Annotated in this window: 55 protein-coding genes, 1 pseudogene and 1 riboswitch (1 of these 57 cut by a window edge); of the genes and pseudogenes, 25 read left to right on the top strand and 31 right to left on the bottom strand. The window is 59.3% G+C overall.

The window, feature by feature from the left end; translation table 11 throughout:
- The 5 genes from BM152_RS01130 to metZ form a co-directional block, all read right to left on the bottom strand.
- Positions 1 to 399, bottom strand: the beginning of a protein-coding gene (locus tag BM152_RS01130; protein WP_066603366.1) for a TrkH family potassium uptake protein. 1,050 nt of this gene lie to the left of the window's left edge; 399 of the gene's 1,449 nt are visible here — the first part of the coding sequence; its start codon is at positions 397 to 399; the stop codon falls past the left edge of the window.
- 92 nt (positions 400 to 491) lie between these two features.
- Entirely contained in the window at positions 492 to 1,898 is a 1,407-nt protein-coding gene (locus BM152_RS01125) for a PepSY-associated TM helix domain-containing protein (protein WP_066603364.1), read from the bottom strand.
- A gap of 89 nt (positions 1,899 to 1,987) precedes the next feature.
- Complete coding sequence (locus BM152_RS01120) at positions 1,988 to 2,374, bottom strand: DUF2946 family protein (RefSeq protein WP_066603362.1); 387 nt, start codon at positions 2,372 to 2,374, stop codon at positions 1,988 to 1,990.
- Between the two features lie 37 nt (positions 2,375 to 2,411).
- A complete protein-coding gene (gene folE2, locus BM152_RS01115) occupies positions 2,412 to 3,509 on the bottom strand; it encodes a GTP cyclohydrolase FolE2 (protein ID WP_066603745.1) in 1,098 nt (365 codons plus the stop codon).
- 79 nt (positions 3,510 to 3,588) lie between these two features.
- The gene (metZ, locus tag BM152_RS01110; protein ID WP_066603361.1) at positions 3,589 to 4,773 is read right to left on the bottom strand and encodes an O-succinylhomoserine sulfhydrylase; all 1,185 of its coding nucleotides are present in this window, start codon (positions 4,771 to 4,773) and stop codon (positions 3,589 to 3,591) included.
- A gap of 70 nt (positions 4,774 to 4,843) precedes the next feature.
- A riboswitch (SAM riboswitch) is annotated at positions 4,844 to 4,922 on the bottom strand.
- Between the two features lie 146 nt (positions 4,923 to 5,068).
- Here metZ and BM152_RS01105 point away from each other — a divergent pair.
- Genes BM152_RS01105 through BM152_RS01095 form a run of 3 tightly spaced genes read left to right on the top strand, consistent with a single transcriptional unit; the run spans position 5,069 to position 7,884 of the window.
- On the top strand, positions 5,069 to 5,992 hold the full coding sequence (locus tag BM152_RS01105; protein WP_066603358.1) for a DUF726 domain-containing protein: 924 nt from the start codon (positions 5,069 to 5,071) through the stop codon (positions 5,990 to 5,992).
- Between the two features lie 39 nt (positions 5,993 to 6,031).
- Positions 6,032 to 6,760, top strand: a complete 729-nt coding sequence (locus tag BM152_RS01100) for a glutathione S-transferase N-terminal domain-containing protein (protein WP_066603355.1) — start codon at positions 6,032 to 6,034, stop codon at positions 6,758 to 6,760.
- Entirely contained in the window at positions 6,757 to 7,884 is a 1,128-nt protein-coding gene (locus BM152_RS01095) for an alpha/beta hydrolase (RefSeq protein ID WP_066603352.1), read from the top strand. Before BM152_RS01100 ends, BM152_RS01095 begins: the two co-directional genes overlap by 4 nt.
- 6 nt (positions 7,885 to 7,890) lie before the next feature.
- Here BM152_RS01095 and BM152_RS01090 read toward each other — a convergent pair whose 3' ends face one another.
- The 5 genes from BM152_RS01090 to BM152_RS01070 form a co-directional block, all read right to left on the bottom strand.
- On the bottom strand, positions 7,891 to 8,514 hold the full coding sequence (locus BM152_RS01090) for an inner membrane-spanning protein YciB (protein WP_066603349.1): 624 nt from the start codon (positions 8,512 to 8,514) through the stop codon (positions 7,891 to 7,893).
- 11 nt (positions 8,515 to 8,525) lie between these two features.
- Positions 8,526 to 9,428, bottom strand: a complete 903-nt coding sequence (locus tag BM152_RS01085; protein ID WP_066603346.1) for a DMT family transporter — start codon at positions 9,426 to 9,428, stop codon at positions 8,526 to 8,528.
- 69 nt (positions 9,429 to 9,497) lie between these two features.
- Positions 9,498 to 9,926 carry a GNAT family N-acetyltransferase gene (locus BM152_RS01080; RefSeq protein WP_066603343.1) on the bottom strand — a complete coding sequence of 143 codons (429 nt, stop codon included), beginning with the start codon at positions 9,924 to 9,926 and terminating at the stop codon, positions 9,498 to 9,500.
- The gene (gene ftsY, locus BM152_RS01075; RefSeq protein WP_066603334.1) at positions 9,926 to 11,194 is read right to left on the bottom strand and encodes a signal recognition particle-docking protein FtsY; all 1,269 of its coding nucleotides are present in this window, start codon (positions 11,192 to 11,194) and stop codon (positions 9,926 to 9,928) included. The genes BM152_RS01080 and ftsY overlap by 1 nt, the downstream gene beginning before the upstream one ends.
- Positions 11,195 to 11,234: 40 nt before the next feature.
- On the bottom strand, positions 11,235 to 11,936 hold the full coding sequence (locus BM152_RS01070; RefSeq protein WP_066603332.1) for a lysoplasmalogenase family protein: 702 nt from the start codon (positions 11,934 to 11,936) through the stop codon (positions 11,235 to 11,237).
- Positions 11,937 to 12,030: 94 nt separating this feature from the next.
- Here BM152_RS01070 and BM152_RS01065 point away from each other — a divergent pair, with 94 nt between their 5' ends.
- Both BM152_RS01065 and BM152_RS01060 read left to right on the top strand, forming a co-directional pair.
- Positions 12,031 to 13,095 (top strand): alkane 1-monooxygenase, encoded by a 1,065-nt coding sequence (locus BM152_RS01065; RefSeq protein WP_066603742.1) that lies wholly within the window; start codon positions 12,031 to 12,033, stop codon positions 13,093 to 13,095.
- Positions 13,096 to 13,150: 55 nt separating this feature from the next.
- Positions 13,151 to 13,609 (top strand): hypothetical protein, encoded by a 459-nt coding sequence (locus BM152_RS01060; RefSeq protein ID WP_074913882.1) that lies wholly within the window; start codon positions 13,151 to 13,153, stop codon positions 13,607 to 13,609.
- A 181-nt stretch (positions 13,610 to 13,790) separates the two neighbouring features.
- Here BM152_RS01060 and xseA read toward each other — a convergent pair whose 3' ends face one another.
- Positions 13,791 to 15,356 carry an exodeoxyribonuclease VII large subunit gene (xseA, locus tag BM152_RS01055; RefSeq protein WP_066603329.1) on the bottom strand — a complete coding sequence of 522 codons (1,566 nt, stop codon included), beginning with the start codon at positions 15,354 to 15,356 and terminating at the stop codon, positions 13,791 to 13,793.
- A gap of 87 nt (positions 15,357 to 15,443) precedes the next feature.
- Here xseA and purD point away from each other — a divergent pair, with 87 nt between their 5' ends.
- Entirely contained in the window at positions 15,444 to 16,709 is a 1,266-nt protein-coding gene (gene purD / locus BM152_RS01050; RefSeq protein ID WP_066603325.1) for a phosphoribosylamine--glycine ligase, read from the top strand.
- Between the two features lie 309 nt (positions 16,710 to 17,018).
- Here the strand turns inward: purD and BM152_RS01045 are convergent, their stop codons facing one another.
- The 6 genes from BM152_RS01045 to BM152_RS01020 form a co-directional block, all read right to left on the bottom strand.
- A complete protein-coding gene (locus BM152_RS01045; protein ID WP_066603323.1) occupies positions 17,019 to 17,225 on the bottom strand; it encodes a YgaP family membrane protein in 207 nt (68 codons plus the stop codon).
- A gap of 92 nt (positions 17,226 to 17,317) precedes the next feature.
- On the bottom strand, positions 17,318 to 17,713 hold the full coding sequence (locus BM152_RS01040) for a PaaI family thioesterase (protein ID WP_066603317.1): 396 nt from the start codon (positions 17,711 to 17,713) through the stop codon (positions 17,318 to 17,320).
- Positions 17,710 to 18,375, bottom strand: coding sequence for an SOS response-associated peptidase (locus BM152_RS01035; RefSeq protein ID WP_066603315.1), 666 nt, complete (start codon positions 18,373 to 18,375; stop codon positions 17,710 to 17,712). The genes BM152_RS01040 and BM152_RS01035 overlap by 4 nt, the downstream gene beginning before the upstream one ends.
- A gap of 127 nt (positions 18,376 to 18,502) precedes the next feature.
- Positions 18,503 to 18,808 carry a DnaJ family domain-containing protein gene (locus BM152_RS01030; RefSeq protein WP_066603313.1) on the bottom strand — a complete coding sequence of 102 codons (306 nt, stop codon included), beginning with the start codon at positions 18,806 to 18,808 and terminating at the stop codon, positions 18,503 to 18,505.
- A 3-nt stretch (positions 18,809 to 18,811) separates the two neighbouring features.
- Positions 18,812 to 19,276: a GFA family protein gene (locus BM152_RS01025; protein WP_066603309.1), complete on the bottom strand. Its 465-nt coding sequence runs from the start codon at positions 19,274 to 19,276 to the stop codon at positions 18,812 to 18,814.
- A 116-nt stretch (positions 19,277 to 19,392) separates the two neighbouring features.
- Positions 19,393 to 20,955, bottom strand: a complete 1,563-nt coding sequence (locus tag BM152_RS01020; protein WP_066603307.1) for a bifunctional metallophosphatase/5'-nucleotidase — start codon at positions 20,953 to 20,955, stop codon at positions 19,393 to 19,395.
- A gap of 198 nt (positions 20,956 to 21,153) precedes the next feature.
- On the opposite strand from BM152_RS01020, the gene BM152_RS01015 reads away from it, so the two are divergent.
- Together BM152_RS01015 and BM152_RS01010 are read left to right on the top strand one after the other, a co-directional pair.
- The gene (locus BM152_RS01015; protein WP_066603304.1) at positions 21,154 to 21,489 is read left to right on the top strand and encodes a DUF952 domain-containing protein; all 336 of its coding nucleotides are present in this window, start codon (positions 21,154 to 21,156) and stop codon (positions 21,487 to 21,489) included.
- Positions 21,490 to 21,499: 10 nt separating this feature from the next.
- Positions 21,500 to 22,573 carry a quinone-dependent dihydroorotate dehydrogenase gene (locus BM152_RS01010; RefSeq protein WP_066603302.1) on the top strand — a complete coding sequence of 358 codons (1,074 nt, stop codon included), beginning with the start codon at positions 21,500 to 21,502 and terminating at the stop codon, positions 22,571 to 22,573.
- A gap of 63 nt (positions 22,574 to 22,636) precedes the next feature.
- On the opposite strand, the gene BM152_RS01005 is transcribed toward BM152_RS01010, so the two are convergent.
- From BM152_RS01005 to BM152_RS00995, 3 genes are read right to left on the bottom strand one after another with little or no spacing between them, the layout of a single operon-like run.
- Entirely contained in the window at positions 22,637 to 23,953 is a 1,317-nt protein-coding gene (locus tag BM152_RS01005) for an MATE family efflux transporter (RefSeq protein WP_066603300.1), read from the bottom strand.
- On the bottom strand, positions 23,946 to 24,446 hold the full coding sequence (locus BM152_RS01000; protein ID WP_066603292.1) for a PaaI family thioesterase: 501 nt from the start codon (positions 24,444 to 24,446) through the stop codon (positions 23,946 to 23,948). The genes BM152_RS01005 and BM152_RS01000 overlap by 8 nt, the downstream gene beginning before the upstream one ends.
- Positions 24,443 to 24,871 carry a PaaI family thioesterase gene (locus BM152_RS00995; protein ID WP_066603290.1) on the bottom strand — a complete coding sequence of 143 codons (429 nt, stop codon included), beginning with the start codon at positions 24,869 to 24,871 and terminating at the stop codon, positions 24,443 to 24,445. The genes BM152_RS01000 and BM152_RS00995 overlap by 4 nt, the downstream gene beginning before the upstream one ends.
- Positions 24,872 to 25,145: 274 nt before the next feature.
- Here BM152_RS00995 and BM152_RS00990 point away from each other — a divergent pair, with 274 nt between their 5' ends.
- The 6 genes from BM152_RS00990 (at position 25,146) to BM152_RS00965 (ending at position 31,957) form a co-directional block, all read left to right on the top strand.
- Complete coding sequence (locus tag BM152_RS00990; protein ID WP_066603288.1) at positions 25,146 to 25,517, top strand: MerR family transcriptional regulator; 372 nt, start codon at positions 25,146 to 25,148, stop codon at positions 25,515 to 25,517.
- Between the two features lie 391 nt (positions 25,518 to 25,908).
- Positions 25,909 to 26,298 carry a MerR family transcriptional regulator gene (locus tag BM152_RS00985; protein WP_066603284.1) on the top strand — a complete coding sequence of 130 codons (390 nt, stop codon included), beginning with the start codon at positions 25,909 to 25,911 and terminating at the stop codon, positions 26,296 to 26,298.
- Positions 26,299 to 26,339: 41 nt separating this feature from the next.
- A complete protein-coding gene (locus BM152_RS00980) occupies positions 26,340 to 28,112 on the top strand; it encodes an acyl-CoA dehydrogenase C-terminal domain-containing protein (RefSeq protein WP_066603281.1) in 1,773 nt (590 codons plus the stop codon).
- A gap of 86 nt (positions 28,113 to 28,198) precedes the next feature.
- On the top strand, positions 28,199 to 28,411 hold the full coding sequence (locus BM152_RS00975) for a hypothetical protein (protein ID WP_066603279.1): 213 nt from the start codon (positions 28,199 to 28,201) through the stop codon (positions 28,409 to 28,411).
- Between the two features lie 112 nt (positions 28,412 to 28,523).
- On the top strand, positions 28,524 to 29,735 hold the full coding sequence (locus BM152_RS00970) for an acetyl-CoA C-acetyltransferase (protein ID WP_066603276.1): 1,212 nt from the start codon (positions 28,524 to 28,526) through the stop codon (positions 29,733 to 29,735).
- 14 nt (positions 29,736 to 29,749) lie between these two features.
- A complete protein-coding gene (locus BM152_RS00965) occupies positions 29,750 to 31,957 on the top strand; it encodes a 3-hydroxyacyl-CoA dehydrogenase NAD-binding domain-containing protein (RefSeq protein WP_066603272.1) in 2,208 nt (735 codons plus the stop codon).
- Between the two features lie 162 nt (positions 31,958 to 32,119).
- On the opposite strand, the gene BM152_RS00960 is transcribed toward BM152_RS00965, so the two are convergent.
- Complete coding sequence (locus tag BM152_RS00960; protein ID WP_082715358.1) at positions 32,120 to 32,815, bottom strand: Hint domain-containing protein; 696 nt, start codon at positions 32,813 to 32,815, stop codon at positions 32,120 to 32,122.
- A gap of 301 nt (positions 32,816 to 33,116) precedes the next feature.
- Positions 33,117 to 33,764 (bottom strand): sulfotransferase family 2 domain-containing protein, encoded by a 648-nt coding sequence (locus tag BM152_RS00955; RefSeq protein ID WP_066603736.1) that lies wholly within the window; start codon positions 33,762 to 33,764, stop codon positions 33,117 to 33,119.
- Between the two features lie 103 nt (positions 33,765 to 33,867).
- On the opposite strand from BM152_RS00955, the gene BM152_RS00950 reads away from it, so the two are divergent.
- Entirely contained in the window at positions 33,868 to 34,893 is a 1,026-nt protein-coding gene (locus BM152_RS00950) for a hypothetical protein (protein ID WP_066603269.1), read from the top strand.
- Positions 34,894 to 34,971: 78 nt separating this feature from the next.
- Here BM152_RS00950 and BM152_RS00945 read toward each other — a convergent pair whose 3' ends face one another.
- From BM152_RS00945 to BM152_RS00920, 6 genes are all read right to left on the bottom strand, one after another.
- Positions 34,972 to 36,507, bottom strand: a complete 1,536-nt coding sequence (locus BM152_RS00945) for an SPOR domain-containing protein (RefSeq protein ID WP_066603267.1) — start codon at positions 36,505 to 36,507, stop codon at positions 34,972 to 34,974.
- Between the two features lie 70 nt (positions 36,508 to 36,577).
- Entirely contained in the window at positions 36,578 to 37,210 is a 633-nt protein-coding gene (upp, locus tag BM152_RS00940) for a uracil phosphoribosyltransferase (RefSeq protein WP_066603265.1), read from the bottom strand.
- The gene (locus tag BM152_RS00935; RefSeq protein WP_066603263.1) at positions 37,203 to 38,195 is read right to left on the bottom strand and encodes an adenosine deaminase; all 993 of its coding nucleotides are present in this window, start codon (positions 38,193 to 38,195) and stop codon (positions 37,203 to 37,205) included. The genes upp and BM152_RS00935 overlap by 8 nt, the downstream gene beginning before the upstream one ends.
- A complete protein-coding gene (locus BM152_RS00930; protein ID WP_066603262.1) occupies positions 38,192 to 39,403 on the bottom strand; it encodes a phosphopentomutase in 1,212 nt (403 codons plus the stop codon). Before BM152_RS00930 ends, BM152_RS00935 begins: the two co-directional genes overlap by 4 nt.
- Positions 39,400 to 40,710 carry a thymidine phosphorylase gene (locus tag BM152_RS00925; RefSeq protein ID WP_066603260.1) on the bottom strand — a complete coding sequence of 437 codons (1,311 nt, stop codon included), beginning with the start codon at positions 40,708 to 40,710 and terminating at the stop codon, positions 39,400 to 39,402. Before BM152_RS00925 ends, BM152_RS00930 begins: the two co-directional genes overlap by 4 nt.
- 2 nt (positions 40,711 to 40,712) lie before the next feature.
- On the bottom strand, positions 40,713 to 41,156 hold the full coding sequence (locus BM152_RS00920) for a cytidine deaminase (RefSeq protein WP_074913880.1): 444 nt from the start codon (positions 41,154 to 41,156) through the stop codon (positions 40,713 to 40,715).
- 246 nt (positions 41,157 to 41,402) lie between these two features.
- Between BM152_RS00920 and BM152_RS00915 the strand changes: the two genes are divergently transcribed.
- From BM152_RS00915 to BM152_RS00900, 4 genes are all read left to right on the top strand, one after another.
- Positions 41,403 to 43,685, top strand: a complete 2,283-nt coding sequence (locus BM152_RS00915; protein ID WP_066603257.1) for an NADP-dependent malic enzyme — start codon at positions 41,403 to 41,405, stop codon at positions 43,683 to 43,685.
- Positions 43,686 to 44,000: 315 nt separating this feature from the next.
- Positions 44,001 to 45,893, top strand: coding sequence for a propionyl-CoA synthetase (locus BM152_RS00910; protein WP_066603255.1), 1,893 nt, complete (start codon positions 44,001 to 44,003; stop codon positions 45,891 to 45,893).
- A 165-nt stretch (positions 45,894 to 46,058) separates the two neighbouring features.
- Positions 46,059 to 47,603, top strand: coding sequence for a response regulator (locus tag BM152_RS00905; RefSeq protein ID WP_066603247.1), 1,545 nt, complete (start codon positions 46,059 to 46,061; stop codon positions 47,601 to 47,603).
- A gap of 9 nt (positions 47,604 to 47,612) precedes the next feature.
- A complete protein-coding gene (locus BM152_RS00900; protein WP_066603241.1) occupies positions 47,613 to 49,004 on the top strand; it encodes a sigma-54-dependent transcriptional regulator in 1,392 nt (463 codons plus the stop codon).
- Between the two features lie 3 nt (positions 49,005 to 49,007).
- Here the strand turns inward: BM152_RS00900 and BM152_RS00895 are convergent, their stop codons facing one another.
- Complete coding sequence (locus BM152_RS00895) at positions 49,008 to 49,766, bottom strand: NAD kinase (protein ID WP_066603238.1); 759 nt, start codon at positions 49,764 to 49,766, stop codon at positions 49,008 to 49,010.
- A gap of 293 nt (positions 49,767 to 50,059) precedes the next feature.
- Between BM152_RS00895 and glyA the strand changes: the two genes are divergently transcribed.
- On the top strand, positions 50,060 to 51,355 hold the full coding sequence (glyA, locus tag BM152_RS00890; RefSeq protein ID WP_066603232.1) for a serine hydroxymethyltransferase: 1,296 nt from the start codon (positions 50,060 to 50,062) through the stop codon (positions 51,353 to 51,355).
- 90 nt (positions 51,356 to 51,445) lie between these two features.
- Entirely contained in the window at positions 51,446 to 52,294 is an 849-nt protein-coding gene (locus BM152_RS00885; RefSeq protein WP_066603230.1) for a DUF817 domain-containing protein, read from the top strand.
- Here the strand turns inward: BM152_RS00885 and BM152_RS00880 are convergent.
- A complete protein-coding gene (locus BM152_RS00880) occupies positions 52,269 to 52,628 on the bottom strand; it encodes a hypothetical protein (protein WP_139222460.1) in 360 nt (119 codons plus the stop codon). The genes BM152_RS00885 and BM152_RS00880 overlap by 26 nt on opposite strands.
- 119 nt (positions 52,629 to 52,747) lie before the next feature.
- Between BM152_RS00880 and BM152_RS00875 the strand changes: the two genes are divergently transcribed.
- The 3 genes from BM152_RS00875 to BM152_RS00865 all read left to right on the top strand — a co-directional run bounded on the left by BM152_RS00875 (position 52,748) and on the right by BM152_RS00865 (position 55,149).
- Complete coding sequence (locus BM152_RS00875; protein WP_066603219.1) at positions 52,748 to 53,530, top strand: alpha/beta fold hydrolase; 783 nt, start codon at positions 52,748 to 52,750, stop codon at positions 53,528 to 53,530.
- Between the two features lie 302 nt (positions 53,531 to 53,832).
- Positions 53,833 to 53,970: an entericidin A/B family lipoprotein gene (locus tag BM152_RS00870; RefSeq protein ID WP_066603216.1), complete on the top strand. Its 138-nt coding sequence runs from the start codon at positions 53,833 to 53,835 to the stop codon at positions 53,968 to 53,970.
- A 249-nt stretch (positions 53,971 to 54,219) separates the two neighbouring features.
- On the top strand, positions 54,220 to 55,149 hold the full coding sequence (locus BM152_RS00865) for a DMT family transporter (protein WP_066603214.1): 930 nt from the start codon (positions 54,220 to 54,222) through the stop codon (positions 55,147 to 55,149).
- 46 nt (positions 55,150 to 55,195) lie between these two features.
- On the opposite strand, the gene BM152_RS00860 is transcribed toward BM152_RS00865, so the two are convergent.
- Positions 55,196 to 55,882 (bottom strand): thiamine diphosphokinase, encoded by a 687-nt coding sequence (locus BM152_RS00860; RefSeq protein WP_066603211.1) that lies wholly within the window; start codon positions 55,880 to 55,882, stop codon positions 55,196 to 55,198.
- Between the two features lie 132 nt (positions 55,883 to 56,014).
- Between BM152_RS00860 and BM152_RS19120 the strand changes: the two are divergent.
- Positions 56,015 to 56,829: pseudogene (locus BM152_RS19120) on the top strand (chemotaxis protein CheA); the annotation flags it as partial.

Below are 56,829 nucleotides of genomic sequence, written 5' to 3'. Positions count from 1 at the left end.
CGACCGCCAGAGCAGAATGCCTTCGGGCAGATCATCAAGCCCAGAAAACACAGTCGCACCCGTGGTGGTGACTCCCGACATGGCTTCGAAAAACGCATCCGTCAGGCTGGCCTCGGTCGCGCCAAGAATGAAGGGGATACCGCCGAACAAGGGCAAAATGAGCCAGATCAGCGTGGTCAGCAGGAACATCTGCTGAATGGACAGCCCCTGCTGCTGACCGTTCTGGGTCGAGAGCATCAAGGCCACCCCGAAGCCGAAAGTGATCACACCAGAGGTGAAAAACACATCCCAATCCCCAGACCCGAAATACAGGTCGATCATCATGGGGATCACCATCGTCATCCCCAAAAGGGAAACGAGCGTGCCGATCACATATCCAACAGGTCTCATATCCGTCATGGGGCAAGGCTTGGCCGCGCTTCACGGCCAAGTCAAGCGCATAACAAGCATGGCCGACCCTCGCAGACCGGCCATGTCAGAAAAGCTCATGCTTACAGAAGCACGCGTCTGAGTGCAGGAACCCGACTGATCACCAGCCAATCCAGAAGCAACACAGTCAGGAGCGTCAGCCCTGCCATCGGGAACGCAAAGCTCAGCAACAGCCCGAGCACCACAGCCCCTTTCCAAAGCGGCATGTTCTTTGGCATCGGCGGAGGCGCGATACGGAACGACCCTGAGGGACGACGTTTCCACCACATGACCACACCGGACACACACAGGAAGATCTCCGAGAGGCAGAAGACCGTGTTCAACAGAATGACCCAAAGCCCTGCCGTGCCCATGTGGAGCGCAATGCCTACGGCCATCGCCTTGCCCATCAGAGAATAATCCTCATAGCGGACATCGGCGAGAATTTTCCCCGTGTAGCGATCCACATGAACGGTGCGATCCGACAAAGGATCAACGCTGTCCGTGTTCATACTATCGCGCGAAAAGGTGAAAACGCCCGTCTCGCCCTTGGGCAAGTTCATCTGATAGCGCGCATCAAACCCGATCTCGCGTGCCAACGCATCCATCGTGTCGAGGGTCACGGGAACACCGGCCTTCAACCCGTCTTCACCGAACAGAGACCCTGACGCGGGCATGAGCGTTTGCTCCAAGGCCCAAGGCACTTCTTTCGGGCCGTCATTCATCGAACCGTGGGTCACATCCGACAGAGGCGCGCCCCATTTCTCGGCGGGAAAACTGGACCAGGCCTGAACAACCTTCTCCCCCCAGACACCGGCCCAAGACAGACCCGAGATGAGGAAGAATAACAGGATCACCGAAATCCATATGCCCACAACCGAATGCAGGTTTTTCCACAGCGCCCGTCCGCGTGCCCGCAGGTTGGGCAACAAGGCCTCCCGCAAACGCGCCTCGCGTGGCCACCAGAGATAAAGCCCTGTCACCAACAGGATCACCCCCAAAGAGGCGGCGATCTCGACCATACGGTCGCCCGTGACACCGATCAAAAGCTCGCCGTGGGTGTTGTCCATGAGATCGTAAAGGCCGGAACGGCGCGGGAAGGTTTCGAGCACATCTGCCGTGTAGGGATCGACCACAGCCACCATCGCGCCCGCGTCCGTATCAATGCGAAACAATGCTGCCAGATCGTCGGCACGCGGGGCAACATATTGGATAAGGCGGCCATCCGGAAACGCATCCAGCGCGGCCTGCGCCTGAACGGAGACAGCAAGCGGTGCCTCTTGCGGGATCACGGCGGTTTTCTCCCCGTCGCGCCCGTCGATAAAGGCGATCCACATCATCAGCATACCTGTCACAGCCAGCATGATGAAAAACGGAATGACATAAAGTCCGGCATAGAAATGCCAGCGCCACGCGGCGCGGTAGAATTTGGCGGTATGATCCGCCGCGCCCTGGCTCTCTTGCGCAGGGGATTGATCGAGTGCGACCATGGTCTCACATCCTTTCACAACCCGACCGCCGCGTGGGTCTCACGGGCCGGATCGGGCGATAGATTTCTGTAATGGGTTCAGAGAAAGGATCAGACTTGCGGCGGGGCGCGGGGGAAGCTGAGGGTATAGGGCGCGTCACGTCCCGAGACATCCGCAGGTTTCGGATAATCCGCCAGATCATAGAGCGCCAGAACAGGCTCCGCCAAGGCCGCCCCCGCTAGAGCGGGTGTGACGTTACACAGCGGACAGGGTTGTGAGCGGGTCTCCTGATGCTCGACAGGATTGCCGTTGGCATCAAGGGTGATGGTCTGAAGCCCGTCACCGGTACAGATCACGATGGTTCGGGCATTGATCAGGCCAAGCTGCGCCATCAGGGCCGAAGACTTCGGCCCCACGATCCCGAGCATCACGCCCAGAAGCAGGAGAATGCGGATCGAGCGTCCCAACATGGCGATCTTGTAGCTGCTTTCACGCATTCGTGAAAGCCTCAAACCTCACCCGTCACAGGCGCGTTCAGCCGACGTGGAAAAGGGTCGAAAACAGCTTCGGATCAAGGCTGTGTGCAGCAAAGGTCTCGCCTTCGGTCAGCACGGAAACCGCATCATGGGAATGCAGGCTTTCCTGATGGCTGGCGATGACACGGAAATCCCCGATACGCCCGTCAGATTCCAGCGCCTCGGCAAAGAGCCGCGCCGCGTCTTCGACGAAAATCGGATTGGCCGCGTTGAGTTCTGCAAAAGCCTGCTCGTCCTCGCGCTTGACCATCACCTGTGTCTCTGTCGGCACGACTGACCGGCACAGGTCGATCAAATCTTCGAACCAAAGCGTGTCCGGCTGGTTCTTCACCTCCACCGAGATTCGCGCCACAGAGCGTTGCGAATGCGGCGTCGCAAGTTGATGCCGCGTGCGCCGCGCATGTTCGGAAAGTTCAAGAGAACAGGGGCAAGTGGAGCTATATACATAGTCCAGATGCATGATTTCTGTCATTTTCCCGCCCTGCTCTACAAGCTCCAGAGCAATGTCGTAATATTGATACCCCTCAAGACCCGACCGCAGGGACGGTCGTTTCACCGGAAAGGAAAACCGCATCTGGATGCGCGCATCGAAACTGTCGAGATCGCTTTGATAGTCGCGCAAAGCCGCCGCGATCACATCAAAGGAAAAGCTGCGCTCCGCATGTTTGTAAAAGGAGCGCATGATCCGGGACATGTTGATGCCCTTTTTCTCCGCCTCCAAAGACACGGTGCCCGTCACAGAGGTCTCAAGCGTCAGATCTCCATTGTCGCGGGTCTTGAACCGGATCGGCAGGCGAAAATTCGAGATGCCAACATGCTGGATTTGCCGCTTGGCACCTTTGATCAGGCTCTCCGGTCCATTTTGTAGGTCCGGTAAGCTGTCTTTGTAGCCTTCGGACACTTCGAAATCCTCAGGGTAAGCACGACGCAGCGCCGGATAATTGGCGAAGTCATCCGCCTCCGGCAACAGCCGCGAAATGGCCGGATCAAGCTCCGCCACTTCCGTCGGCGTAGCCTTTGCCGCCCAATCGCGCAGGGCCTTCAGGGCCGCCTCTGCGGCCGCCCTGTCGTTTTGATCGCGCTCACTTGTCTGCATATTCATCGGCAAATCCCTTTCGCCTTTCATATAGACGGTTTTCGGCAACAGACCACTGCGCAGACCATATCCGGCCCGCTCAGACCGCCTCAAGCGCGCCGAGAATGTCCGCGACAATATCCGCGCTGTCCTCAAGTCCCATCGAAAGGCGCACCAAACCATCCGTAAGCCCCAGTTCGGGACGTTTCTCCACAGGCACGTTCTTGTGCGTCGTGGTGCAGGGGTGGGTCGCGATGGATTTCGCATCGGCGAAATTGTTCGAAAGCGTAAAGACCTCAAGCGCATTGAGGAATTTGAACGCCGCCTCCTTGCCGCCTTTGAGATCAACCGTGATCACCGTGCCTGCCGCCTCGGATTGTGCTTTGGCAAGATCGTATTGCGGGTGCGATTTATAGGTCGGGTAGCGCACGGAATTGAGGGCAGGATGGCCGTCAAGCGCTTCACAGAGCTTCATCGCCGTCTCCGCCTGACGCCGCACGCGCAGGTCGAGCGTGTCGAGAGACTTCAACTGAATCCACGCATTGAACGGCGAAATCGCGCCGCCCGTGTGTTTGATATAGGTCTCGACAGGTCCGCGGATCAGCTCTTTGTCCCCTGCGATGATGCCGCCCAGACAACGCCCCTGCCCGTCCACATGTTTGGTGGTCGAATAGATGATCAGATCGGCACCACAGTCTTTTGCATAGGAGAAAATCGGCGTGCACATAGCATTGTCCACCACGACCAGCGCGCCGACCGCATGGGCCAGATCGGACACGGCTTTAAGGTCGATGACCTCAAGCGTCGGATTGGAAATGCTCTCAAGGAACACCGCCTTTGTGTCGGGGCGAAGCGCCGCTTTCCATTCGTTAAGGTTGGTACCATCCACCAAAGTGGTCTCGATCCCAAATTTCGGCAGCACTTCGGTGACGATATAAAGGCAGGAGCCGAACAGGGCCTTGGACGACACAAGATGATCGCCCGCCTTCAGAACCGACATCAACGCCCCCGCAACAGCCGCCATGCCGGAGGCGGTCGCAAAAGCATCTTCGCAGCCCTCGATCGCAGCCATCCGGTCCTCGAACATGCGCGTGGTCGGGTTGCCATAGCGCGCGTAGATGAATTCGTCTTCGCCCTGATTGACAAAACGTGCCTCTGCAGCCTCTGCTGTGTCATAGACAAAGCCCTGCGTCAGGAAGAGCGCTTCGGACACCTCGCCATATTGCGAGCGGCGCACGCCGTCATGAATGAGTTTCGTTTGGGTTTTCCAGCTGTCTTTCGCCATCGTCGCAATCCCTTTCGACAAAAAAGCCCCCTCTCGATCAAGAGCGGGGGCACGGCGGGTCTATCCAACCCTGCGTCTCGTCCTGACCTCTTTAGCGGTATCTTTCCTGTGGCCCGCAATCCGGAGAACAAATCACCACATGGCAGGCGGGGTACAAATCCCGCGACACTCTGTCAAGCACATGACAACGAAAGACGCGCACGGAGGCGTTATCAAAGAGTCACTTTTCCGTCGCAGCATCGTGACATTCCCCGCGCAGTCTCGCGTCAGATGATGTCACAGGAAGCGGCACGCCATGCCCCTTTTGAAGATCAATACCGACGGTCCCTTTCTCCGCTCCGGCACACGACAGGCTCTGCGTCAGGCGCTGGCGACCTTGCCCCAAGACGCGCCTGTGATCATCTGCATCCACGGCTACAAGTTTTCGCCCAGAGATCCACAGCACGACCCGCATGCACATATCCTGTCGCTTAATCCGCAAAGCCCCTCCCGCACAGCGCGAAGCTGGCCGCGCGGCTTGGGCTTTGGCACAGGTGATCCAAGTGAGGGACTCTGTATCGCCTTGGGCTGGCAGGCGCGCGGCTCCCTTTGGCAGGCCTACCAACAAGCACGCGCCACCGGTGAGGCACTCGCCCGTCTGATCTGGACATGCGACCGTCCCGTTCACCTCATCGGGCATTCACTGGGCGCACGGGTGATCCTCACCGCACTGCCCCATTTGCCCGAAGGCATGGTGCGCCGCGCGATTCTTCTGGCGGCGGCCGAGTTCCGCTCCACCGCAGAACATGCGCTCGACACGGAAGCGGGCCGCACCGCCGAAGTGCTCAACATCACCTCGCGGGAAAACGATCTCTTCGACCTCCTGCTGGAACTGGCGCTCTCACCGGATCATGGTCCATCCCGCCCGCTGGGCGCCGGACTTGGCACCACACATCGCGCATGGTGTGACGTTCAGATTGACCATGACGCCACCCGTGCCATGCTTTTGCGCTGCGGCTATGACATCCCTGCGGCAAACAAAAAGGTCTGTCACTGGTCGCCCTATCTGCGCGAAGGGATGTTCGATTTCTACCGAAGTGCGCTACGCCATCCCGAGCGTTTGCCCTTGAGCCTTTTGCAAGATCAGCTGCCCGCCGAGCCAACTCCCCGTTTTTCTCATCTGTTGCCGTGCCTTCCCCGCGTTTCGCCCTTGTCCTTTTCGCGCAAAGCGTCATCTTGAGGAAAGCCCTTCTGGCGATGATTGCACGGACATGAACAGATGATCGACACCCCCATCACGCTCTACTACTGGCCTACCCCGAACGGCTGGAAAATCTCCATCGCGCTCGAAGAGATGGACCTGCCCTATGAAGTCAAACTGGTGAATATCGGAGCGGGGGAACAGTTCGATCCCGAGTTCCTCAAACTCTCGCCCAACAACCGGATGCCCGCCATCGTTGACCCTGAAGGCCCGGGCGGACGGCCGATTTCGATCTTCGAATCCGGTGCGATCCTGCAATATCTCGCGCGCAAATCCGGCAAGTTTTACGGCGGCGGCGAACGCGATCAGGTGGCGGTCGATCAATGGTTGATGTGGCAGATGGGCGGGCTGGGACCGATGGCCGGACAGGCACATCATTTCCTGAGCTATGCTCCCAATATGGAGCCCCCCGTTGATTTACCCTATGCGAAGGACCGCTACCGCAACGAAGTCGCCCGCCTCTACGGCGTGCTGGACCGTCGTCTGGCACAAGAGGAGTTCGTCGCGGGAGATTTCTATTCTATCGCGGATATGGCGATCTGGCCTTGGGCCTCCCTATGGGAGAAACAGGAACAGACACTCGACGACAAACCCCATCTCAAACACTGGATCGAACGCATCGGTGCGCGTTCCGCTGTCAAACGCGGGCGCGCTGTGGCTGCCGAAAAGCGTGGCGGCATTGCAGGCGACAAAGAGGCGCAAAAGGTGCTGTTTGGCAAAGCCGCATCTCAGGAGAAAAAGGGGTGAATCTCACCCGCCGGGAAATGGTCTTGGGGGCCAGCGCACTGACGTTCAGCGTCAGCGGCTGCGCCTCCCCCCGTCTCAACCTCCCGCAAGAGGTGCCCGACATCAACGGCCTGAAACAGGAAAACATTCTGGTCGTGACCAATCGTCAGGTTTCTCCCGACCCGACACTCGGCTTTGAGGAATTGCGTTCAGACACACCGTTCTACCGCAACTACCGCATTTCCATCCCACCGGAGCGCAAACCGGGGGAATATTCGTTTCCGCGCAAACCGCTTGATGCGGACACCCAGTTTTTCGTCACCGACAGCGAAGCCTTTGACACGGAGCAGGCATTCATAGACCGCGTAAACACTCGCGTCAGCGCCCTGCCCAAGGGCGAGCGCAGCGTGGTGGTCTTTGTCCACGGCTTTAACGTCTCCTACCCCGGCGCGGTGTTCCGCACAGCACAGATCACCACCGACTTCGCACTGGAACAGCCGATGGTGCTGTTCTCATGGCCCTCCGCCGGTCGCATCTCGCGCTATGCGTATGATCGGGATTCGGTGCTCTATGCGCGCACGGCTCTGGCGGACACACTGAAACTTCTGGCACGCAGTCGCGCGGAGAGCGTCCTTGTTCTGGCGCATTCCATGGGTGGTCTGCTCGCGATGGAAGCCATCAAGCGACTGGCGCTCGAAGGAGACCGCCGGACGTTATCGCGTCTGGAAGGGGTCGCCTTGAGCCAGCCTGACATTGACGTGGATCTGTTCCGGCGGCAGGTGAGTGATCTTGAGCCTTACAACATAGATCTGGCCGTGTTTGGCTCCCGCCGCGATCAGGCGCTCAAGATATCCTCGGTGCTCACCGGCGGACACCCCCGTGTGGGAGCGGCGGAGAATATCGAGGACTTGCGCAAGCTCGGTGTCACGGTCATCGACACCACCGGCGCACCGATGGGCGATCCTCTGGGGCATTCCTCACTGATGCAATCGCCCGCCCTATTGGCGATGATTGCCTCCGGCACGCTGCTCTCCGAAATTGTCGAAGGTGCCCCCGGTCAGGACATTCTGGTCGAAGGACTCACATTGACCGGCACCGCCGCTCTGGCCGTCGCATATCTGCCCTACACGATCAGCGGGCAGTAACTCTCTTTATTCCGGCGTGTCCTCGTCGGCCACCTCGGTCGAGTGACGCGCCATCAGCCCGCTTTGCGCCATGAAAAACGCCAGCATCGCAATCGGCAGACCAAAGGTTTTGAACTTCACCCAAGTGTCGGTCGTCATCGTCCGCCAGATTGCCTCATTGGCGATCGCCAAGCCGAAGAAAAACAGCATCATACGGAATTCAAGCTTGCGCCAGCCTTCCACATCCAAGGGCATGACCTCGCCCAGCACCAGCGACAGATAGCTTTTCGAGCGCAACAACCCGACGCCCAGAATACCGCCGAACATGAGGTAGATCATCGTCGGCTTCATCTTGAAGAACCGCTCGTCATTGAGCCAGATCGTCAGACCGCCAAAGACCACCACCAGCACCAGCGTCATGATCTGCATCGCGGACAGCCGTCCGGTCAGCCGCCAAAGAACAAAGGTCGAGGCAGCAAGGATCGGGATGAACAGCGCTGTCATCACGATGAAACCGGAATACTCCGTGCCCGCGATGGTAAAGACATGATCGCGCAGCGCGATATATCCCGCGAAGAACGCGAAGATCGGCCCCATTTCCAGCGCGGTTTTCACCGCAGGTTTGATGTGTTTTTCAGGTGTGTCGCTCATCCGGTCCTCTTTCAGCCGCCCATCTCAACTATGACGGCCCCGGCCGCAATCAAGGCCATGAGGGACAATCTTCTCGGTCCGACCTTTTCGCCCAATACGATCCAGCCGATCAGCGCTGCGAAAACCGTCGAGGTTTCCCGCAGCACCGCCGCCTCGCCCACATTGTCGAGGCGCGTCGCCAGCATGATACAGCCAAAAGAGAAATAGGCCACAATCCCGCCGAAAAAACCTTTGACCGCCAAAGGGCCAAGCGCGGGTTTATATTCCATATTCCGGTAGCGCAGCAAGGCCACCACAGGCATCACCAGACCGTCGAGGAAAAAGAACCACGCAAGGAAGGTGAAGGGGTCCGCCGTGGCACGAATGCCGTAAGCATCATAGGTGGTGTAGAGTGCCACGAAAGCGCCGGTCAGAACCGCCAGCATCAAGGCTGGCACCATGGTCTCGCGCCCGACCGTGATGGTGCGCAGGTTATAGACCGCCAGCCCGAAGATGCCGGAGAGCAGCACCATCACGCCCAGCCATTGCACCAAAGAGAAATGCTCGCCGAACACAAACCCCGCGCCGATGACGGCAAACAGGGGCCCGGACCCACGCACCACAGGGTAAACGACTGTGTAGGCACCTTTGGTATATGTGTAGCCCTGCGCGACCTTGTAGCCCATGTGGATCACAAACATCCCGAGGAAAATCAGCCACATATGCGGCTCCGGCCACGGCACCACAAAAAGGGCGAACGGGGCCGCGATGATACAATAGAAAAAATCCATAGCGCCGCGCGACAGCCACGGATCATGTTTGCCCTTTTGCAGGGCACCGAACAAAGCATGCAGAAATGCCGCCATCAGCGCCAGAATAAGCGCCGCGTGATGACCCGTTTCCGTGCCTTCAAGGGAAATAATAAAATCGCTCATGGGCCTGTGCTATCTGTCACATTGCGAAAGGTCCAGAGCGCGAAAGCGCACAGCGTCTGCGCACTTAGCTCATGCCGCGCGCGGATCGGCCCGATTGAACCCCGGCATCTCCGCATAGGGGTTGGGGACCAGCATCCCGTCGGTTGCCTCGATGAACGGATAGGCCGGATCAAGATAGCCTGCGGCAATCAGCGCTTCTTCGAGCGTGCGGATCACAAAATCCGTGCGGAACTCTGGCAAAATACCCATACCCCAGATTCGGGCCGGACGGTCTTCGCGTTCGGGATCGACCACAAGCATCGCCGTGCCCACAAGGCGCTCGCCCTGAACCACGACCATCTCAGCGTAAAGCTCCCGATCCTCCGGCCAATCTTCCTCCGTGTCATCCGGACAGACCGGATGATCGAAAAACAGTTCCTGCATGGCTTCGCGGCGCTCCAGAGGATCACCGGCCGAGACCCAGGATTGCGGGCCAATGGCGTGCAGAATTTCGAGCATCAAACCTCCAGACCCGTCAGGGCCGCGGCAAATTCTTCGGGATCGAAAGGCGCGAGATCGTCAATCTGTTCGCCGACGCCAATGGCGTGAATCGGCAGACCGAACTTGTCGGCCAGACTGACCAGAACCCCGCCTTTGGCAGTCCCGTCAAGTTTCGTCATAACAAGGCCGGAAACATCCGCGATATTCCGGAAAATCTCGACCTGCGAAACCGCGTTTTGCCCTGTCGTGGCATCAAGCACAAGCAAAGTGTTGTGCGGCGCGGTCGGGTCTTTCTTGCGGATCACGCGAACAATCTTGGCAAGCTCCTCCATCAGGTCCGCACGGTTTTGCAACCGTCCCGCCGTGTCGATCATCAACAGATCGGCGCCGGTTTCCTGTGCCTTGGTCATCGCGTCAAAGGCCAGCGAGGCCGGATCGGAGCCCTCCGGCGCGGTCAGAACCGGCACACCGGCACGCTCGCCCCAGACCTGCAACTGTTCCACGGCAGCCGCACGGAAGGTATCGCCCGCAGCAATCACCACGGATTTCCCCGCAGCTTTGAACTGGCTGGCCAGCTTACCAATGGTCGTCGTCTTGCCGGAGCCATTAACCCCAACGACCAGCACGACTTGCGGCGTTTTGGTGTAGAGCGGCATGGGCTTGGCGACCGGTTCCATAATGCGCGCCACTTCTTGCGCCATCAGGCGTTTGATCTCTTCGACAGAAAGTTTCTTGCCATAGCGCCCTTCAGCCATGGCCGCGGTGACACGCATGGAGGTCTCCACGCCCATATCGGCGGAGATCAGCAGCTCTTCCAACTGCTCCAGCATATCGTCATCCAGCGCGCGGCGCGTGACGGTTTTGCTTTCCTTGCGTCCCAGAAGCCGTCCCAGAAATCCGGGTTTGACCGTCTCGGCGGGAGCCTCGACCACCTTTTCGACAGGAATCTCAACCGGCGCTTCTGCGGGCATTTCCACTGGGGCTTCCACAGGAGTTTCCATCGGCGCTGGCGCGGGCGGCACTTCCTGCGGCACATCAGCGGGCACGGGGTCCGCTTCCGGCGCGGCGGGCTCAGGGACCGGTGCCGGCTCAGGCTCCGGCATCGGCTCAGGCGTCACGTCAGGTTCCGGCGCTTCGGGCGTCTCTGTTGCGGGCACTGCCTCTTCAACCAAGGCCTCCGAAACGTTGCTCTCCTCGCCACCATCCTCGACAATAGCTTCCAAACCCTCGTCGAGCTTCGACGAAGTTTTCATCAGACGGGATTTCAGTTTCGAAAAAAGCGACATGGGGCCTCCGTTCTCCCGTCACTTAATCGGTCTTGTCTTTTTATGAAAGCCCCCAAACCTCGCCAAAGCGGCCTAAAAACGCGAAAAGGATCGCACCCTGCCCGAGAATATAAAGCCCCCAGAGCAGATAGCCCGCACCCCGCGCCTGCCATGTATTTTGCCCCATGCGGAACAGTTGCAGCGACAAGACGAGATCGGAGCACAAGAACAGCACCGCACCGACACTGGCCAGACGCAGTCCAGCAGGCAGGCTCAACGCCAGCCCCGTCATCACACAGATCAGCAAAACATAGCCCCGCACAGGGCCACGAAGCGCCCCCGTATAGGGTGCAAGCCAGACCTCTGTCGACAGCGCCAGAACTGCCAGACTTGCGATCGCGGGCCAGCTGACGGTCTCGACCGATCCCCAAAACATAATCGCGTAGCAAAGATGGGCCGCCGCAAAACTGACAAGCCCCAAGAGAAACGCGTGCTCTGCGCTTCCTGATCCCGTGCGCGACAGCGCCGTGTCTGATCTCGTATCTGATCCTGTGCAGGACAGCGCGAAATCTCCCAGCGCAGAAAAGGTCAGCCCCACGATCAACCACACCGGCCCTCCGCCCCAGAACGCTACAAAGGCAAACAGACTTAAAGGCAGGGTCTTGATCCCGCTGCGCCACATCGACGGAGCGGAGGCCGTCAGCGGCAGATAGGACAAAGCCGATAGTCCCGCCAATGTCAGCAAAACCAGTTCCAACATCATCCCCTCCGCTTTTGTCGCAGGTTTTGCTTTTGCATGGTCCCGCTGTGCAACCTATAGTCAGCATAGTTTCTAAGGGACGTCTATGGCGCAGCACATGGCAAGAAAAACCACTCACATCATTCGCTTTTTCGCCGTCAGCACCTTGATGCCTGTGGCCCTTCTGGCCTTGGGCGCGCTGTTCGGAGGGGTTTGGGCCGTGGCGGGGTTTCTCTATATGACCGCGCTGGCCTATTCACTGGATCAACTTGTGGCGCTGGCCTGTGATCCTGAAAACCCTGAAGCCGAATTTCCCGACGCAAACGCCCTTTCCACCGTTCTGGCGCTTGCGCATTTTGCGCTTTTGCCACTGGCGGTCTGGGCGCTCTCGAATGGGCAGCTTGCATTCTGGGAACGCGTGTTCGTGTTTCTCGGCATGGGGCTGTTCTTTGGGCAGGTCTCCAATTCCAACGCTCACGAACTGGTCCACCGCTCCGACAGGACGCTGCGCCGCCTTGGCACATGGGTCTATATCACGTTGCTGTTCGGCCACCATGCCACCGCCCATGTGCGGGTGCATCACCGCTATGCCGCCTCCCCGCAAGACCCCAACTCCGCCCCCGCGGGCATGAGCTATTACCGCTTTTTGCCGCGCGCATGGGGCGGCTCGTTCAGGGCCGGACTGCGGGAGGAAAATGCCATGCGCGCACGGGCGAAATCGACAGACCTGCATCCCTATGCGCTCTATATCGGCGGGGCTGTTACCTGCCTGCTCCTCGCATTTGTCATCGGTGGGTTTCTCGGCGTTTTCAAATACATACTTCTCGCGGGCTATGCCTCCGCCCAGCTCATGCTGTCGGATTATGTCCAGCATTACGGGCTTCGCCGCCGCGAGGTTGCGCCGGGAAAATATGAACCTGTCGGCCCGGCGCATAGCTGGAACAGTCCGCAATGGTTCACCTCGCTCCTGATGCTCAACGCGCCACGACACTCGGATCACCACGCGCACCCGATGAAACCCTATCCCGCGCTGGAACTCACCGAAGACATGCCACAATTGCCGCGTTCGCTTCCGGCTATGGCAACGCTGGCCCTCATTCCGCCGCTATGGCGCAAGGTCATGGACCCGCGCGTTGCGAGGCTTGTCGGGACATCGGAGCAGGCTGAAGGCGACAAGCTTTAACCACCTGTTAAGAATGTGAGTGGAGCGACTCGGCGGCTTGTGACATGGTTACCGCATGATAAAGACATATCTGTTTCCCCTCGCCTGCGCCCTGTTTGGTGCAACCACCGCGCTGGCCGGTCCGCTGGATGGCACGGAGATTCGCGCATTTTCCACAGCCACCCTGCCGACCACCCAAGGCCCGCTGACGGGCGCGGAGTTTGATGCCTATGCCACAGGCAAGACCCTGACCTATGCAGAAAGCGGACAGCCCTACGGGGCGGAGGAATATCTGCCCGGAAAGCGCGTGCGTTGGGCCTTTGACAAGGACACATGCAAGGAAGGAATCTGGTACGAGCAGGACCAGAACATCTGCTTCATCTACGAGGACGGCATGGCCCCGCAATGCTGGCAATTCTTCGTGGAGCGCGACAAGCTCAAAGCCGTGTTCCAAGGAGTCAACGGGTTGGAACTTTACGAGGCTTGGGCGTCTGACGGGCCACTGTCCTGCATGGGACCGCAAGTCGGGGTATAAGGGAACCATCACGCGCTCTGAACGGCCAGCTTCCGCGCCGGTTCAGAACGTCACCTGTATGAACGAGGACAGGTTCGAAGGTGAACGTGCGTTAAGGTTGATCCGATTAAGGTTAACGCATGAAAGCCCTGTATAAGCGCTGACACACAAAGGCGACCAGATCCGCAACGGCGTCTCCGCGTCAGAACAGGCTCCCCTGCTCCGGTCCCGTCTTGGCCCTCGGCTTTGCGGATTTCGCAGGCTTGGCGGCAACACCGCCCCCGATCTGCACACGCCCGTCAGCAAATTGCACCTCATGCATCCGCGCCGCGTCTTTGGTCGAGGTCACAACCCCGCCCTCAGCATCGCGCACCACCGCATAGCCGCGCTTGAGCGTCTCCTCATAGGACAGCGCCGACAGCATTCCGGAACGCTGATCCAGCGCCGCGCGCCAGCGTTGGGTCTGCCCCATAGCCGCGCGGGCGAAACGGTCCGAAAGCTGCGTCAGGTCGCGTCGGGCCTGCGCCGTATTGCGCGAAACCGTCAGCGGGGAAAGGCGCTGCGCCAGCCGGTCAAAATCGCGCCGGTGCTGCGTCGTGCCGCGCGACAGGGCCGGCGCGAGACGCATCGACAAGGCAGACAAACGCTCCCCATGCCCCTGCATCCGCCCTTGTAAAAGCGAGGGCCGCAGGATTGTCGCCGCCTCCGACAGTTTCAGCCGCCGGTTGCGCACCCCGTTGACAAGCGCCTGCGTCAAACGCAAATCAATCTGGTCCACGCGCTGACGCGGCCCGTCGAGCAACCGCTCTTTCGGCGGCAGGGCGCGGCTGAGATCATTGAGGCGCTGGCGACGATAATCCACGCCGCCTGTCAGCGCCCGCTCCATCCGTGCCCGCAATTCCTGAATGGTCACCCAGAGTTCCCGCCGCACCGGCACGGCCAGTTCCGCCGCCGCAGTCGGAGTTGGCGCGCGTTTGTCAGAGGCAAAGTCAATCAGCGTCGTGTCGGTTTCATGACCCACGGCAGAGATCAGGGGAATCGCGGACTCGGCGGCGGCACGCACCACGATCTCCTCGTTGAACCCCCACAAATCTTCGACCGAGCCCCCGCCACGCGCCACAATAATCAGATCAGGCCGCGGGATTGCACCGCCTTCGGGCAAGGCGTTAAAGCCGCGAATACCATTGGCCACTTCCGCCGCGCTTTTCTGGCCTTGCACAGCAACAGGCCAGATCAGAACATGGCGGGGGAAACGGTCGCTCAACCGGTGCAAAATATCGCGGATCACCGCCCCTGAAGGCGATGTCACCACGCCGATCACCTCCGGCAACCACGGCAGCGGCTTTTTGCGCGCTGCATCAAACAGCCCTTCCGCCGCCAGCGCCTTTTTGCGCTTCTCCAGCATCGCCATAAGCGCGCCTGCACCCGCCGGTTCCACATTGTCGACAATGATCTGGTATCGCGAGCCGCCGGGAAAGGTCGTCATCCGCCCCGTGGCGATGACTTCCATACCCTCTTCGGGCTGCACCTCCATCCGCGCGACCTGCCCTTTCCAGCTCACCGCGTTGATCACCGCTTTTTCGTCTTTCAGATCGAAATAGAGATGGCCGGAACGTGGCCGCGACACACGGCCCACTTCGGCACGCACCCTCACATACCCGAATTCACCCTCGATCAGCTTCTTCACCGCTCCCGAAAGTTCGGAAACGGAGAATTCCGGGGCGTTGGATGTGGCTTTAGGGCCTTCATCTTCGAAAAGGTCGGACATCTTATGCCTCCCAAGGCGGCTCGTGCTTGTGTCAAACTCGGACTGACCTTAGAACGCGCGCAAGCAAAGGTGAAGCGGAGAGGCGCGATGAACATTCTGATCTTGGGCAGCGGCGGACGTGAACATGCTCTGGCATGGGCGGTGATGCAGAACCCGAAATGCGACAAACTGATCGTCGCGCCGGGCAATGCGGGGATCGCAAAGATCGCTGAATGCGCGTCCTTCGACATCAATGACGGGGCAACCGTGGTGTCTTTCGTCGAGCAAAACGCGATTGATTTCGTCATTATCGGACCCGAAGCCCCCCTTGCCGCAGGTGTGGCCGACGATCTGCGCGCAGCGGGCATTCTGACGTTTGGCCCGTCGAAAGCGGCAGCCCAGCTTGAGGCTTCCAAAGGCTTTACTAAAGAAATCTGCGATGCGTCAGGCGCACCGACCGCAGCCTATGCCCGCTTTGACGATGCTGAAAAAGCCAAGGCCTACATCCGCAAGCAAGGTGCGCCGATCGTGGTCAAAGCCGACGGTCTGGCCGCTGGCAAAGGCGTGATCGTGGCGATGGACGAACAGGCCGCGCTTGATGCCATTGACGACATGTTCGGCGGAGCCTTTGGCGGCGCTGGCGCGGAAGTGGTGATCGAAGAATTCATGGACGGCGAAGAGGCCTCTTGGTTCATCCTGTGCGACGGCGAAAACGTCCTGCCCGTGGGGACCGCACAGGACCACAAGCGCGTAGGCGATGGCGACACAGGCCCGAACACCGGCGGCATGGGCGCCTATTCCCCTGCCCCTGTGATGACCGATGCCGTGATTGCCAAAGCCATGGACGAGATCATCAAACCGACAGTGGCGGAAATGGCCAAGCGCGGGATGCCCTACCAAGGGGTGCTCTACGCGGGCTTCATGATCAAAGACGGCCAGCCACGCCTTGTGGAATACAACTGCCGCTTTGGCGATCCGGAATGTCAGGTGCTGATGATGCGTCTGGGGGCGCAGGCACTCGACCTGATGCTGGCGACCGCCAACGGCACGCTGGATCAGGCCAAGGTGAACTGGGCCGACGATCACGCGATGACCGTGGTCATGGCGGCAAACGGCTATCCCGATGCGTATGAAAAAGGCTCCGCAATCAAAGGGCTCGACGCGCTTCCCGAGGACAGCATGAATATGGTGTTCCACGCGGGCACTTCCGAAAAAGACGGGCAGATCATCGCCACCGGCGGGCGGGTTCTCAATGTCACGGCACGAGGCGACAGCCTTCAAGACGCCCGGGATCGCGCCTATGCAATGATCGAGCGAATCGACTGGCCCGAAGGCTTCAACCGCTCCGACATCGGCTGGCGTGCGCTGAAATAAATTCGGGACAGTTAAGGCGCTGTTAACCTTACCGATGGCATAACCATCTGACGAAAGGCATCCATGGCTCGAATGGCCAGAGAGTCGGCCCAAAAGGCCGGACGCTCAGGGCAAAAGCCCGAAACAGTCGTGAAACGACTGTCGCAACAGACCAAGAGGTCCACTCAAACGGTCGGAGTTGCGGTCTTAAAGACAAGGTAGATTGGCTATGAACTGGCCAATCTACTTCTCCCCCTCCGGCAACGAACACCGGAAAGGGCTTTCTGATTGCAAAAATACTCACATTCGTACCGCTCAGCGTTCAGCGGCTCACTTGCCAAATGCACACCCCGCAGGCAGGCCGAGCTTTGCAAAAATCTTGGCCGCAGGACACCAGCCGGAGAAGGCCGACTGAAGCAGGTTTGCCCCGATAAACAGGGTGAACCAGACGAACATCGGGTGAACGAACTGGGTCAGCAACACGCTGACGATGATCATGACGCCGGCAAAGGCGAAAACAGCGCGATCAATGGACATGGGGTTTCTCCGTAATGAATTGATTTACGCCATATTTAGCATTTCACCCCATTAAATTCAATATATTGAATGTATACTTTGCGCATCGCGTTCTAGGATCGCACTCGAAACGTCCCCTGCGCCGTGGCGATCAATTCGCCGGTCTCATCCGTCAGGCGCCCGTCTGTGAAAAACGTCTTGGCACCGCCCCCGATGCGCCGCCCCACCGCTATAAGGCGCGTGCCCTTCGGACGCGACAGATAGCTGATGTTCAAAGACAGGGTCAGCGTCATACGGCGCTGATCAGGGTCTCCGGTATAGGCGCCAGCATAGCCCATCGTCGTATCGAGCATGGTCGCATAAATCCCGCCGTGAGGAATCTCCGAACGGTTCAGATGAAACGGCGCAACGGTCGCCTCGAACCGCGCAACGCCGTGATCCCATCCTGTCATTTCAATACCCAGATGCGCCAGCGCCGCCGATGGGCCCTCCAACAGCGAAGTCTTCATATATCAATCTCCTCAATCAACGCGGGTCCTGCGGCCCGATTGGAATTTACCGCCCTGCCCACTCGGTGAAAGCGTAACGTCTCGTCCGGTGCGGGCAGCATCAAACGCGCGGCACCATGGCCTTCTTCGCCAAGCCACTTGCCCCAATCACCCGCTTGCAAAATCACGGGGATCCGATGGTGAATCTCCGCCATACGCCCTGTGGCCTCGGTGGTGACGATGGCACAGGATGACCGGCGCACGCCGTCTTGCTCCCAATCCTGCCAAATGCCGGCAAAGACCATCGACCCCTCACCTGCGGGCTGGATATACCACGGCAGCTTTTCACCCCCCTCCGGACGATGCCACTCGAAGAACCCGTCTGCGGGAATGAGACAGCGACGCCTGCGGCAGGCCTCCCGAAAGGCGGGCTTCTCCGCAATCGTCTCGGCGCGGGCATTGATCAGCAAGGGCCCGTCGCCGGCGGATTTATACCAATGCGGCACAAAACCCCAGCGCATCGGCACAAGGCGGCGTTGGTCGTTTTCATGATAGATGACATGAATTTGCGTACTCGGGCAGATGTTGAAGTTGGGGATTGGCGGTAGATCATTGGCAGGCACAGCCTCAAACAGGCGCGCCATGGCATCATCGGGCAGGGAAAGGGCAAAGCGTCCACACATGCGGCCAGTTTAATGGATCAGGCAGCGGGGGCCAGCGCAGATCGTGCGGAGGCGTTTTGACCTGATGAGTATTTGCGCCATCAGAAAGCCGGAGGCGGTGGAAAAACGCTTCCGACCATCGCGTGGCTCACCGATGCGCCTTGCGGGCCAGTTCGATCCTGGCATCCATCATCGACATGTCTTTCATGATTTCGGCGCGTCGTGTCCGGTCTGCCGTGTCGCGCAATTCCTCGCGCAGTTTTGCCAGTTCCCGCGACAGTGTTACAAATTCCGGCACGCCGCCGCTTTCCTTGACCAGTCGATTGAGCAGCGCGTTGTCCGGATCATCTTCTCTGGGCAAGGGCTTTCCTGCCCCTGAGAGGTTCTCAAAGGCTCCGTCACGTTCAGCCTCGGCAATCTTCTGGTTGATCAAATCAATCAGCGGATGATCCATGCCTTATCCTTTCGCGCGCGCCGCCTTGAACCGTGCAAGACTCTCTTCCGGCCAGACCTCTTTGGGACGATAGAACCCTTCAAACGCCTGCGCGCCTTCAGGCAATACCACCCAAGGCAGTTTGGTCGAGGTGAAGATATGCACATCCGGCACGATCTCCGCACGTTCTTCCAGAGTGCCACAGCGGAGAAAAGCAATCGCCTCACCTGAGCCAGCGTAATGCGACCAAAGCGCCACCTTGCAAGACGGGCAGCGCAACACGGACTGGCCGTGGCCGGAATTGGAAGGGGTCTCCACGCGCTCAGGTGTGCCCTTGGTCAGTTTCACGGCCTCGCGCTCCACATAGGCATTCAAGGCGAAGGCGGAGCCGGTTTCCCGCTGGCACCATGTGCAATGGCAACAATGCACAATCATCGGCTCTGCCGTGACCTCGAACTCCACTTCCCCGCAGGTACAACGTCCATGCATCGTAATCCTCCCGTGCCATCAAAGAAAAAGCCCCCGCATGATCGCGAGGGCTTTGCCGTTTGTCTATACCGTCAGGCGTATTTCGGCGCCGCGGCAGACAGATTTACTTCACTGTTTTATTTCACAGTGATGCGACCATCCGTGTAAGGTTCGTAAGGCGCATGTTCCATCATGTATTCCGCCGTGACATCGGCCAGATCCGGTCCGAAGTCGTAGACGTTTTCGGCATCAAGAAACATCTTGTAGCCATCCCCGCCATTGCGGACGTAATTGTTGGACACGACACCATAGGTCTTTTCGGGATCAATCGGCGCATCGCCAACCATCACGTCGGAAATGCGGGATCCAACTTCAGCCGAGGGATCCACGGTGTAGCTCATGCCAGCAACCTGAGCGAAACGTCCTGCGCCCTCTTCCATTTGCGACGCGCCGTTTTCAAGCGCTTCGACAATGGTCGCACCGGACACAAAGAAGGTCGAGAGCGTGTTCTGGAAAGGCAGCACGGTCAGCACATCGCCCATGGTCACTTGACCACCGGGGATAGACGCACGTACACCGCCACCGTTCTGGATCGCGATTTCGATGCCCTGATCCTTCACACGGTCCAGCATGGCATCCGCAATCAGATTGCCCATCGGACATTCCACCGAGCGGCAGGTCTCGCGCGACCCGTCGATGTCAGCGGTGGCTTCAGCCACAACCTTGGCTTTCAGCTCTTCGATCGGTCCGGCAAGCTCGGCCACACGCGCTTTGATCTCTTCGTCTTCAGGCACGGAAGCATCGAGAAGAATCGTGTCGCCGGTCGCAGAGGTCACATTGCCGTCGTCGTCAAAGGTCAGGATCAAATGGCCGACATATTTGGAATAGGCATAGGCCTGCACCACAGGCACGTCCCCGACCATTGTCGGATAGGCGTAATCGGCCTCTTCGGTGTTGGAGAACAGCGTGTGGGAGTGACCACCGACCACCGCATCAAGACCGGAGACCTTCTCGGCAATTTCGAGGTCTTTGGTCACACCGACATGGTTGAGCGCGATGATCTTGGTCACGCCTTCCTCGGTTAGAGTGTCCACATCCTGCTGAAGATTTTCGATCTCATCGGAGAAAATCACCGCTGCAGAGGGGCTCGCGGTTTCGACTGTATCGGTCGCCAGTGCCGAGACAATGCCGATTTTCTCGCCACCCACTTCGAGCACGAGGTGATCGTTGAGTTTTCCAGCGAGCAGGTTGGACTGCGACACATCAAGGTTGCCGGAGATGACAGGGAAGTCCGCGCCATCAAGCAGTTTTAACAGGCCTTCGTCGCCATCGTCGAACTCGTGGTTGCCGACAGCCATCGCGTCGAAACTGATCTTGTTCATCATCTCGATTTCCACGTCACCTTTGTAGGTCGTGTACATCAAGGAGCCTTGATATTCGTCGCCCGCATCCAGAACGATGAAATTTTCACCTGCGAGCTCTTCGCGCAGTTGGTTGATCATGGTCGCCACGCGGGCCACGCCACCAAAACACTCGCCCGCCTCGTTGTCTTCGGCAGAACATGTGTTGTCGTATTTCGTGATCGGCTCGATTCGGCTGTGCAAATCATTGATATGAATGACGTGCAGCGTGTAATCGGCATGGGCCGCACCGGCCATAAGCGCCAGAAATGCGGTGGAAGAGAGAACTGTTCTGAGCATATCTTGCCCCCTGTTAATCTTGATAAATTCCAGCCTGACCAAAGTTGATCAAAGAGTCAAAGCCTACGCGACATTTCATTTACATTCGCCATGTGACGAATGTGTAGCGCCGCAATCGCAGGCAACACTAGCCATGATACGCGAGAATGGACACAGAGTCTCATTGACCACGCGCGCGCGCACTGGCATCTGGAACCCATGCTGATTTACAAAATTTTCCGCGCCCCCGAATGGGCGGCCATGCAAACAGCCGGAGAGACCCGAGGCGCACCTGTGGATCTCGCCGATGGCTATATCCATTTCTCCACCGCCGCACAGGTCAGGGACACCGCCGCCAAGTGGTTTGCGGATGAAGACAACCTGCATCTTCTGGCGCTGGAGAGCGACACGCTTGCCCCCCATCTCAAATGGGAACCTGCACGCGGCGGCTCTTTGTTTCCGCATCTCTATCGCGCTCTGAGCATGGCGGATATTCTCTGGGCCAAGCCCCTGCCCCTTGGCCCCGACGGCCACATCTTCCCCGACCTTGCCTGAGGAGCCGCACATGACCCTTTTTGAACAGTTCGGCATGATGGTCCTGCGCAGCTTTGATCCGGAGAAATCCCACAAGCTGTCGATTGCCGCCCTGCGTGCGGGGCTGGCCCCGCTGCCCGGTCCTGTCACCTCAGCGCGCCTGAAAACCACATTTGCGGGGATGGAATTGCCGAATCCCGTGGGTCTGGCCGCAGGCTATGACAAAAACGCCGAAGCCATTCCGCAACTGTCCCGCGCGGGCTTCGGTTTTCTCGAACTGGGGGCCGCCACGCCGCGTCCGCAGCCGGGCAACCCGAAACCGCGCCTATTCCGGCTCACCGAAGATCAAGCCGTGATCAACCGGTTCGGCTTTAACAACGACGGGATGGAAGTCATCGCCAACCGGCTGGCGCGCTGCCGCCATTCGAATCGCAAGGTGGAGATTCCGGTCGGCCTCAACCTTGGTGCCAACAAAGATAGCTATGATCGCGCCGCCGACTTTGCCAAAGTGCTGGCCCATTGCGGGAATTTCATTGACTTCGCGACGGTCAACGTCTCCAGCCCCAACACCGAAAAACTTCGCGACCTGCAAGGCCCCGAAGCCCTCGAAGCCCTGCTTGCCGGTGTGCTGGACGCGCGCAAAGGGTTGAAACAGGCTGTGCCTGTTCTCCTGAAAATCGCACCTGATCTGGACACCACGGAACTCTCGGAGATTGCCGAAGTGGCCCGTAAATCCGGCATTGACGGGGTGATCGCCACCAACACCACCCTGTCGCGAGATGGTTTGAAATCTGCAGAAAAATCAGAGGCTGGCGGTCTTTCGGGCCGTCCTTTGTTCGAAAAGTCCACGCGCGTGCTGGCCATCCTGTCGCGCGAACTGGGCGAGGACGTGCCCTTGATCGGCGTTGGCGGCATTGCCTCGCCGTTGGATGCCTACACGAAAATCCGCGCCGGAGCCTCGCTGGTGCAACTCTATTCAGCGATGGTCTATCAGGGGCTTTCCCTTGCCCCGCGCATTGCCCATGGTCTCGAAGACCTGTTGGCGAAAGACGGGTTCGAGACGGTCTCCGAAGCGGTAGGAACCCTACGCAGCGACTGGCTTTGAGCCACATCTCTTGCGCATCAATTCTTTGAGGTAACGCGTGAAAAGACGCGAACAGCGGCGGGATTATCCCGCCGCGTCACGTTCCAAACCCGGATATTTCCACATCAAAGTCACACCGCGTGCGATGTAGCTGATAATCAATGCGGCCCAGAGCCCGTGATTGCCCCAGAGCGGGATCAAAAGCGTCACGGCCACCAGATAGACCACAAGGGACAGCACCATCATATTGCGCATGTCGCGGGTGCGCGTCGCTCCGATAAAAACACCGTCGAGCATCCATGCCGCAAGCCCCAAAAGCGGAGCGGCGACCATCCACGGCAGAAACCTCCGCGCTTCGGTGCGCACATCCGGCGCGGTGGTCATGGCGTCAATGATCGCGCCGCCAAAGACCGCGAACCCCAACGCCAGCAATCCCGACACGATCAGCCCCCAAAAGGACGCAAGCATCGCACCACGGCGCAGCGACGTTCGGGACCCCGCCCCCATCGCAAGCCCCACGATGGCCTCGGCGGCAAAGGCAAACCCGTCGAGCGCATAGGCGGTGATCTCGATGAACTGCATCAGGATCTGGTTCGAGGCCAACGTCAAATCGCCAAAACCTGCCCCGAAAAAGGTAAAGCTCACCATGATTGCCAGAAGCAGAACCGAACGGATCAGGATGTCCGTGTTGACCTTGAGCATATGAAGCAGACGGGCCGCATCAAACACTTGCACCCAGTCACGCCAAAGCGGCGTATTGAACGCATCGCGGCAGAGCCACAGCCCGAAACTCGCCCCCGTCACCTCGGCCAGAACCGTCGCAATCGCGACACCTTCAACGCCCCAACCAAGTCCCAGCACGAACCAGAAGTCCAAAAGGATGTTCAATCCGTTCATCCAGAGTTGTAGTAACAGAACCGCCTTGGTCCGTTCTTGGGCAATAAGCCAGCCGGTCAGACCAAAGAGCGCGATGTTGAACGGTGCGGACCAGATGCGGATGCCGATATAGCTGCGTGCGAGGCTTTCGACATCGGGCGAGGCTGGCGACACCTGAAACGCAGCCCACAGAACCGGAATTTGAAACAGGATCAACAGCCCGCCACCCAATACGCCGATCATCAGCGCACGGGTCAAAAGTGCCGCCACCTCTCCCGCATTTCCTGCGCCACGCGCCTGAGAGACAAGCCCCGTGGTGCCCATCCGCAAAAAGCCGAAAACCCAGTAGAGCGAAGCCAGCATGACTGCGCCGATCCCGACTGCTCCGATGGGCGCGGCTTCTCCCAACTGCCCGACAACACCGGTATCGACTGCCCCCAGAATGGGCACAGTGGCATTGGACAAAACAATCGGCACCGCGATTTTAAGAACCCGTCGATGGGTCAACGCGATCGGTTCAACCATCTGTGACGGATCTTTCCGGCATCAGAAAATGTCCGATGGCCTGCACAGTCGGACGGGCGCGGTTGTCCTGCCATGCTTCGACCTGCACGGAGGCATAACGGCGTCCGGCGCGGGTAATCTCGGCGCGGGCATAGGCGTCCCGTGGCAGACCAGAGCGCAGATAGTCCACGGTCAGATCAATGGTTTTCGGAAATGCCGGCAGCACATCAACCGTGTTTCCGGCCTCGATCTTCGGCCAGACCATCGACCAGCTCAGAGAGATCAGCGCCGTGACTTCCAGAAAGGCGGCCAGCGCCCCGCCATGCAACGCGGGCAGCGACGGATTGCCGATCAGATCGGGACGATAGGGCATCAGCGCCGTCAGCTCGTCGCCGCGCCGTTCAAACTGAAACCCCATGAAGGCCACATAGGGCACACGCGCCACCAAAGCGGCCAACGCAGCATCGCGGCGTTCCTTGACCACCTGAACGGGTTCGGGCTTGGGTCGGCTCATGATTTGCCCCTTTCCACAGTAAAGGCTCCGGTCGCCGCCGCCACGGGGACATCGGAGGTTCCGTCTGTCGCAGAGACCCGCACAAAAGCGACGGACCGCGTCATATGATAACAAATCGCATGGGCTGTGACCGTCGCTCCGGGCTTGGCCGCGCGCATGTAATCAATCCTGAGATCCAGCGTGGCCGTGGCAAGACCCGCTTCGGGATGGCTCATCACCGCCGCCCCCGCGCAGGTATCCATCAGCGCCGACACGGCACCGCCATGAATGACGCCGGTCTCCGGATCACCGATCAGCTTTTCCGCGTAGGGCATGAGAATCTCCGCCTCGCCCTCTCCGATAGAACTCAGAGACATGCCGAGCGCATTACAATGCGGCAGGCCTTCGATAAACTGTCTGGCGATTTTCGTGCGATCCGCTTGCATAAATCGGGCTTTCCTGTCTGGCGTCTCGGGCGCTTTGCATCAAGGCTCTGATATAATGTGACTTGGCGCCGATCCTGCAAGGACAAATTATGCACGAGGGGGCAGGCAGAAGCAGCGATGACGCCACGAAATGCGGCACAATTCCAAAGCGACCCGCGACGCAACATCACCTTGAACCCCGCCCGCAGCCGTGGCTATGGTCAATGAGAAGAACGGATTTAGGTTGCGAAACTGAACCGAGCGGTTTAGATGCGACGTGAGGGAGGGAGAAACCATGTCAGACCAACGTCTCACGTTCAAAGAAATGTGTTCGGAGTTCGATGTGACTCCACGCACCCTGCGGTATTACGAATATATCGAACTTCTGGCCCCCGAGAAGGAAGGCCGGTCCCGCTTTTACACGCCCCGCGAAGTGGCACGGATGAAGCTCATCCTGCGCGGGCGTAAATACGGGTTTTCTCTGGAAGAAATCCGCCAGTGGCTTTTGATCTACGAGAAAGAGGGCACCGCGGCTCAATCGCAAGCTTTTCTCGAACTGGCAGACCGTCAGCTCACAGCTCTCGAAGAACAGAAACGCGAGTTGGAACAGGCGATTGCGGAACTCAAGGAGTTGCGCGCGGAGACGGCCAAGAACGTCAAATCCTAAGCGGCGCAGGTTTGCGACGTTACGTTCCTCAGGTCGGATGCCCGACAACAAAGCCAGTTTACGACTCAGACGTCCGCGAAGTTCGCACCATTATGCGCACTTTTTGTCGTAAAAACCAAAGCGCTTTAATGCCTATAAACAGCAGAAACACATGCAATTTTAACGACTTTTACCAAATCGTTTGCAATGCCCTTTGCGAAAGAATATTTTCAAGATCGTCCAGAAGGCCCCTAGCGCCACAAACGTCATGACGAAGTGACGCCACGTTTCGATTAAAGAGGCCTCCCAGATAAGATTAGAGTGGTGCGAAGGCAAAGCTTCGCGCCGCAAAAAGGGGCACCACTTCCGGGCAACCGGATCACCCCAAGCGACGAGACCGGAGCACGCCGACGTGACGAAAGAGGTTATGACAATCCGCGAGATGTGTGACGCGTTCAATGTAACGCCCCGCACATTGCGCTTTTACGAAGCCAAGGAACTGCTGTTCCCGATCCGCGAGGGTCAGAAGCGGCTGTTCACCAAACGGGACAGGGCACGTTTGATCCTGATCCTGCGCGGCAAAAAATTTGGCTTCTCTCTGGAAGAGATCCGGCAGTTGCTGAATCTCTACTCGGAGGAAGACGGCGGAGAGGCACAGATGCGCAACACGTTGAAAGCGTATCATGTGAAGCTCGCGGAGATGGAGGCGCAAAAACAGGCGCTGACAGAGCTCATGACCGAACTGGAGGATGAAATCGGATTTGTCGAAAGGCGAATCGAGGGATTGAAACGCGACGGGTGACGAAAGGTCTCCTCGTGCGCTGAACGAAAGGGAGACACGCCATGCCGAGCTACACCGCTCCGACGAAAGACATTCAATATGTGCTGCACGAGGTGCTGAACATTTCCGGCTCCGACATTCCGGGATATTCGGATCTTGAGCCGGAATTTACCGAAGCCATTCTCGACGCTGCCGGACAACTGGCCTCTGATGTGATTGCGCCGCTGAACACCGTTGGCGATCAGGAAGGCTGCACCTTTGAAAACGGCGTCATCACCACACCGACCGGCTTCAAAGAAGCGTTCGAGCAAGTGAAAGAAGGCGGCTGGCCGGGGCTTGACCTGCCGGAAGAATATGGCGGTCAGGGCCTCCCCTATCTTATGAGCACCGCCGTGGGCGAGCTTTTCTCTGCCGCCAACCAGGCCTTCACCATGTATCAGGGCCTCACCCACGGGGCCGCATCGGCGATCCTTGTGCATGGCACAGAAGAGCAAAAAGCCACCTATCTGCCGAAAATGACCTCCTGTGAATGGACCGGCACGATGAACCTGACGGAGCCGCATTGCGGCACCGATCTGGGTCTCATGCGCACCAAGGCCGAGCCACAAGACGACGGGTCATACAAGATCACGGGACAGAAAATCTTCATCTCTGCCGGTGACCACGACATGTCCGAAAACGTGATCCATCTGGTTCTGGCGAAAATCCCCGGCGGGCCAGAAGGCATCAAAGGCGTCTCGCTTTTCATTGTGCCGAAGTTCAATGTGAACGCAGACGGTAGCGTGGGGTCCAGCAATGGCGTCTCGGTCGGCTCCATCGAAGAGAAAATGGGCATCCACGGCAACTCCACCTGCGTGATGAATTATGACGAAGCCAACGGCTATCTCTTGGGCGAAATGCACAAAGGTATGCGTGCCATGTTCACCATGATGAACGAGGCCCGTCTGGGCGTCGGCATGCAAGGGCTGGCACAGGCCGAAGCCGCCTATCAAAACGCCGTGATCTATGCGAAAGACCGTCTGCAAGGGCGCGCAGTGACCGGACCGGCCAATCCTGACGGGCCTGCCGATCCGTTGATCGTGCATCCGGACATCCGCCGCACCCTCATGGACCAGAAGAGCTTTATCGAGGGCGCACGCGCCTTCATGCTCTGGGGCGCAAACCTGATCGATCAGGCGCACCGCTCCGGCGATAAGGAAGCCGACGGCCTGATCTCCCTGATGACTCCGGTCCTCAAGGGCTTTCTCACCGACAAAGGCTATGAGGCCACAGTCAACGCACAACAGGTCTACGGCGGCCACGGTTATATCGAAGAATGGGGCATGTCCCAGTTCACCCGTGATGCACGGATCGCCATGATCTACGAAGGCGCGAACGGCGTGCAGGCGCTGGACCTTGTGGGCCGCAAACTGGCGCTGGACGGCGGCAAATACGTCATGGCCTTCTTCGATATGGTCAAAGGTTTCTGCAAGGAAAACAGCAACGACGATATGGCAGACTTCGTGGATCCGCTCAAAACGGCCTCGAAAGACCTCCAGAGCGCGGGCATGTTCTTTATGCAAAACGGCATGAAAAATCCGAATGCGGCGCTGTCCGGATCGTATGACTTCATGCATCTGTTCGGCTATGTCTGCCTTGGCCTGATGTGGGCACGGATGGCGAAAGTGTCGCTGGCCGCACTGGAGAACGGCACGGATGATCCCGAGTTCCACCAGAACAAGCTCACCACCGCGCGGTATTACATGGCCCGCCAGCTGCCGATGACCGGCACGCTTTTGAAGCGCATCGAATCCGGAGCCGATCCGGTGATGACTTTGCCCGCCGAGGCGTTCTAAGTTAGACCCGACCCGAGACATGAGGCCCCTGCCCTTGGCGGGGGCCTTTTTTATGCGCCCATGCGGCAAAATGACGGAGCGTAACCATGCCCAAACGGTTCAGAATGACGCGGCGTTTTCCTGTTTCCATGACGGAAGACGGGTATCGTCGACTTAGAAGTTTCGCGAGGGAGGCGGGACTCGACGAGGGAGAGGCGCTGTCTTTCCTGTTCGAGAATTTCAACTCCGTCACGGACGAAGAAAAACTGACGCACCGTTTGCGACTGTTCAATTCGGAGCTGGCACAGCGAAAACGCTAAGCCGGACACGGGACAGACAGGCAGCGGTTCAAACTGTCTCACTTGACGCTTTTACAGGTGGGACACAGTTAGCACTATGGACGGGCCCGAAGCGGGTCTTGAGGAGGATTGAATGACTGAAGCCTATATTTATGACGCCGTGCGCAGTCCGCGCGGCAAAGGGCGCAAGGACGGGAGCCTGCATGAGGTAACCTCGGCCGCGCTGTCTGCGAAAATTCTGAATGCGGTCAAAGAGCGCAACGGCCTTGACGGTCATGCGGTCGAAGACGTGATCTGGGGCAATGTCACACAGGTGGGCGAACAGGGCGGCTGTCTTGCACGGACCGCCGTTCTGGCCTCCGACCTTGACGAGTCGATCCCCGGCCTCGCCATCAACCGCTTTTGCGCATCCGGCATGGAAGCTGTGAACATTGCCGCCAACCAGATCAAAGGTGGCGCGGGCATGGGCTATATTGCCGGTGGCGTCGAAATGATGGGCCGTGTGCCGATGGGCTCTGACGGAGCGGCGATTGCCGTGGACCCGAGTCTGGCCATGAAAACCTATTTCGTGCCGCAGGGCATTTCCGCGGACATCATCGCCACTCAATACGGGTTCACCCGCGAAGAAGCCGATGCGCTGGCCGTCCAGTCGCAAAACCGCGCCGAAGCCGCGTGGAAAGACAACCGCTTTGCCAAGTCCATCGTGCCGATCACGGATCAGAACGGTCTGACCATTCTGGACCGCGACGAATACATGCGTCCGGGCACCACGGTTGAAGCACTCGGCAATCTCAAGGCGTCCTTCAAGGATATGGGCGAGAGCATGCCGGGCTTCGACAAGGTTGCGTTGATGAAATATCCGCATCTTGAGAAGATCAACCACATCCACCACGCCGGCAACTCCTCCGGCATCGTGGACGGGGCGGCGGCTGTGCTGATCGGCAACAAGGAATTCGGGGAGAAATGGGGCCTCAAACCCCGCGCCCGTATTCGCGCCACCGCGAAAATCGGCACCGATCCGACGATCATGCTCACCGGTCCGGTTCCGGTCACGCAGAAAATCCTCGCCGACAACGGCATGACCATCAATGACATCGACCTGTTCGAAGTGAACGAAGCCTTCGCCGCTGTGGTCATGCGCTTCATGCAGGCCTTTGACGTGGACGAGAACAAAGTGAACGTCAACGGCGGGGCTATCGCAATGGGCCACCCGCTGGGCGCGACGGGGGCGATGATCATCGGGACAGTGCTTGACGAGTTGGAGCGCACCGGCAAAGGCGTGGGTCTTGCCACGCTGTGCATCGCATCCGGCATGGGTGCCGCCACCATCATCGAACGCGTGTAAGGGAGACGAGAACCATGACCGATTTTCACTATTCCGTAGACGCCGATGGCGTGGCAACGATCACCTGGGATCTCCCGAACAAAAGCATGAACGTGCTGTCGATGGAGGGGATCAAGGAATTTGACGCCTGTATCGACAAGGCACTTGGCGACGACGCCGTCAAAGGCATCATCGTCACCTCCGGCAAGGATACATTTGCCGGCGGGATGGACCTCAACATCATCGCACGGATGAAAGAAGAGGCCGGAGACGAGCCAGCCAAGGGGTTGTTTGAAGGGCTGATGTCCATGCATGCGATCCTGCGCAAACTCGAACGCGCGGGCATGGACCCGAAAACCAACAAAGGCGGAAAGCCTGTGGCCTGCGCCATGCCGGGCACGGGGCTTGGCATCGGGCTTGAAATCCCGCTGGCCTGTCACCGCATCTTTGTGGCCGACAATCCCAAGGCCAAGATCGGCCTGCCGGAAATCAAGGTCGGCATCTTCCCCGGCATGGGCGGCACCACCCGCGTCTCGCGTCTGTTGGGCGCTATGGCTGCGGCACCGATCCTGCTTGAAGGCAAGCTGATGGATCCGAAAAAGGCCAAATCTTCGGGGATCGTCCACGAAGTTGTGGAACCCTCCGAGCTTCTGGCCAAGGCCAAAGACTGGGTTTTGAACGCCAAGGATGCGGATATTGTCAAACCGTGGGACGCGAAGGGTTGGAAAATGCCCGGCGGCGCGCCCTATCATCCGGCGGGTTTCATGACTTTTGTCGGCGCCTCCGCCATGGTCCACGGCAACACCCAAGGCGTCTATCCGGCGGCCAAGGCCCTGTTGTCTGCGGTCTATGAAGGCGCGATGGTGCCCTTTGATACTGCAATCAAGATCGAGGCGCGCTGGTTCACAAATGTGCTGATGAACCCGTCCTCCTCCAACATGATCCGTTCTCTGTTCATCAACAAGGAAGCCTTGGAAAAAGGCGCGAACCGTCCTGCCGTTGATGACCAGACGGTCAAGAAAGTCGGCGTTCTCGGCGCGGGCATGATGGGCGCGGGCATTGCCTATGTCTCTGCCAATGCAGGCATTGAAGTCGTGCTGATCGACCAGAAACAGGAGGCGGCGGACAAGGGGAAATCCTATTCCGAAACCATCCTCGACAAAGGCATCTCCCGCAAAAAGGTGACGCCGGAGAAGAAAGAAGAGGTCTTGGGCCGTATCCTTGCGACCACCGATCTCGACGCGCTCAAGGGTTGTGACCTGATCATCGAGGCCGTCTTTGAGGACATCGGCGTGAAGGCGGAGATGACCAAAAAGGTCGAAGCCATCGTGGACGAGAACTGCATCTTTGCATCCAACACCTCGACCCTGCCGATCTCGGAGCTGGCCAAAGCTTCCGTGCGACCCGATCAGTTCATCGGCATCCACTTCTTTAGTCCGGTGGACAAGATGCTTCTGGTCGAGATCATCAAAGGCAAGCAGACCGGTGATGTCGCCGTGGCCAAGGCGCTCGACTATGTGCGCCAGATCCGCAAAACCCCGATCGTCGTCAATGACGCGCGGTTCTTCTATGCCAACCGCTGCATCATCCCCTACATCAACGAAGGGGTGCGCATGGCCGCCGAAGGTGTTGACCTGCCGCTCATCGAGAATGCCGCGAAACTTCTGGGCTTCCCGCTCGGGCCGCTTCAGCTGATCGACGAGACCTCCATTGATCTCGGCGTGAAAATCGCCAAGGCAACCAAAGCCGCTATGGGCGACGACTATCCCGACGAGGCTGTGGACGAGGTGGTTTTCTGGATGTTCGATCAAGGGCGTCTGGGTAAAAAAGCGGGCGCCGGTTTCTACGACTACGACGAGAAGGGCAAACGCGGGCTGCTTTGGAAGGGCTTCACGGATGAATTCCCTGCCGCCGACGCCCAACCCGATCTCGACGAAGTGCAGCATCGTCTGATGATGGCACAGGTTCTGGAAGCCGTGCGTGCGCTTGAGGATGGCGTGTTGACCGACATCCGCGAAGGTGACGTGGGTGCGATCCTCGGCTGGGGCTTTGCTCCTTGGTCCGGCGGACCGTTTGCATGGCTCGACATCATCGGTGCCGCGAAAGCTGTGGAGATTTGCGACAATCTCACCGCCACCCACGGGCCGCGTTTCAAGACACCGGAGCTGCTGCGTGATCTGGCAAAGAGTGGCGAGACCTTCTACGGGCGTTTCGGCACAGGCAAGGACAGCAAGGCCGCCTGATCTAGGCCACCACCACCACGATCAAGCCCTCCCATTCGGGAGGGCTTTTTCATGCGTTTTAAAGGGGAGGCAACTTCAAGACACCCCTACAAACATGAAAAGACCCGCGCACTCCCCATGCGCGGGCCCCTCCCGGCCTCATCCCGAAAGCCTAAACGAATTTCAGACGACAGTTGACTGCGTTTGCGATGGCATTTCCGGCCTGCGCATCGTCACACCACCATCTGCGCCCTGCTGGGCCAACGCAGCCACAAACATACGCGACAGGGTCAGCGGCAACGCCTCATAGCGTGGCGCAACGCAGGCGTCAGACGCGCCTCCCTTGGCAGGACAATAAAACAACGCGCCGATATTGCCGAACACAACCTGTTCCGTATCAAAATGCAGGGCCACGACCTCGACAGGAATATCAGCACAGAGACGATCAATCCCCTTGTAGCCCTCAAGCGCCCGCGCTGGGATCAGGGTAAAAGGATCTCCAAATGTCGCCTCGCTGGAATCGCTCTCCATCATCACCGGCTGATCCGGCAGCAAAATAAGCCCCGTGCGATTCCCCAAAGCTCCCTCCGGCACATCGAGCGGCCAGAATTCCTCAGGCGTCAAATGCGGCTCTTGATAGGTCCAGCGACGAGACACCTTGCGCACGGTTTGCAATCCGTCATCAAAGGTCAGAACCTTGTCTCCGGCCTGCAATGCCTCTACATCGCGCCAACCTATTTCCGTGGCAACCTTTGTGCCTGCAATAAGACCGGAGGTGAGCAACGTATGGCTGTCAGAGAGTGCCCCGTCCCAAGCGCCCGACCGTTCATTGGCGTCGCAGGCCAGCTCTTTGCGAAACATATCGCGTAACTTTATCATCGCAGCATTCCTATTCTGATAGGCACAAATTCGGAGAGCAGTCCGAGGTCTTCGTTCAATACAAATAATAAGAAGGTAAAAGATGGGGTCACAGTTCGACGCGATTGGGTCTCAAATGAGGCACTGGCCACAAATGATAATATATCGTGAAAATTTGACCTAATTGTCTCCGCAAAGAAGACAAATCGCATTTTCCCGCAGCCGCGAGCCGCCATTTCTGCGCCTTTCACCTCCTAAACTTCGCACAAAAACGGTAACTCAGACGCCGATTCTCTCTATACGCTCCCCCTGCGCTGTCGAATCACGCGAAACGATAGTCGAACCGCGCAATATCCTCTGCCGCGATTCGAGCTACTAACTCTGCATCAGCATCGGAGTAATATTCGCGAAAATCACGCGCCCGTCGCGATGCATTGAGTGGTGTAATCGGTGACAGGTTGAACCCCAGATGCTCCCAAAGCGGCGCGAGATCTTCGTCCAGCGATTCAAGACGCAGATAGAGGTCTGCGCGCTCCACGCCTGCGCCGTCCCGCATATAGGCGCTGGACGGCATCGACAGGCTTTTCACCGTCTGCGGGTCATTCAGAAAATCCGAAAATTCCGTAGCTTTGGCCAAACGAACCGCCGAATGATCAAAACTTTGTTCTCTGAGCCAATGGTAATAGGATACAAACCGGTCCCAAGGATTGCGCACCAAAGTGAAGGTAAAGTGATCCGCGAAGGCCTCCCGCGCAACCAGCCCTTCGATGTCACACAGGCGTGAATGTTTCCACAACCGCCCCGCTGCCGTGAGCTTTTTGACCCGTGCGCGCCGACGGACCGCTTTCGGCGTGTCGCCAATAAGAATGTCATCCGCCATGGCACGGGATTCCAGCGCTTGCGTCAGCGCTGTGCCCCCCGTTTTGGGGATATGAACAAAGATATAACGGCGTCCGGGCGAAATGATCATGGAGAAATCGTAAAGCCTTTTGTCTTCTCTTCCCAGAGCGATTGTCGCGCGGCACGTTCCGCGATAGATTGCCCCGAACAACAAAGAAAAGAGCAGGCTGCGCATGATCGCGCTCACGGAATTCGAACGGCTCGAAGCCACCGGTCTCTGGCTTCCCGAAGGGGAAAGCCAGCGTCGCTCCGTGATCATCTCTCTGGGCGAGGCCACCCTGACGATCAGCGAATCCCGCACGGACGGGCGCGCGCTGACGCATTGGTCCCTGCCCGCCATCGAACGCATCACCGACGAAGGGGAAGTCCCCGCCCGCTACCGCCCTGCTCCCGACAGCAGCGAGGAGCTGGAGATCGACGATACGTTGATGATTGACGCCATCACGCGCATCCGGCGTGCCATCGACCGCGCCCGCCCGCATCCCGGACGGTTGCGCGGGCTGATTTTCGGGTTAGGCGCAGCGGCCGTGCTGGCACTGGGTGCCTTCTGGCTCCCCGGTGCGCTGATCCGGCAAGCGGTCTCTATCGTCCCCCCCGCCACACGCTCCGAAATCGGACAGGAGCTTCTGGATCGGATCAAACGGCTGTCGGGGGCTCCCTGTGACACGGTGCATGGCGCACAGGCGCTGAATAAATTGAAGGCCCGCCTCATCCCCGGGAGTGGCGGACAAATCGTTGTCCTCACCAGCGGCGTGGCGGTGTCCCAACATCTCCCCGGCCAAATCATCCTCCTGAATCGCGCTGTGGTGGAAGATTACGAAGATCCCGATGTGGCCGCAGGCTATGTGCTCGCAGAGCTTGTGCGGGCGCAGGAGCAAGACCCGCTTGAGCGGTTGTTGCGGGAGGCAGGGCTGACCAGTTCGATCCGGCTTTTGACCACAGGTCACATCCCGCCCGAAATGCTCGACGCCCATGCCGAGAGCCTTTTGACGATGGTGCAGCCCCCTGTTCCCGAGGCCCCTCTCATCGCCGCCTTCGCCAAGGCACAGGTCCATAGCGCCCCCTATGCCTATGCACGCGACATCACCGGCGCATCGGTCCTGCCGCTGATCGAGGCGGACGGCGTCCAGATCGAGACCACCCGCCTCGTTCTGTCAGATGGAGACTGGGTCGCACTTCAGGGCGTATGCGGCGGATAAAACCACCCCCTAGAAACAAGAATACCCCCGCCGTATGCGGGGGTTTCTTTTTTATTGGTCTGCCTCGTTAACTCAACGCTATTTGCGTGCGAATGCGTCCCCGTAGCCTGCGCCTTTGACAGCAGACAGAGCGGACAGTGTTTGCTCGGGCCGGGCAAATGGACCGGCCAGAACAATCTTCAAAGGTTTCCCGCCACGGTGCAGAATTTGCGACGAAACGGGATACCCCATAGCCGAGAGCCGTGAAATCGAGCGCTCGGCATTTTCAGGCACGCCAAAGGTGCCCACCTGAACATAGCGCAAAGCCTGCGCCGTTTGTGTTGGCACAGAGGGACTCTGCACCGTTTGAGGCCGCACTTGAGCCGCAAGCGGCGTGCGCAGTGGAGCCTCGGATTTGGTCGAAATCTGGACAGGGTTCGCATCATGAGCCGCATGCGCCGTCACCGTGGTGCGCGACTTGACGGAGGTGCCGAACAGCCATTCCCAGAAGGTCCGTTTGCGCGGCGCGTAGATGCCGTAAGCGGGCGAGGTCTGGGTCCAGACCTGAGCCATCTGGAGATCACCGCGCGCGCTCACAGGGCCTCGATACGGATTGAGCCGCCCGTCATCCCATGCGCGGCTGTATCCCTCAGGCAAACCGATCCCCACCGGACGCGGCAAAGCGGTTGCATCCATGCCTGCCGCCCGTGCAACAGCCACCTGATGCGTGCTCCGGCTGGACAAGCGCCTCTGCGCCTGACGTTTCACATACTCGGACGGATGCACCGCCTGCGGCCCACACCGCACAGCATAGCGCCCGTTCGTGTTCATATATTGCATCGCATTGCCCGAAAGCCCTGCGCATTGCGTCATGGCATCTGCTTGCGTGACCGAGGCCACCCGCACCGTTTCCGGCATCGCAACTGGCGGCAAAGATTCCGGTGCCGGCACAGGCGCGGCGCGTTTGACCGGAACCCGCACGAGCGTCGGCTCTGTTGTGGTCATGCGCCCGCCATCAGCGGTCCGCACGGTTACACCCGCAGGCAGACGTTTCAGGATATATTCCACCGTCTCTGTCGCACAGCGCAACTGGCCATCAGAGACAGAGGCCACACAGCCCTGCTCCCCGACGGTCTTGCCAGCAAGCTGCTCCAAAGGTGGCAAGTCGGGCTGTTTCGGCGCGGGCGCGGGTTTGGGCGCCACAGGTTTCGGAGCAACCTCAACCGAAGGCGTCACAGCCGCGGCCTGAACCGTGGATCTTTTCTGCGCAGCAGGTGTCACAACAGGCTTTGTCGCCTCTGCAACGGTCGTGACCTGAGTAGACGCACTTGGCTTAGGGTCGGGGACCACTGGCAGGGCATCATCGATATTGGCGAATGTCGGCTTAAAACCGCAAAGCACCTTACGATCCCGCGTCACCCGCGGCACCCACTGCACAGCGGCATCTGTGCCCGCACGCACGAAGACACAGCCACGGCTATCAACATATTGCGTCCCGTTAAAGGACACCGGCGGAAACTCCGCCGGATGATCTGCATTATAAAGCGTGCGCGCCGATGCATCGGACAAACCGACAGTAGACACGCCCAATGTCGCTATTACGGCTGCGACGGAAATCGTTTTCAAACCCTGCATTATGTGGCCCCACACAAGATGTAGTGTTCAGCCTAACGCAGAACTGATTCGCTGTTAAGAGGCAAATCGCTTATTTTGTGCCAAACATGCGATCCCCCGCATCCCCGAGGCCCGGAATGATGTAGCCTTGCGCATTCAGACTCTCATCCACGGATGCCGTGACGATCGGAACATCCGGATGCGCCTCTTTCATACGCTTGATCCCTTCGGGCGCGGCCAGCAGGCAAAGGAAGCGAATGTTGGTCGCTCCGGCTTCTTTCAGCTTGTCGATGGCCGCAACCGAGGAATTGCCCGTGGCCAGCATCGGGTCAACTGCGATCACAAGGCGATCTCCAAGGTCTTCGGGCACTTTGAAATAATATTCCACCGGCTGAAGCGTTTCCTCGTCGCGATACAACCCGACAAATCCAACACGCGCCGAAGGCACCAGTTCGAGAATGCCGTCCAGAAACCCGTTGCCCGCACGCAGAATGGAGATCAGCGCCATTTTCTTCCCGTCCAGCGTCGGAGCCTGCATGGTTTGCATCGGGGTTTCGATGGTCTTTTCGGTCATATCCAGTTCGCGCGTGACCTCATAGGCCAGAAGCAGAGAGATTTCGCGCAGCAACTGACGGAAGCCTGCGGTTGAGGTCTCTTTGTCGCGCATGATCGTCAGCTTATGCTGAACAAGCGGGTGGGTCACAACGGTCAGGTGGTCAAGCATCAGGTGTCTCCAGTTTCTTTGCGACCGCCTCGCGCGTCGCGTTATCGCAAAATGCCGCGTCCAGCGCGGTTGTGTTCAATGCCACAAAATCCGCCTCTTCCCAACCAAAAGTCTCGGCGAGATTGTCGAATTCAGAGCGCATGGTGGAATGGAAGAACGGCGGGTCGTCTGTGGACACGGTGACTTTCACACCGCGTTCGCGCAGCTTGGCAATCGGATGGTCCGACCACTTGGCATAGACGCCCAGCGCCACGTTGGAGCCGGGGCAGACCTCCAGAACAACACCGGCCTCGGCAAGTTCGTCGACCAGCCCAAGGTCCTCAATGGCCCGCACACCGTGACCGATACGCTCGACTTTCAGATCGCGAATGGCGTCGCGCACACTCTCCGGCCCGCCCCATTCGCCCGCATGCGTGGTGAGCCGAAGTCCCGCCTCGCGTGCCATATCGAACGCATATTTGAAATCGCCCTGCTTCCCCATAGCCTCGTCGCCGCCCATGCCGAACCCCGTAACGAAATCGCCCACGGTTTCTTGCGCACATTGGGCGGTTTTCTTCGCCTGATCCGGCCCGAAATGGCGCACGCAGGTCGGGATCGCACGCATCACGATACCGGCCTCGCGCTCCATCTCGTCGGCGGCCTGCTTGATCGCGGCAAGGTAGTCCGCCCACGCCGCCACATCACCACCACCACAGAAATCGGGGGCAAGGAAACTCTCGGTATAAACCACATTGGAGGCCACGCTTTCTTCGAGAACCGCGCGGGTCAGGCGATAGTAATCCTGCGGCGTTTTCAGAACAGAGGTTGCCGCCTCATAGACCCTCAGAAAATCCCAGAAGTCCTTATATTTATATGCGCCCCTCTCGTCGAAAATGCCCGAGAGATCGGCTTTTTTCTCGGCCGCCAAGCCACGAATGAACGCAGGCGGCGCAGCCCCCTCAAGATGCATGTGCAACTCGATTTTCGGCAGATCGGTTATACTCACAGAAAACTCCTTCCCGGACCTTCGGCTTCAATTCCCAGATGGTCGGCCAGAGACGCCGCCACATCGGAAAACGCCACAGGACCGATCGCTTTGAGACCAAGGCCATAGCCCAGCACTGGCACCTGCTCGCGGGTATGGTCTGTGCCGGTCCATGTCGGATCATTGCCATGGTCGGCGGTGAAAATCAGCAGATCGCCCTCCCGTGCTCGCTCGAACAGGCGCGGCATCTGGGCATCGAACCATTCAAGATGACGGGCATATCCGGAGACATCGCGGCGGTGACCATAGAGGCTGTCGAACTCGACGAAATTGGCGAAGGTGAAAGACCCGTCCGGCGCCTCATCCATCACATCGCACAGATGATCGAAAAGCACCCTGTCCGTGCCCTTGCGCACCTCGTCCAAGCCTTGCATAGAAAAAATATCGCCAATCTTGCCCACCGCATAGGTCGCGCGCCCAGCCGCTTTCGCCCAGTCGCAGATCGTCGGGCTTGGTGGTGCAATCGCATAGTCGTGGCGGTTGCCCGTGCGTGTGAACCCCTCCTTCGGCGATCCGACAAAAGGCCGCGCGATCACACGGCCGATTTTCATCGCGTGCAAAGTGGGCGCGAGGTCTGCGCAAAGTTTCAGCAACCGCTCCAACCCGAAATGCTCTTCATGCGCGGCAATCTGGAACACACTGTCCGCAGAGGTGTAGCAAATCGGCCAGCCGGTCTCGATATGCTGTGCGCCGAACGTCTTGATGACCTCCGTGCCGGAAGCATGACAATTCGCCAAGGTGCCCCCTGCCCCGCACAATGCGGCAGTCTGTTCCATCAGGTCCTGCGGGAAAGCAGGGTGTTCATCAGGAAAATAATGCCAGTCCCACGGCACAGGCACACCGGCCAGCTCCCAATGCCCTGACGGCGTGTCCTTGCCGCGTGAAATCTCGGCGGCGACCCCGTAGAGCCCTTCCGGCATGGCTTCCAACCCCGGTGCCGGATCAGAAGTAGCATGTGCCATCGCCGCACCCAGCCCCAGCGCATCCAGATTGGGCAAATGCAAAGGACCGCTGCGCCCGTCTTCAGCGCGACCTTCGGCACAGGCCTGCGCAATATGGGCAATCGTGTTGGCCCCCGTGTCAGGGCGGTCGCCGTTGAAAAACCTGTCCGCGTCCGGCGCACCGCCAAGCCCCACGGAATCCATCACAATCAAAAATGCCCTGCTCATACCGTTACCTTTTCGTAAATCAATGGCGGCTCGTCGGGGGCGGTCTCGCCCAGTCGGATCGCCGCACGGATTGCGGCCTCGGCCTGATCGGCATCCTCCGCGGTTTTGGCGTGAATGGTTGCCACCAGACTGTCCGCATCGAGATATTCCCCGATCATACAGCAATTGGAAAGCCCGACAGCCGGATCGATCTTTTCACCGCCTTTCAGACGCCCGCCTCCCAGATGCACCACAACCATGCCAAGCGCATGGCCGTCCATAGCGCAGACATAGCCCGGTTGCCCTGCCATCACGTCGCGCACCACAGGGGCAGACGGCAAACGATCCCGCCAATGATCGACGAAATCCGCAGGCCCGCCCAACTCGGAAATCATCTGGCCAAAGCGCTCCGCCGCCGAGCCATCCGTCAATGTGTCTCGCACCGCCCATGTGGCGCGCTCTACATCTTCGGCCAGCCCCGCCAGCACCAGAAGCTCACCGCCCAAAGCGCAAGTGACATCGCAGAGGATATTGTCCACCTCCCCCGTGGTCAGCGCCTCCATCACCGTCATGACCTCAAGCGCATTGCCCAAAGACGGGCACAGGGGCTGGTTCATATCGGTAATAAGGGCAGAGGTTTTACAACCCGCCCCGTTTGCCGTGGTCACAAGCGATTGTGCCAAAGCGCGCGCATCCTCCACCGTGGTCATGAACGCACCGGAGCCGCATTTGACATCCAGCACCAGCGCCTCAAGCCCCGCGGCCAGTTTCTTCGACAGGATCGAGGCTGTAATCAGATCAATGCTCTCGACCGTGCCAGTGACATCGCGGATCGCATAGAGCCGCTTGTCCGCAGGCGCAATAGAGCCGGAGGCCGAGACGATTGCACAACCGACACGCTCGACAATCTCGTGGAACCGCGCGTCACTGACTTCGGTTTTCAACCCCGGAATGGCTTCCAGCTTGTCCAGCGTCCCGCCTGTGTGACCAAGCCCGCGCCCCGAAACCATCGGCACGCAAGCCCCCATCGCCGCCAGCGCAGGAGCCAGCAGTAGCGAGACGCAATCACCAACGCCGCCGGTGGAGTGTTTGTCGATGGCAGGCGCAGGCAAATCCCAGCGCATGACATCGCCACTATCGCGCATCGCCAAGGTCAACGCCACACGGTCCGGGTCCGACATGCCGTTCAAAAGCGCCGCCATCGCGAAAGCTCCGGCCTGCGCATCAGTCACCGCTCCGGAGGCCAGCCCTTGCGCAAAGGCGTTCAGCTCCGCCGGCTCAAGCGGGCGCTTGTCCCGCAGTTTTTCGATGATCTGGCGCGCGTCCATGCTCAATCCATATGATCCGTTGTGAAAGCACCGGGCAGCAATTCCCCTACGGTCAGGGTCAGCACCTTGCCCGTGCGCGACATCATCGACACTTTGACATCCGCATCTGCAAATTCGCGGATTTTCTGGCGGCACCCGCCACAGGGCGGCACAGGCTCGTCACTGTCTCCGATCACAGCCACTTCGGCAATCTTGGTTTCCCCACCCAGAACCATCGCCGCGATGGCCCCTGCTTCGGCACAGGTGCCTTCAGGGTAGGCCGCATTCTCGACATTCACCCCCGTATACACGGCCCCGGACGCTGTGCGGATCGCGGCACCAACACGAAAGTTCGAATAGGGCGCATAGGCCTGCGGTTGCGCCTTGGCGGCTTCATCCAGAAGAGACATGATCACCTCGTTTTTGACGGTTTGGTCAAGATTGCGTCGGGCGTCCTCCGGATGCAAGCATGATGCGGCCCTTACAAAGACAATCGCCGTTCAAAACAGCATTTTGACAATCCACAGGCGAAGATTTGCCCGAATATCATCTTTCTGTGTTGTTTTGCCTCTATTGCCCTCTTGCACCAGCCCCCTCGGGAAGCGTAGAGCCTTGGGCAAACCGGAGCGCGACGTGGGGTCTTTAATTTAGTTCAATGCTAAACTACCCTTCCCGAGTTCGCCCGACGACCGCAACAGACAGGATAGAGCCCGATGCCGACGGAAAGCCGTACCACCAACCTGAAGCAGGCCGCACTCGATTACCACGAGTTCCCGAAACCCGGAAAACTGGAAATCCGCGCCACGAAACCCATGGCCAACGGCCGCGACCTTGCGCGCGCCTACAGCCCCGGCGTTGCAGAGGCCTGCCTTGAAATCCAGAAGGATCCGGCCACGGCAACCCGCTTCACCTCGCGAGGCAATCTTGTTGCGGTTGTGACCAACGGCACGGCGGTTCTGGGGCTGGGCAACATCGGTGCTGCGGCGTCCAAGCCGGTGATGGAGGGCAAAGCGGTGCTCTTCAAGAAATTCGCCAATATCGACTGTTTCGACATCGAAGTGAATGAAAGCGATCCGGAAAAACTGGCCGAGATCGTCTGTGCGCTTGAGCCAACCTTCGGCGCGATCAACCTTGAGGACATCAAGGCGCCGGATTGTTTTATCGTTGAACAACTCTGTCGTGAAAAGATGAACATTCCGGTGTTCCACGATGACCAGCACGGCACAGCCATCGTCGTCGGGGCGGCTGCCACGAACGCACTACGGGTCGCAGGCAAGAAAATCGAAGACCTCAAAGTCGTCTCAACAGGCGGCGGCGCGGCGGGGATTGCCTGCCTCAACATGCTTTTGAAACTGGGCCTGAAACGCGAAAACGTCTGGCTCTGCGACATCGCCGGTCTCGTCTACGAAGGGCGCGAAGAAGAAATGACGCCGCAAAAAGCGGCTTTCGCGCAGAAAAGCGACCTGCGCACGCTCGACGATGTGATCGAGGGGGCGGATATGTTCCTCGGCCTCTCCGGTCCGGGGGTGCTCAAGCCCGAAATGATCAAGAAGATGACCAAGCAGCCGATCATTTTCGCGCTGGCCAACCCGACGCCGGAGATCATGCCGGACGAGGTGAAAAAAGTGGCCCCCGATGCGATCATCGCCACTGGGCGCTCGGATTACCCGAACCAGGTCAACAACGTGCTCTGCTTCCCCTTCATCTTCCGCGGCGCGCTGGATGTGGGCGCAACCGAGATCAACGACGCGATGCAGCTTGGCTGTATCGAAGGAATTGCGGAACTGGCCCGCGCCACCACCAGCGCCGAAGCTGCGGCGGCCTATCAGGACGAGCGACTGGACTTCGGTCCGAACTACCTGATCCCGAAACCTTTCGACCCGCGCCTCATGGGCGTTGTCGCCTCCGCCGTTGCGAAAGCCGCGATGGAAAGCGGGGTAGCGACCAAGCCTGTGCCGGACATGAAAGCCTATAAAGAGGCGCTCGACGGGTCGGTGTTCAAATCCGCTCTGATCATGCGTCCGGTCTTTGCCGCCGCCAGCCATGCCGAACGCCGCATCGCCTTTTCCGAGGGCGAAGACGAGCGCGTGCTGCGGGCGGCTCAGGGCATGATCGAGGAAACCACGGACAAGCCGATCCTGATCGGTCGCCCCGAAGTGATCGCCATGCGGGCCGAACGTGCGGGCGTGAAAATCCGCCCCGGCATTGATTTCGAAGTGGTGAATCCGGAAAGCGACAGCCGCTACAAACAATATTGGCAGGCCTATTACGAGTTGATGGCACGCAAGGGCGTTACGCCGGATCTCGCCAAGGCGATCCTGCGCACCAACACCACGGCCATTGGCGCCATCATGGTGCAACAGGACCACGCCGACAGCATGATCTGCGGCACCTTCGGACAATACCTGTGGCACCTGAACTATGTGACGCAAATTCTGGGCACCAAGGAACGTCAACCTGTGGGTGCGCTCTCTTTGATGATTCAGGAAGACGGCCCCCTGTTCATCGCAGACACCCATGTGCATACGGAGCCGACACCCGCCCAGATCGCAGAAACCGTCATCGCCACCGCGCGCCATGTGCGCCGCTTCGGGATCGAGCCGAATATCGCGCTCTGCTCGCATTCGGAATTCGGCAACCTCAATTGCATGACCGGACGGCATATGCGCGAGGCTTTGGAAATTCTCGACTCCGAACCGCGCGACTTTGCCTATGAAGGCGAAATGCATATCGACAGCGCCCTGACCCCGGATCTGCGCCAACGCAACTTCCCGCATTCGCGTCTGGAAGGTCCGGCCAATGCGCTGGTCTTTGCGATTGCCGATGCCTCCTCCGGCGTGCGGAACATTCTCAAGACCAAAGGCGGCGGGCTCGAAGTCGGGCCGATCCTGATGGGCATGGCGAACAAGGCGCATATCGTCACGCCGTCGATCACGTCGCGCGGGCTGCTGAACATGTCCGCCATCGCAGGCACGCCCGTGGCGCATTACGGCTGACACTTCCCCGCGAGGGCGTCTCCAAGCCCCTCACTGCGACAACCAAACCTCAAACGCCTCTGCAAGATTTGCAGGGGTGTTTTTGTTTGCAACATCCATAATAATTTCGAGAGTTTGCAAACTACATTTCTTGAGTTGTTTGCGAATTTTATATAAACATTTCCCCCGCGCTCTGGTAACAAGATTGCCGGAGCGGGCCATTTTAGCATCGGGCCCACGTGACTGGCCCTAGTGACATTCCACAGCGGCATAGCTGCCTTGCAGAGAATCACTACCGCCGCCGGCCACGCCATTTGAGCGAGGAGGACACTGAGAGTGGCATACAAAGACATTTATGAGGCTTGGAAATCGGATCCGGAGAAATTCTGGATGGAGGCTGCAGAGGAGGTTCATTGGTATAAGAAACCTTCCAAAGCCCTTTTTGATGACAATGCTCCGATCTACGAATGGTTCTCGGACGGCTTGACCAACACCTGCTACAACGCCGTGGACCGTCACGTTGAGGCCGGTCGTGGCGATGAGCTGGCGATCATGCATGAAAGCCCGATCACCCATTCGACCAAAGGCATCACCTACAAAGATTTGCAAACCCGCGTGGCCACGCTGGCCGGTGCGCTCCAGATGCGCGGCGTCGGCAAAGGGGATCGTGTCATCATTTACATGCCGATGATCCCCGAAGCTCTGGAAGCCATGCTGGCCTGTGCCCGCATCGGAGCCGTGCACTCCGTGGTTTTCGGCGGTTTTGCTGCCCATGAGCTGGCCGTGCGGATTGATGACTGCACCCCCAAAGCGATCATCGCCGCCTCCTGCGGGTTGGAGCCGAACCGCGTGGTGCATTACAAGCCGCTGCTGGACGAGGCCATCGAAGAGGCTGAACACAAGCCCGATTTCTGCGTGATTTTCCAACGCGAGCAAGAGGTTGCCAAACTCAAAGAAGGTCGTGACTTCAACTGGCACGGTTTCCAGTATGGCGTGAAACCGGTGGACTGCTTGCCGGTCGAAGGCAACCATCCCGCCTATATTCTCTACACCTCCGGCACGACCGGCGCGCCGAAAGGCGTTGTGCGCTCCACGGGCGGTCATCTGGTGGCGCTCAACTGGACGATGAAGAACATCTACAACATCGAGGCGGGCGACACATTCTGGGCCGCGTCGGATGTCGGCTGGGTCGTCGGGCACAGCTACATTTGCTATGCACCGCTCATCAAAGGGGCGCAAACCATTGTGTTTGAAGGCAAACCCATCGGCACCCCGCATCCGGGCGTATTCTGGCGGATCATCCAGAACCACCGCGTCAAATCCTTCTTCACCGCCCCCACGGCGCTGCGTGCGATCAAACGCGAGGACCCGAACGGCGACTGGATCAAACGCTACAAGCTGCACGAGCTCCAGGCGATCTTCCTCGCAGGCGAACGTGCCGACCCCGACACGATCAAATGGACGCAGGAGAAATTCGGCGTGCCGGTGATCGACCACTGGTGGCAGACGGAAACCGGCTGGGCCATTGCCGCGAACCCGCTCGGGATCGAGGAACTTCCGGTCAAGATCGGTTCGCCCTCTGTGGCAATGCCGGGCTATGACATCGACATTCTCGACGAGGCGGGCCATCCGGTCGAACCGGGCGAGCTGGGCTCCATTGCGATCAAACTGCCGCTGCCACCGGGCACGTTGCAAACCCTTTGGAAGGCCGAGGACCGCTACAAGAAGAGCTACCTGACCACCTTCCCCGGCTACTATGAAACCGGCGATGCGGGGATCAAGGACGAAGATGGTTATCTCTACATCATGGCGCGCACCGATGACGTGATCAACGTGGCCGGCCACCGCCTGTCCACTGGCGCGATGGAGGAGGTGCTCTCCAACCACCCTGACGTGGCCGAATGTGCCGTGATCGGCGTCAGCGACGAGCTGAAAGGCCAGATGCCGCTCGGCTTCCTGTGCCTGAATGCAGGGTGCAGCAAGGATCCCGCAACCATCGTCAAAGAAGTTGTGCGCGATGTACGCAATGAGATCGGACCGGTTGCGGCCTTCAAACTGGCCTGCGTCGTGGACCGTCTGCCAAAGACACGCTCGGGCAAAGTCCTACGCGGAACGATGGTGAAAATCGCCGATGGTCAACCGTTCAAAATGCCCGCGACGATTGATGATCCTGCCATTCTGGACGAGATCAGAACCGCCCTTCAGGAGCTTGGCTACGCAAAAGAATAAATTTTAAGCAAAAAATATCTGTTCTCCGGCGCAAGGTTAGTTAATGTTTCAACAGCTATCCCGCCGGGGAACCGCCAACAGGCGGCCCTTGGCCGTAATTATTGCGCCCGTGCGGGAGGGAAACATTCTACGCGTTACGCGTCATTTGGGACGCAAGGGGATATTTTGAAACATCGTGACGGACAGCGCCAAACGCTTCAGGTGGAAGATGCGGGACGTGTTTCTCTATTATCCCATGACATACGTGCGACCTATGCCGAGTTGCAAAGTGCGCTCAGAGCCCTCGCGCAATCTCCCGACAGCACCGAAGATTTGCAAGGCGAGCTTTCCCGCCTCGCCCATACAAGCGCACATCTCGGACGCCTTCTCGAAGAAGTCTCCGAATCGCTCTTTCCCAATTATCAACACCGGCACCTGCCCAGCATCACCAGCACTCCGCGCCAGATCGTGACCGGACTGATCACGCGCTGGCAGCGAATCACCGCCAAACTTGGCACGGAACTCACCCTGACCGGCACGGAGCAACTGCCGGAGGTTGCCGATCTCGACATGCTCGCGCTGGAGCAGGTGCTGTCCAACCTTGTGTCCAACGCGCTGCATCATGCAGGCTCCGGACCGATCTCCATCGAGATTTCGCGCTCGGGCCAAGCCCCGCATGAGGAGCTTCTGTTTTGCATCCGTGACGCCGGCGCCGGCTTTCCGCCCGTTGTGTTAAACAGACCGCACACCGACCCCACGCCGGTCGGCACAGGCGAGCCCGGTTCGGGGTTTGGCCTGCATGTGGCCTTCGACGCCACACGCCGCCTCAATGGCAAGCTGATCCTGCGTAATCCGCCCGAGGGCGGCGCGGAGGCCTGTCTCGCCCTGCCCTTCCCGACGGTGGCACAGACAGTTTTCGACGCGCAACAGCATAACGGCCAACTGCCGGAAGGTCTCACCGCACTCCTTGTTGAGGACAGTCCGGCCCTGCGCATGGCGTTCCGTCATGATCTTGAAACACTAGGACTAAAGGTGACCGAGGCCCATGATGGCGTCGATGCGCTCGACCGCCTGATGTCTGCACAACCGCAGTTCGATCTGGTTTTCCTCGACATCGAGCTGCCCCTGCTCTCCGGCGTTCAGGTTCTGTCCAAATTGCGCGCGCAAGGCCGGGAGTTCCCCCCGACCATCGCCATCACCTCGCATGTATTCCAATCCAATCGACAGTCCATCCTGTCCTATGGGGCAAAGGCCATCCTCAGCAAACCCGTCAATGCACAACGCGATATACTCGACGCCATTGCCATCGCTCTCGGGATTGCGAAACCGCCGCAATCCAGGACTGCCCCCCCGCAAATGGAGACAGGGGCTTCCACCCACGCAAATGCATTGGAACGGTGCCTGTATAAGCTGGTCGGGCATTTACCGCCCTCAAAGGGAAAGCTCATTCTCTCGCAGCTTTCCGAAGATCTCGACCATTTTCTGGATGCGGCCACGACCGCCACCACAATCGCCCCGCCTCTTGAGCACCACGCCATCCTCGCGCGGGCCATGCATTCTCTCTCTTCGCTCTTCGCCACCGCTTGCATGAAAGAGGCGCAACATCTCTCCCGCGTTCTTTCGGAACAATCGCAGCACATGACACAATCGGAAATCATTGAAACGCTGAAACAACTGCGGCAATATGCCTCGGATATTCAGACAACAATTCATTCCATCCTGTCATCCTAAAGGACGCAAATGTCCCCGCCACCGATCCTCATCGTTGATGATGTCACCACCCACCTGACCATCTTCTCGGCCACACTGGAAGCCGAGGGACATGACGTCATCACCGCGCGCAGCTGCCAAGAGGCTTTGGAACTGGCGCAGCGCCACTCACCGGACATCGCATTAGTTGATCTGGTGTTACCCGACGGGGATGGCGTGGGCCTGATTGCAAAACTGACCTCATGCGTCCCGACGCTCAAACCCATCGCTGTGACCGCTTTTGCCTCCGTTGACCGTGCGGTGAGCGCCATGCGCAATGGGGCGGTGGATTTCCTCGTCAAGCCGCTTGCCCCCGACCAACTGGTCTCGGTGGTCAACAACGCGCTGGCCGGTCGCAGCGTCGGTCAACTGTCAGAAGAATCCATGGCGCGCAGCAGCGGACTCGTGGGAGATGCCGGTTCCTCGCAGCCGATGAAGGACGTGTGCGAGACCATTCGGGCAGTCGCGGGGTCTGCGGCGCCTGTGTTCATCACCGGAGAAAGCGGCACCGGCAAGGTCACCGCCGCCGCCACCCTTCACGCGCAATCGGGTATCCTGACGGGGCAGTTCGTGAAAATTGATTGCTCCACCACCGACCCCGAGCGGATCGAGGCGGAGCTTCTGGGCCATGCGGCGACGGCGGATCAAGCCGAGAAAACCGGTGCCGTGGAACGTGCCAAGGATGGCACGCTTTTGCTGGATGAAGTCTGCGCGCTGTCACCGATCATGCAGGCCCGCCTGCTCAACATATTGCAATCCGGTCGCGTCACCCCGCTTGGTGGCGGTGCGCCCTATCTCATGTCCTGTCGCTTTGTCTGCACCTCAACCCCCGATCCGGCCGCCGAAGTGGCCGCAGGTCGGTTCCGCGCCGATCTGTTCTACCGCCTGAACGTAGTGCCGGTTCACCTGCCGCCGCTGCGCGAACGTGGCATGGATGTGATCGAGATCGCGGAAACCGAGCTGGACCGCCTCTGTGCCCAAGAGGGACGCCCCTTCCGCACGCTTTCAGACGGCGTCAAATCGGTATTTCTTGAACACACATGGCCGGGGAACATCCGCGAGTTAATAAACGTGATCTGGAATGCCGCCCTTCTCAATGACGGGCCGGTGATCGAGATTTCCGACCTGCCGCCCTATTTGCGCGGCATCCGGCCCAGCCCTGTTGGCCAATCCGGCCTAGACAACCCTCGCTTCCCCGGCCGCACAGACCCGTTCGAGGGGCGCACCCTCGCACAGATCGAGCAACAAGCCATAGAGGCTGCGATACAGGCAGCAAACGGGTCTGTCCCTGCCGCTGCGCGGGCGCTGGATGTTTCGCCTTCGACGCTCTACCGCAAACTGGAAAACTGGGGCAAACCCGTGCGCGGTGCGCGCAAAGGCTGATCATCACACGAACTGTTCGCGCAGCAACCGCTCTTCCAATCCATGCCCCGGATCAAAGAGAATACGATGCTTCACCTTGGGTTCGGAGGCTATTTCGACCCAAAGCACATTGCCCGCATGGCGGCTGTCGGCATCGGCCATGACCGGACGTTTTTCCGGCTCCAGCACATCGAAGCGCACCTTCGCGGTGCTGGGCAGCAAGGCCCCGCGCCACCGCCGCGGACGGAACGCCGCCATAGCCGTGAGCGCCAGCACATCAGAGCCAATCGGCAGGATCGGGCCGCGCGCGGAATAATTATAGGCCGTGGACCCCGCCGGCGTGGAGACCAGCACCCCGTCGCACACCAATTCATCCATACGGGTTCTGCCATCAATGGAGACGCGCAGCTTGGCGGCCTGCGGCCCTGCGCGCAGCAGGGAAACCTCGTTGATCGCAAGCGCCTTGCGGATTTCGCCCTCTTCGCACTCAGCCCTCATGGAAAGCGGGTTGATCACCTCTTCCTCGGCGGCGCGCAGACGTTCGATCAGGTCATCCTCACGGAACTCGTTCATCAGAAACCCGATGGTGCCGCAATTCATGCCATAGACGGGCGTGTCGAGATGCATCGTGCCGTGCAAGGTCTGCAACATGAACCCGTCACCGCCCAGCGCCACGATCACCTCGGCCTCTTCCATCGGCACAGCTTTGTAGCGGGCCGTCAGCCGTTCATAGGCCCGTTGCGCAATCTGGGCCTCACTGGCGGCAAAGGCGATCTTGACCATCTGGGGCCCTCTTTGAACTCTGTCTCTGCGATCCTCAGTAACAAAGCCGCACAGGAATTTCACCCGAAAACCTGCACAGTCCTGCGCATACCCTTTTGCTCTTTCGAACCAGCCCGTCTTCACGGCATTTTGCCCCGAAGGCGCCCCGAAGGAGGCGGATCGGAAACATGCGTATTCCATCCGCGCGCCATCGCAACAAGATTCATGATCATTATGTTCCTGCAAAGGGTTTTCCAACTGTCACATAATGGCTAATACAGCCGCGACACTCCCACGCTGCCAAGGAGCAAAGCATGACGGCCAATGTCCGCGATTCCGGTTTCTTCACCGAGGCACTCGCCTCCCGCGACCCAGACCTGTTCGACAGCATCACGAAAGAGCTTGGCCGTCAGCGCCATGAAATCGAGTTGATCGCTTCCGAGAACATCGTTTCCGCTGCCGTAATGGAAGCGCAAGGATCCGTTCTGACCAACAAATACGCCGAAGGCTATCCGGGCCGCCGCTACTATGGCGGGTGCGAGTTTGTTGACGTCACCGAAAACCTCGCCCGTGATCGGGCCAAAGAGCTTTTCGATTGCAAATATGTCAACGTGCAGCCGAACTCCGGCTCTCAGGCGAACCAGGGTGTGTTCAACGCACTGCTGAAGCCGGGTGACACCATTCTGGGGATGAACCTTGCCTCCGGCGGTCACCTGACCCACGGCGCGTCGGTGAACCAGTCCGGCAAATGGTTCAACGCCGTGCAATACGGTGTGCGTCAGCAAGACCAGCGCCTTGACTACGATCAGGTCCGCGAACTGGCTCTGGAGCACAAGCCCAAGCTGATCGTCGCCGGTGGGTCCGCCATCCCGCGCCAGATCGATTTTGCGAAATTCCGCGAAATTGCCGACGAGGTCGGGGCACTCCTGATGGTCGACATGGCCCACTTCGCCGGTCTCGTAGCAGGTGGCGAGCACCCCTCGCCCTTCCCCTATGCCGATGTGGCCACCACCACCACGCACAAGACACTGCGCGGCCCGCGTGGCGGCATGATCCTCACCAACGATGTGGAGATCGCCAAGAAAGTGAACTCCGCCATCTTCCCCGGCATTCAGGGCGGCCCGCTCATGCATGTCATCGCCGCTAAGGCCGTGGCCTTCGGTGAGGCGTTGCGTCCCGAGTTCAAGACCTACGCCAAGCAAGTGATCGCGAATGCGCAGGCCCTCTCGGACCAGTTGATGAAGGGTGGTCTCGACATCGTCACCGGCGGCACCGACACGCATGTGCTGCTCGTCGATCTGCGCCCCAAAGGTGTGAAAGGCAACGCGACAGAGAAAGCTCTGGAACGCGCCCATATCACCTGTAACAAGAACGGCATCCCCTTTGACCCCGAGCCGCCGATGGTCACCTCCGGCGTGCGTCTCGGCACCCCTGCAGGCACCACGCGCGGCTTTGGCGAAGCTGAGTTCCGCCAGATCGCAGACTGGATTGTCGAAGTGGTCGATGGTCTCGCCCAGAACGGCGAAGAAGGCAACGCAGAGGTCGAGGCCAAGGTGAAAGCCGAAGTCGAAGCCCTGTGCGAGAAATTCCCGCTCTATCCGAACTTGTAAGTTTCGCACACAGACGACAGAATTGAGGGGCCTTCGGGCCCCTTTTCTATAGAAAACACGTCAGTGACGGCTTTCAGGAGTTTCCCGCCCATGGCACAGTCCACCTCTCTTGAACGCCGTCTTGGCGACTGGCTACGCGCCCGCCTGCCGCACGGGGTCACGGAACTGGTCATGTTCACGGTCAAAATGGGCTGGGCCTCGCTTTTCGGCGGGCTGCTCCTGATCGCCATGCTCGTCACCCACAGCGTCTGGCAGGCGGACTGGCCCATCGCCCGCTATGACGCGCTTTTGGTCTACGCTCTGGCGCTTCAAATGCTGTTTCTGTTCTTCCGAATGGAGACCCTTTCGGAAGCCAAGGTGATCCTGTTGTTCCACCTCACAGGCACCATTATGGAGATTTTCAAACTGCATATGGGAAGCTGGGATTACCCCGGTGCAGGGCTGATAAAAATCGGCGGTGTGCCTCTGTTTTCCGGCTTCATGTATGCCTCCGTCGGCAGTTTCATGGCCCGCGCCATTCGCCTGTTCGACATGCGTTTTGCACCCTACCCGCCCTATTGGGCCAGCCTGTTGTTTGCAGGCGCGATCTACATGAATTTTTTCACCCACCACTTCGGACCGGACATCCGCCTTGGACTTTTTGCCGCCTCGCTGATCCTCTATGCCCGCACCCGTGTCTGGTATCGCATCGGTCAATGGCACTGGATGCCCATGCCCGTGGCGGGCGTGCTTTCCGCCTTCTTCCTCTGGATCGCGGAAAACATCGGAACGGCGACGAAAATCTGGCTCTACAACGGCCAGATGGCGGGCGACATGGTCGGGTTTTCAAAGATAGGGTCGTGGTATCTCTTGCTCTATGTGAGCTTTGTCACCGTCACCCTTGTGCAACGCGACGCTCTGGACCCGCAGAAATTTACACCAGACCACGCCAGACCATAACCGCCAGAACCAGCCCGATGGTCACGAAGACCACAAAGGCCAGCACCGCCACAAGGTCGAGAAACCGGTTCTTGCGGCGGGTTTTCACGTCTTGGCGCTCAAGGAAATAGGTCAGTTCCTTGAACGCTTTGTCGACCTTCTTGTGCGCCACCTGCTGCGCCAGTTTCGGATGCGCTTCCAAAGCCATAGCCTCGACAATCACAGCCGCCTGCTTGCGCGCCCAGCGCGGGAGGCGGCGGCCTGCGTGTTTGACTTTGGCCTCGAACCCCTCCCCTGCACGCACACCAAGACGTTCCCGCATCAGCGTGGCAAGGTCTTGGGCTCTGTGGGTCACGGAATGGTCCATACCGTCTTTTAGAACGCGATCCGAAAAGTGGGAACAGGTTTCTGGATAAATTACCCAACCCGCAAAAATGGGTTTGCTGCGCTGCGCCAAGGCGCTATCTCTCGGATATGTTGCACACGGAATTCCACGGTCACCCGACCGACGCCTCACCCCTCCTGATCGTTCACGGCCTGTTCGGCTCTGCCCGGAACTGGGGGGTGATCTCGAAACGTCTGTCCGACACGCGACTTGTGGCGACTGTGGACCAGCGTAACCACGGGGACAGTCCGCGCTTTCCGACCCAGAGCTATGAAGATATGGCCGCCGATCTGGCCGAGGTTCTGGAGCCTCTTGTGGCCGAGCATGGTCCCTGTCACGTCATGGGGCACTCTATGGGCGGTAAGGCGGTGATGGTGCTCGCACTCACGCGGCCCGAACTGATCAAGTCCTTGATTGTTGCGGATATTTCGCCCGTCGCCTACAGCCACGACAACACGCCGCTCATTGAGGCCATGCGCAACATCGACCTTGAAAAAGTAGAGCGGCGTTCGGATGCGGACCGGCAACTGGCGCGGGATGTGCTGGATGCGGGCGTGCGGGCGTTTTTGCTGCAAAGCCTTGTTGTCAAAGAGAAACGCTGGCTTTTGAACCTTGATGTTCTGGAGGCGGAAATGCCGAAAATCGTCGGATTCCCCGATGTGTCCGGCACGTTTGAAGGGCCGACATTCTTCCTGTCGGGCGGCGAAAGCACCTATGTCGAGCGCGACCACCGCGCGCGCTCCAAAGCCCTGTTCCCGAATGCAAAATTCGCCTCCATTCCCGGCACGGGCCATTGGCTCCACGCCGAAAAGCCCCGCGAATTCGAGGCGGCCATGCGCGCATGGATGGACTCTGTGGACGCGAAAACCTGACCGCAGGCGCCCTCCCTACGGGCCGCGTCACCCGTCCACGGCTCCGACCCAAATCCGCTCACAAAGAGCCCACCGCCCCGCTTTGATCGGGGCAAAATCAGGTGTCGGCAAACCGTCGGACATCCGTCGGACTTGTGTCGGGCAGTTTTCCTGACGCATCTGACGCCGCATCCGGCCTGACGCAGCGGTTCCTCGCCACCCTCGCCGCGGCTCCGCGCCCTCCGCGCCCTCCGCGAAAACAAACGGGAACCAACTGCACCCGTCCCGCGTTTCCCTCCTGACTGCATATCAAGGAGACTGACATGAAACGTGTGATGATGACGGGACTGACCCTTTTGGCGCTGGCCGCTTGCGAGACCATCGACGGGGCCGGACAAGACCTCTCGACCGCCGGTGACGCGTTGTCGCAAGAAAGCCGTGAGGTGCAAAGCGATATGTGAGCCGCCTCCCTCCCTCGGCTCCCAGCGCGCCGGTGGACTGTCCTTGATCATCCTCCCCACTGGATCAAACCAAAGGATCAGGACGGACCACCGGCGCTTTTTCTACACCGCTTTTTATACCGCATAATCTACCTCGCCCGCCCCACACGAACCACGCATCCGAGAGCCTGAGCGCTCCTGCTCAGAGCCCGACAAAACCCGCACAGACACAAAGCTTGCGCCATCGGAAACGGGCGGCAAAAAGAAGGGATGACACAAAGCCCCTCCCTTGATCACCCGCTGTTGGGCATGACCATGATGATGGCCTATTGCGCCATCGCGCCTCTCATTGACGTGTTTGCCAAGCTCGCCGCTGAAGAACATGCGATTGGCCAGATCACTGCCGCGCGGTTTCTGGTGCAAGGGGCGATCCTCCTGCCCGTGGCGCTGGGAATGCGCCTGCCACTGGTGCGCAACCGGCGCGACGCGGGGCTGATCATTCTGCGCGGCGTGTTCACACTGGCCGCCACCTTCACCTTTGTCTGGGCTGTCTCGATCATGCCGCTGGCCAATGCGCTGGCGATCACCTTTGTCGAACCTTTCATCATCCTGTTTCTGGGCTGGGCGCTGTTTGGCGAAGAGGTCGGCCCGCGCCGTATCCTCGCCTCGCTCGTGGGATTTATCGGCGTGCTGATCGTGGTGCGCCCCGGCCTTCTGGCCTTTGGCACAGCCGCACTCCTGCCGCTGGCCTCGGGGTTCTTTTTCGCCTGCTACATGCTCGTGACCCGCGCCTTGCGCAGCTATCATCCCGTCGCGCTGCAAAGCTCCACCGCCATCGCCACGCTGGTGATCGCGCTGCCGCTGTTGATGATTTTCGACGGCTCCGGCGGGATGTTCGACCCCAGCCTGCCACAGGGCAAATACTGGATCTGGCTTCTGGGCGTCGGCGTGGCGGCCACCGTGTCGCATCAGGGGCTGACGCTGGCGCTCAACATGGCGCCTTCGGCCACCATCGCGCCGCTGGCCTATCTGGAACTGGCCTTCTCCACCCTTGCGGGACTGCTGATCTTTCACGACTTCCCCTCGCCCATCGTCTGGCTCGGCATTGCGGTGATCGTGGCAGCGGGGCTTTACCTGATCCACCGCGAGCGGATCAACCACCAGAAACCGAATGTGCCGGGAGACCCGACCGCGTCCTAACCGCCCTGCCTGAACAGACCGTGCGGAGGCGTAACTCCTCAGGCGTTCAAGCCCAGACCGGCGCGGCGATGAGGCGGGACACCAGATCGGCGTCACAGGCCGCGCGCGGCAGGATCACCATCATCCCCGGCTGGTCGAATTGCAAATGCACCGAAGGGCCGACCGCTTCGTTGGATGTGCCGATCCGCCCGTCGGGGGCAAAAGGCAGCCCGTCGATAGGCCAACGCAGCCCGTCAGAGCGCCCCTGCACCGCCGCCATCGGAAACAGAGAGACACGTTGACCGACCGTGGTCGGCAGGGTCAGCTCCGGCGGGGCCATGAAGGACACATCTTCCGCCCCGAGGATCACACAGCGCCGGTGGGCAAAGCGGGTGAGCGTTGCGTAAACCGCCAGTTCGTGATCAATCCGCGCGCCCGTGAAACCCACCCCGAAAATCATCGGGGCGTCGATACGGGTCAGACATTTCTCGAAATCCGTGCTGTCCTGTTCGGGCACATGGCAGAGACGGTCTGCGGGAATACGCGCGCGGTGGGCCTCCGTCAGGCTGTCGAAGTCGCCGATCACGCGCTCCGGCATGATTCCCATCTCCAACGCCTGCCCCGCCGCGCCATCGGCCGCCACGAGGCAAGGTGCCTTTTTCATCGTTTCCTGCAACACTAAGGGGCACACCGTCCCGCCACCCAGCAAAGTGACGTTTTTCCGTGTAATAATAACGGGTTCAATGGAATTCATAAGAAAGCGTTACCCTCTTTGCCACATTTTGGACAGGAAATGATCACGGCGATTTCCTTGTTCTGTTCCTATTTGAGAACCAATTCGTGGTAAACAGAAAGCCGCTGAGCAAGTCAGAAAGCGAGTTTAGGCATGGTAAACGACAGTAAGATTCTGACCGTATCATATGGGACCTTCTCCTGTACGCTGGAGGGATTCGACGATCCTTTCTCCACGATGCGGTCAATCGCGGAATATTTCCGCGATCTCGCGGCGGATGACCGCTATTTCGGAGCCGAACCCCCGACTCCGGATCCACAGATGCTCCATTCGATCGCGGAAAAGGAAATCCAGCGGCGGGTCGAAGCCCGTGTGCAGGACAATGGTCTTGTCTTGCGCCAGATGGGTGAGACACAGGACGCACCTGTTGCAGAGCCCGTGGCCGAGCCAGCGCCGGTGATGACCCCCACGGCCAAAGCGCCCGAAGCGGCACCTGCCCCGCAAGCGCAACAGCCCGCCGCGAAAGCGGAAGAGGCGCACCCAGCCCCTGTGACAGATGACAAGAAAGCGGCCCAAGCTCAGCCAGCCACCCGCGCCGCCGCTTCTGTCACTGCCGCCGCAGCGGGCAGCACCATTGCAGACAAGCTCGAACGCATCCGCGCCGCCGTTGCCCAGCGCAACCAGACGGATTTCTCCGAAGATCAGAACGTCGCGATGAGCTTCAAAGAGGCGCCCGCGCAAGTCGAGGCCGAAGACACGTTTGACGATGTGAGCTTTGACGAGGCCGATGTGGAGGACGAGGCGCTGACGGCCCAGCCGGAAGATGCACCCCGCGCCTTTGAGGCCGAGGTTGTCGAGCCTGTGGCTGAAACGGTTGTCGAGCCGGTCGCGGAAGAGATTGCGGAACCGGTTGCTGAAGTTGAGGTTGAAGCCGAAGCCGAAGCCGAAGCCGAAGCCGAAGCCGAAGC

Origin of the sequence: Celeribacter halophilus (assembly GCF_900114135.1) — a bacterium.
Classification (GTDB): domain Bacteria; phylum Pseudomonadota; class Alphaproteobacteria; order Rhodobacterales; family Rhodobacteraceae; genus Celeribacter; species Celeribacter halophilus.
Note: the sequence above shows the minus strand (reverse complement) of the source record. Positions and strands in the feature narration are given on the sequence as shown.

Excerpts from the sequence above, each read along its gene's own strand:
- BM152_RS01125 (WP_066603364.1), bottom strand. The coding sequence starts at position 1,898 with ATGGTCGCACTCGATCAATCCCCTGCGCAAGAGAGCCAGGGCGCGGCG.
- BM152_RS01120 (WP_066603362.1), bottom strand. The coding sequence starts at position 2,374 with ATGCGTGAAAGCAGCTACAAGATCGCCATGTTGGGACGCTCGATCCGC.
- folE2 (WP_066603745.1), bottom strand. The coding sequence starts at position 3,509 with ATGCAGACAAGTGAGCGCGATCAAAACGACAGGGCGGCCGCAGAGGCG.
- metZ (WP_066603361.1), bottom strand. The coding sequence starts at position 4,773 with ATGGCGAAAGACAGCTGGAAAACCCAAACGAAACTCATTCATGACGGC.
- BM152_RS01105 (WP_066603358.1), top strand. The coding sequence starts at position 5,069 with ATGCCCCTTTTGAAGATCAATACCGACGGTCCCTTTCTCCGCTCCGGC.
- BM152_RS01100 (WP_066603355.1), top strand. The coding sequence starts at position 6,032 with ATGATCGACACCCCCATCACGCTCTACTACTGGCCTACCCCGAACGGC.
- BM152_RS01090 (WP_066603349.1), bottom strand. The coding sequence starts at position 8,514 with ATGAGCGACACACCTGAAAAACACATCAAACCTGCGGTGAAAACCGCG.
- BM152_RS01085 (WP_066603346.1), bottom strand. The coding sequence starts at position 9,428 with ATGAGCGATTTTATTATTTCCCTTGAAGGCACGGAAACGGGTCATCAC.
- BM152_RS01080 (WP_066603343.1), bottom strand. The coding sequence starts at position 9,926 with ATGCTCGAAATTCTGCACGCCATTGGCCCGCAATCCTGGGTCTCGGCC.
- ftsY (WP_066603334.1), bottom strand. The coding sequence starts at position 11,194 with ATGTCGCTTTTTTCGAAACTGAAATCCCGTCTGATGAAAACTTCGTCG.
- BM152_RS01070 (WP_066603332.1), bottom strand. The coding sequence starts at position 11,936 with ATGATGTTGGAACTGGTTTTGCTGACATTGGCGGGACTATCGGCTTTG.
- BM152_RS01065 (WP_066603742.1), top strand. The coding sequence starts at position 12,031 with ATGGCAAGAAAAACCACTCACATCATTCGCTTTTTCGCCGTCAGCACC.
- BM152_RS01060 (WP_074913882.1), top strand. The coding sequence starts at position 13,151 with ATGATAAAGACATATCTGTTTCCCCTCGCCTGCGCCCTGTTTGGTGCA.
- xseA (WP_066603329.1), bottom strand. The coding sequence starts at position 15,356 with ATGTCCGACCTTTTCGAAGATGAAGGCCCTAAAGCCACATCCAACGCC.
- purD (WP_066603325.1), top strand. The coding sequence starts at position 15,444 with ATGAACATTCTGATCTTGGGCAGCGGCGGACGTGAACATGCTCTGGCA.
- BM152_RS01045 (WP_066603323.1), bottom strand. The coding sequence starts at position 17,225 with ATGTCCATTGATCGCGCTGTTTTCGCCTTTGCCGGCGTCATGATCATC.
- BM152_RS01040 (WP_066603317.1), bottom strand. The coding sequence starts at position 17,713 with ATGAAGACTTCGCTGTTGGAGGGCCCATCGGCGGCGCTGGCGCATCTG.
- BM152_RS01035 (WP_066603315.1), bottom strand. The coding sequence starts at position 18,375 with ATGTGTGGACGCTTTGCCCTTTCCCTGCCCGATGATGCCATGGCGCGC.
- BM152_RS01030 (WP_066603313.1), bottom strand. The coding sequence starts at position 18,808 with ATGGATCATCCGCTGATTGATTTGATCAACCAGAAGATTGCCGAGGCT.
- BM152_RS01025 (WP_066603309.1), bottom strand. The coding sequence starts at position 19,276 with ATGCATGGACGTTGTACCTGCGGGGAAGTGGAGTTCGAGGTCACGGCA.
- BM152_RS01020 (WP_066603307.1), bottom strand. The coding sequence starts at position 20,955 with ATGCTCAGAACAGTTCTCTCTTCCACCGCATTTCTGGCGCTTATGGCC.
- BM152_RS01015 (WP_066603304.1), top strand. The coding sequence starts at position 21,154 with ATGCTGATTTACAAAATTTTCCGCGCCCCCGAATGGGCGGCCATGCAA.
- BM152_RS01010 (WP_066603302.1), top strand. The coding sequence starts at position 21,500 with ATGACCCTTTTTGAACAGTTCGGCATGATGGTCCTGCGCAGCTTTGAT.
- BM152_RS01005 (WP_066603300.1), bottom strand. The coding sequence starts at position 23,953 with ATGGTTGAACCGATCGCGTTGACCCATCGACGGGTTCTTAAAATCGCG.
- BM152_RS01000 (WP_066603292.1), bottom strand. The coding sequence starts at position 24,446 with ATGAGCCGACCCAAGCCCGAACCCGTTCAGGTGGTCAAGGAACGCCGC.
- BM152_RS00995 (WP_066603290.1), bottom strand. The coding sequence starts at position 24,871 with ATGCAAGCGGATCGCACGAAAATCGCCAGACAGTTTATCGAAGGCCTG.
- BM152_RS00990 (WP_066603288.1), top strand. The coding sequence starts at position 25,146 with ATGTCAGACCAACGTCTCACGTTCAAAGAAATGTGTTCGGAGTTCGAT.
- BM152_RS00980 (WP_066603281.1), top strand. The coding sequence starts at position 26,340 with ATGCCGAGCTACACCGCTCCGACGAAAGACATTCAATATGTGCTGCAC.
- BM152_RS00975 (WP_066603279.1), top strand. The coding sequence starts at position 28,199 with ATGCCCAAACGGTTCAGAATGACGCGGCGTTTTCCTGTTTCCATGACG.
- BM152_RS00970 (WP_066603276.1), top strand. The coding sequence starts at position 28,524 with ATGACTGAAGCCTATATTTATGACGCCGTGCGCAGTCCGCGCGGCAAA.
- BM152_RS00965 (WP_066603272.1), top strand. The coding sequence starts at position 29,750 with ATGACCGATTTTCACTATTCCGTAGACGCCGATGGCGTGGCAACGATC.
- BM152_RS00960 (WP_082715358.1), bottom strand. The coding sequence starts at position 32,815 with ATGATAAAGTTACGCGATATGTTTCGCAAAGAGCTGGCCTGCGACGCC.
- BM152_RS00955 (WP_066603736.1), bottom strand. The coding sequence starts at position 33,764 with ATGATCATTTCGCCCGGACGCCGTTATATCTTTGTTCATATCCCCAAA.
- BM152_RS00950 (WP_066603269.1), top strand. The coding sequence starts at position 33,868 with ATGATCGCGCTCACGGAATTCGAACGGCTCGAAGCCACCGGTCTCTGG.
- BM152_RS00945 (WP_066603267.1), bottom strand. The coding sequence starts at position 36,507 with ATGCAGGGTTTGAAAACGATTTCCGTCGCAGCCGTAATAGCGACATTG.
- upp (WP_066603265.1), bottom strand. The coding sequence starts at position 37,210 with ATGCTTGACCACCTGACCGTTGTGACCCACCCGCTTGTTCAGCATAAG.
- BM152_RS00930 (WP_066603262.1), bottom strand. The coding sequence starts at position 39,403 with ATGAGCAGGGCATTTTTGATTGTGATGGATTCCGTGGGGCTTGGCGGT.
- BM152_RS00925 (WP_066603260.1), bottom strand. The coding sequence starts at position 40,710 with ATGGACGCGCGCCAGATCATCGAAAAACTGCGGGACAAGCGCCCGCTT.
- BM152_RS00915 (WP_066603257.1), top strand. The coding sequence starts at position 41,403 with ATGCCGACGGAAAGCCGTACCACCAACCTGAAGCAGGCCGCACTCGAT.
- BM152_RS00900 (WP_066603241.1), top strand. The coding sequence starts at position 47,613 with ATGTCCCCGCCACCGATCCTCATCGTTGATGATGTCACCACCCACCTG.
- BM152_RS00895 (WP_066603238.1), bottom strand. The coding sequence starts at position 49,766 with ATGGTCAAGATCGCCTTTGCCGCCAGTGAGGCCCAGATTGCGCAACGG.
- glyA (WP_066603232.1), top strand. The coding sequence starts at position 50,060 with ATGACGGCCAATGTCCGCGATTCCGGTTTCTTCACCGAGGCACTCGCC.
- BM152_RS00885 (WP_066603230.1), top strand. The coding sequence starts at position 51,446 with ATGGCACAGTCCACCTCTCTTGAACGCCGTCTTGGCGACTGGCTACGC.
- BM152_RS00875 (WP_066603219.1), top strand. The coding sequence starts at position 52,748 with ATGTTGCACACGGAATTCCACGGTCACCCGACCGACGCCTCACCCCTC.
- BM152_RS00870 (WP_066603216.1), top strand. The coding sequence starts at position 53,833 with ATGAAACGTGTGATGATGACGGGACTGACCCTTTTGGCGCTGGCCGCT.
- BM152_RS00865 (WP_066603214.1), top strand. The coding sequence starts at position 54,220 with ATGACACAAAGCCCCTCCCTTGATCACCCGCTGTTGGGCATGACCATG.
- BM152_RS00860 (WP_066603211.1), bottom strand. The coding sequence starts at position 55,882 with ATGAATTCCATTGAACCCGTTATTATTACACGGAAAAACGTCACTTTG.